54 protein-coding genes and 1 pseudogene (2 of these 55 cut by a window edge) are annotated in these 56,680 nt (G+C 63.9%); 22 read left to right on the top strand and 33 right to left on the bottom strand.

Annotated elements, in window-relative coordinates:
• Together R5R73_RS17210 and R5R73_RS17205 are read right to left on the bottom strand one after the other, a co-directional pair.
• Positions 1-991 carry the 5' portion of a nucleobase:cation symporter-2 family protein gene (locus R5R73_RS17210; RefSeq protein WP_322528166.1) on the bottom strand. Its footprint begins 395 nt before the window's first position, so 991 of the gene's 1,386 nt are visible here — the first part of the coding sequence; its start codon is at positions 989-991; its stop codon lies off the left edge, out of view.
• 105 nt (positions 992-1,096) lie between these two features.
• On the bottom strand, positions 1,097-1,546 hold the full coding sequence (locus tag R5R73_RS17205; protein ID WP_322528165.1) for a YkvA family protein: 450 nt from the start codon (positions 1,544-1,546) through the stop codon (positions 1,097-1,099).
• A 315-nt stretch (positions 1,547-1,861) separates the two neighbouring features.
• Between R5R73_RS17205 and R5R73_RS17200 the strand changes: the two genes are divergently transcribed.
• Positions 1,862-3,100 carry an MFS transporter gene (locus R5R73_RS17200; RefSeq protein ID WP_322528164.1) on the top strand — a complete coding sequence of 413 codons (1,239 nt, stop codon included), beginning with the start codon at positions 1,862-1,864 and terminating at the stop codon, positions 3,098-3,100.
• Between the two features lie 142 nt (positions 3,101-3,242).
• Positions 3,243-4,907 (top strand): phosphoglucomutase (alpha-D-glucose-1,6-bisphosphate-dependent), encoded by a 1,665-nt coding sequence (gene pgm / locus R5R73_RS17195; protein WP_322528163.1) that lies wholly within the window; start codon positions 3,243-3,245, stop codon positions 4,905-4,907.
• Positions 4,908-5,019: 112 nt separating this feature from the next.
• On the opposite strand, the gene R5R73_RS17190 is transcribed toward pgm, so the two are convergent.
• Positions 5,020-6,465: an NAD-dependent succinate-semialdehyde dehydrogenase gene (locus R5R73_RS17190; RefSeq protein WP_322528162.1), complete on the bottom strand. Its 1,446-nt coding sequence runs from the start codon at positions 6,463-6,465 to the stop codon at positions 5,020-5,022.
• 75 nt (positions 6,466-6,540) lie between these two features.
• Complete coding sequence (gene stpA / locus R5R73_RS17185; protein WP_322528161.1) at positions 6,541-7,836, bottom strand: glucosylglycerol 3-phosphatase; 1,296 nt, start codon at positions 7,834-7,836, stop codon at positions 6,541-6,543.
• 269 nt (positions 7,837-8,105) lie between these two features.
• Here stpA and R5R73_RS17180 point away from each other — a divergent pair, with 269 nt between their 5' ends.
• Both R5R73_RS17180 and R5R73_RS17175 read left to right on the top strand, forming a co-directional pair.
• Positions 8,106-8,594, top strand: coding sequence for a pyridoxamine 5'-phosphate oxidase family protein (locus tag R5R73_RS17180; protein ID WP_303853739.1), 489 nt, complete (start codon positions 8,106-8,108; stop codon positions 8,592-8,594).
• 114 nt (positions 8,595-8,708) lie between these two features.
• Complete coding sequence (locus R5R73_RS17175; protein ID WP_322528160.1) at positions 8,709-9,746, top strand: CNNM domain-containing protein; 1,038 nt, start codon at positions 8,709-8,711, stop codon at positions 9,744-9,746.
• Between the two features lie 28 nt (positions 9,747-9,774).
• Here R5R73_RS17175 and phnE (R5R73_RS17170) read toward each other — a convergent pair whose 3' ends face one another.
• The 4 genes from phnE (R5R73_RS17170) to phnD form a co-directional block, all read right to left on the bottom strand.
• Complete coding sequence (gene phnE, locus R5R73_RS17170; RefSeq protein ID WP_110634290.1) at positions 9,775-10,581, bottom strand: phosphonate ABC transporter, permease protein PhnE; 807 nt, start codon at positions 10,579-10,581, stop codon at positions 9,775-9,777.
• 2 nt (positions 10,582-10,583) lie between these two features.
• A complete protein-coding gene (phnE, locus tag R5R73_RS17165; RefSeq protein ID WP_110634036.1) occupies positions 10,584-11,402 on the bottom strand; it encodes a phosphonate ABC transporter, permease protein PhnE in 819 nt (272 codons plus the stop codon).
• Positions 11,399-12,196, bottom strand: a complete 798-nt coding sequence (gene phnC, locus R5R73_RS17160) for a phosphonate ABC transporter ATP-binding protein (protein WP_322528159.1) — start codon at positions 12,194-12,196, stop codon at positions 11,399-11,401. The genes phnE (R5R73_RS17165) and phnC overlap by 4 nt, the downstream gene beginning before the upstream one ends.
• 66 nt (positions 12,197-12,262) lie before the next feature.
• The gene (gene phnD / locus R5R73_RS17155) at positions 12,263-13,273 is read right to left on the bottom strand and encodes a phosphate/phosphite/phosphonate ABC transporter substrate-binding protein (protein WP_110634043.1); all 1,011 of its coding nucleotides are present in this window, start codon (positions 13,271-13,273) and stop codon (positions 12,263-12,265) included.
• Between phnD and R5R73_RS17150 the strand changes: the two genes are divergently transcribed.
• From R5R73_RS17150 to R5R73_RS17140, 3 genes are all read left to right on the top strand, one after another.
• Positions 13,272-13,607, top strand: coding sequence for a hypothetical protein (locus R5R73_RS17150; protein ID WP_110634046.1), 336 nt, complete (start codon positions 13,272-13,274; stop codon positions 13,605-13,607). The genes phnD and R5R73_RS17150 overlap by 2 nt on opposite strands.
• Positions 13,608-13,683: 76 nt before the next feature.
• Positions 13,684-15,009, top strand: coding sequence for a methyl-accepting chemotaxis protein (locus tag R5R73_RS17145; RefSeq protein ID WP_322528158.1), 1,326 nt, complete (start codon positions 13,684-13,686; stop codon positions 15,007-15,009).
• A gap of 161 nt (positions 15,010-15,170) precedes the next feature.
• Complete coding sequence (locus tag R5R73_RS17140) at positions 15,171-16,274, top strand: NADH:flavin oxidoreductase/NADH oxidase (RefSeq protein ID WP_322528157.1); 1,104 nt, start codon at positions 15,171-15,173, stop codon at positions 16,272-16,274.
• 33 nt (positions 16,275-16,307) lie between these two features.
• On the opposite strand, the gene R5R73_RS17135 is transcribed toward R5R73_RS17140, so the two are convergent.
• From R5R73_RS17135 to R5R73_RS17090, 10 genes and pseudogenes are all read right to left on the bottom strand, one after another.
• A complete protein-coding gene (locus tag R5R73_RS17135) occupies positions 16,308-18,230 on the bottom strand; it encodes a propionyl-CoA synthetase (RefSeq protein ID WP_322528156.1) in 1,923 nt (640 codons plus the stop codon).
• Between the two features lie 148 nt (positions 18,231-18,378).
• The gene (locus R5R73_RS17130; RefSeq protein WP_322528155.1) at positions 18,379-19,074 is read right to left on the bottom strand and encodes an SDR family NAD(P)-dependent oxidoreductase; all 696 of its coding nucleotides are present in this window, start codon (positions 19,072-19,074) and stop codon (positions 18,379-18,381) included.
• Between the two features lie 67 nt (positions 19,075-19,141).
• A complete protein-coding gene (locus R5R73_RS17125; RefSeq protein ID WP_322528154.1) occupies positions 19,142-19,345 on the bottom strand; it encodes a hypothetical protein in 204 nt (67 codons plus the stop codon).
• Positions 19,346-19,519: 174 nt separating this feature from the next.
• Entirely contained in the window at positions 19,520-20,389 is an 870-nt protein-coding gene (locus R5R73_RS17120; RefSeq protein ID WP_322528153.1) for an aldo/keto reductase family oxidoreductase, read from the bottom strand.
• Between the two features lie 258 nt (positions 20,390-20,647).
• On the bottom strand, positions 20,648-21,490 hold the full coding sequence (locus R5R73_RS17115) for a metal ABC transporter permease (protein ID WP_322528152.1): 843 nt from the start codon (positions 21,488-21,490) through the stop codon (positions 20,648-20,650).
• A complete protein-coding gene (locus R5R73_RS17110) occupies positions 21,487-21,738 on the bottom strand; it encodes a metal ABC transporter permease (RefSeq protein WP_322528151.1) in 252 nt (83 codons plus the stop codon). Before R5R73_RS17110 ends, R5R73_RS17115 begins: the two co-directional genes overlap by 4 nt.
• A gap of 115 nt (positions 21,739-21,853) precedes the next feature.
• Positions 21,854-22,363 (bottom strand): annotated as a pseudogene (locus R5R73_RS17105) (metal ABC transporter permease); the annotation flags it as partial.
• An 89-nt stretch (positions 22,364-22,452) separates the two neighbouring features.
• Positions 22,453-23,388, bottom strand: coding sequence for a manganese/iron ABC transporter ATP-binding protein (locus R5R73_RS17100; RefSeq protein ID WP_322528150.1), 936 nt, complete (start codon positions 23,386-23,388; stop codon positions 22,453-22,455).
• Positions 23,385-24,320: a metal ABC transporter substrate-binding protein gene (locus tag R5R73_RS17095; RefSeq protein ID WP_322528149.1), complete on the bottom strand. Its 936-nt coding sequence runs from the start codon at positions 24,318-24,320 to the stop codon at positions 23,385-23,387. Before R5R73_RS17095 ends, R5R73_RS17100 begins: the two co-directional genes overlap by 4 nt.
• A 332-nt stretch (positions 24,321-24,652) precedes the next feature.
• Entirely contained in the window at positions 24,653-25,279 is a 627-nt protein-coding gene (locus tag R5R73_RS17090; RefSeq protein WP_322528148.1) for an HAD family hydrolase, read from the bottom strand.
• A 181-nt stretch (positions 25,280-25,460) separates the two neighbouring features.
• Between R5R73_RS17090 and R5R73_RS19315 the strand changes: the two genes are divergently transcribed.
• Both R5R73_RS19315 and R5R73_RS17085 read left to right on the top strand, forming a co-directional pair.
• Positions 25,461-25,796 carry a FitA-like ribbon-helix-helix domain-containing protein gene (locus tag R5R73_RS19315; protein WP_416221199.1) on the top strand — a complete coding sequence of 112 codons (336 nt, stop codon included), beginning with the start codon at positions 25,461-25,463 and terminating at the stop codon, positions 25,794-25,796.
• A 384-nt stretch (positions 25,797-26,180) separates the two neighbouring features.
• Positions 26,181-27,212, top strand: coding sequence for a histone deacetylase family protein (locus R5R73_RS17085; RefSeq protein WP_322528147.1), 1,032 nt, complete (start codon positions 26,181-26,183; stop codon positions 27,210-27,212).
• Between the two features lie 25 nt (positions 27,213-27,237).
• Here R5R73_RS17085 and R5R73_RS17080 read toward each other — a convergent pair whose 3' ends face one another.
• Positions 27,238-27,792 (bottom strand): flavin reductase family protein, encoded by a 555-nt coding sequence (locus R5R73_RS17080; RefSeq protein WP_322528146.1) that lies wholly within the window; start codon positions 27,790-27,792, stop codon positions 27,238-27,240.
• 212 nt (positions 27,793-28,004) lie between these two features.
• Between R5R73_RS17080 and R5R73_RS17075 the strand changes: the two genes are divergently transcribed.
• Positions 28,005-28,211 carry a hypothetical protein gene (locus R5R73_RS17075; protein WP_322528145.1) on the top strand — a complete coding sequence of 69 codons (207 nt, stop codon included), beginning with the start codon at positions 28,005-28,007 and terminating at the stop codon, positions 28,209-28,211.
• Positions 28,212-28,272: 61 nt separating this feature from the next.
• Positions 28,273-29,271, top strand: a complete 999-nt coding sequence (locus tag R5R73_RS17070) for a glycine betaine ABC transporter substrate-binding protein (protein WP_322528144.1) — start codon at positions 28,273-28,275, stop codon at positions 29,269-29,271.
• 140 nt (positions 29,272-29,411) lie between these two features.
• On the opposite strand, the gene R5R73_RS17065 is transcribed toward R5R73_RS17070, so the two are convergent.
• A complete protein-coding gene (locus tag R5R73_RS17065) occupies positions 29,412-30,107 on the bottom strand; it encodes a peroxiredoxin (RefSeq protein ID WP_282097191.1) in 696 nt (231 codons plus the stop codon).
• Between the two features lie 147 nt (positions 30,108-30,254).
• Positions 30,255-30,824 (bottom strand): C40 family peptidase, encoded by a 570-nt coding sequence (locus tag R5R73_RS17060; protein ID WP_322528143.1) that lies wholly within the window; start codon positions 30,822-30,824, stop codon positions 30,255-30,257.
• A gap of 227 nt (positions 30,825-31,051) precedes the next feature.
• Between R5R73_RS17060 and gloA the strand changes: the two genes are divergently transcribed.
• Positions 31,052-31,585: a lactoylglutathione lyase gene (gene gloA / locus R5R73_RS17055; protein ID WP_322528142.1), complete on the top strand. Its 534-nt coding sequence runs from the start codon at positions 31,052-31,054 to the stop codon at positions 31,583-31,585.
• Positions 31,586-31,639: 54 nt separating this feature from the next.
• On the opposite strand, the gene R5R73_RS17050 is transcribed toward gloA, so the two are convergent.
• Positions 31,640-32,896, bottom strand: a complete 1,257-nt coding sequence (locus R5R73_RS17050; protein WP_322528141.1) for an alpha-hydroxy acid oxidase — start codon at positions 32,894-32,896, stop codon at positions 31,640-31,642.
• Between the two features lie 252 nt (positions 32,897-33,148).
• On the opposite strand from R5R73_RS17050, the gene R5R73_RS17045 reads away from it, so the two are divergent.
• The gene (locus tag R5R73_RS17045) at positions 33,149-34,798 is read left to right on the top strand and encodes a glucan biosynthesis protein (RefSeq protein ID WP_322528140.1); all 1,650 of its coding nucleotides are present in this window, start codon (positions 33,149-33,151) and stop codon (positions 34,796-34,798) included.
• A 259-nt stretch (positions 34,799-35,057) separates the two neighbouring features.
• Here the strand turns inward: R5R73_RS17045 and R5R73_RS17040 are convergent, their stop codons facing one another.
• From R5R73_RS17040 to R5R73_RS17030, 3 genes are all read right to left on the bottom strand, one after another.
• On the bottom strand, positions 35,058-36,266 hold the full coding sequence (locus R5R73_RS17040; RefSeq protein ID WP_322528139.1) for a sulfotransferase: 1,209 nt from the start codon (positions 36,264-36,266) through the stop codon (positions 35,058-35,060).
• Positions 36,263-36,991, bottom strand: coding sequence for a hypothetical protein (locus tag R5R73_RS17035; protein WP_322528138.1), 729 nt, complete (start codon positions 36,989-36,991; stop codon positions 36,263-36,265). Before R5R73_RS17035 ends, R5R73_RS17040 begins: the two co-directional genes overlap by 4 nt.
• Positions 36,992-37,235: 244 nt before the next feature.
• Positions 37,236-37,598, bottom strand: coding sequence for a hypothetical protein (locus R5R73_RS17030; RefSeq protein ID WP_071230870.1), 363 nt, complete (start codon positions 37,596-37,598; stop codon positions 37,236-37,238).
• Positions 37,599-37,950: 352 nt separating this feature from the next.
• Here R5R73_RS17030 and R5R73_RS17025 point away from each other — a divergent pair, with 352 nt between their 5' ends.
• Both R5R73_RS17025 and R5R73_RS17020 read left to right on the top strand, forming a co-directional pair.
• A complete protein-coding gene (locus tag R5R73_RS17025; RefSeq protein ID WP_071230869.1) occupies positions 37,951-39,309 on the top strand; it encodes a Na+/H+ antiporter family protein in 1,359 nt (452 codons plus the stop codon).
• Positions 39,310-39,443: 134 nt separating this feature from the next.
• Positions 39,444-40,580 (top strand): M42 family metallopeptidase, encoded by a 1,137-nt coding sequence (locus R5R73_RS17020; protein ID WP_071230868.1) that lies wholly within the window; start codon positions 39,444-39,446, stop codon positions 40,578-40,580.
• An 89-nt stretch (positions 40,581-40,669) separates the two neighbouring features.
• Here the strand turns inward: R5R73_RS17020 and R5R73_RS17015 are convergent, their stop codons facing one another.
• From R5R73_RS17015 to R5R73_RS17000, 4 genes are all read right to left on the bottom strand, one after another.
• Positions 40,670-41,614, bottom strand: a complete 945-nt coding sequence (locus R5R73_RS17015; protein ID WP_071230867.1) for an efflux RND transporter periplasmic adaptor subunit — start codon at positions 41,612-41,614, stop codon at positions 40,670-40,672.
• Between the two features lie 13 nt (positions 41,615-41,627).
• Positions 41,628-41,843, bottom strand: coding sequence for a DUF1656 domain-containing protein (locus R5R73_RS17010; protein WP_071230866.1), 216 nt, complete (start codon positions 41,841-41,843; stop codon positions 41,628-41,630).
• Positions 41,833-43,914: an FUSC family protein gene (locus R5R73_RS17005; RefSeq protein WP_071230865.1), complete on the bottom strand. Its 2,082-nt coding sequence runs from the start codon at positions 43,912-43,914 to the stop codon at positions 41,833-41,835. Before R5R73_RS17005 ends, R5R73_RS17010 begins: the two co-directional genes overlap by 11 nt.
• A gap of 307 nt (positions 43,915-44,221) precedes the next feature.
• Positions 44,222-44,854 (bottom strand): OmpW/AlkL family protein, encoded by a 633-nt coding sequence (locus R5R73_RS17000; RefSeq protein ID WP_071230864.1) that lies wholly within the window; start codon positions 44,852-44,854, stop codon positions 44,222-44,224.
• A gap of 434 nt (positions 44,855-45,288) precedes the next feature.
• Between R5R73_RS17000 and R5R73_RS16995 the strand changes: the two genes are divergently transcribed.
• Genes R5R73_RS16995 through R5R73_RS16965 form a run of 7 tightly spaced genes read left to right on the top strand, consistent with a single transcriptional unit; the run spans position 45,289 to position 53,152 of the window.
• Positions 45,289-46,431, top strand: coding sequence for a transporter substrate-binding protein (locus R5R73_RS16995; protein ID WP_071230863.1), 1,143 nt, complete (start codon positions 45,289-45,291; stop codon positions 46,429-46,431).
• Positions 46,428-47,015: an ANTAR domain-containing response regulator gene (locus R5R73_RS16990; RefSeq protein ID WP_071230862.1), complete on the top strand. Its 588-nt coding sequence runs from the start codon at positions 46,428-46,430 to the stop codon at positions 47,013-47,015. The genes R5R73_RS16995 and R5R73_RS16990 overlap by 4 nt, the downstream gene beginning before the upstream one ends.
• Complete coding sequence (locus R5R73_RS16985) at positions 47,012-47,860, top strand: ABC transporter permease (protein ID WP_071230861.1); 849 nt, start codon at positions 47,012-47,014, stop codon at positions 47,858-47,860. The genes R5R73_RS16990 and R5R73_RS16985 overlap by 4 nt, the downstream gene beginning before the upstream one ends.
• The gene (locus R5R73_RS16980) at positions 47,860-48,786 is read left to right on the top strand and encodes an ABC transporter permease (protein ID WP_071230860.1); all 927 of its coding nucleotides are present in this window, start codon (positions 47,860-47,862) and stop codon (positions 48,784-48,786) included. The genes R5R73_RS16985 and R5R73_RS16980 overlap by 1 nt, the downstream gene beginning before the upstream one ends.
• Before the next feature lie 19 nt (positions 48,787-48,805).
• Positions 48,806-50,422 (top strand): ABC transporter substrate-binding protein, encoded by a 1,617-nt coding sequence (locus R5R73_RS16975; RefSeq protein ID WP_322528137.1) that lies wholly within the window; start codon positions 48,806-48,808, stop codon positions 50,420-50,422.
• Positions 50,422-51,369: an acetamidase/formamidase family protein gene (locus tag R5R73_RS16970; protein WP_071230858.1), complete on the top strand. Its 948-nt coding sequence runs from the start codon at positions 50,422-50,424 to the stop codon at positions 51,367-51,369. The genes R5R73_RS16975 and R5R73_RS16970 overlap by 1 nt, the downstream gene beginning before the upstream one ends.
• A gap of 10 nt (positions 51,370-51,379) precedes the next feature.
• Entirely contained in the window at positions 51,380-53,152 is a 1,773-nt protein-coding gene (locus tag R5R73_RS16965; RefSeq protein WP_083387263.1) for a dipeptide ABC transporter ATP-binding protein, read from the top strand.
• A gap of 39 nt (positions 53,153-53,191) precedes the next feature.
• On the opposite strand, the gene R5R73_RS16960 is transcribed toward R5R73_RS16965, so the two are convergent.
• The 4 genes from R5R73_RS16960 to R5R73_RS16945 all read right to left on the bottom strand — a co-directional run.
• A complete protein-coding gene (locus tag R5R73_RS16960) occupies positions 53,192-54,454 on the bottom strand; it encodes a winged helix-turn-helix domain-containing protein (RefSeq protein ID WP_071230856.1) in 1,263 nt (420 codons plus the stop codon).
• Between the two features lie 258 nt (positions 54,455-54,712).
• A complete protein-coding gene (locus tag R5R73_RS16955) occupies positions 54,713-55,711 on the bottom strand; it encodes a metal ABC transporter solute-binding protein, Zn/Mn family (RefSeq protein WP_322528136.1) in 999 nt (332 codons plus the stop codon).
• Between the two features lie 34 nt (positions 55,712-55,745).
• A complete protein-coding gene (locus R5R73_RS16950) occupies positions 55,746-56,630 on the bottom strand; it encodes a metal ABC transporter permease (RefSeq protein WP_087718526.1) in 885 nt (294 codons plus the stop codon).
• Positions 56,627-56,680: the 3' end of a metal ABC transporter ATP-binding protein gene (locus R5R73_RS16945; protein WP_322528135.1), read on the bottom strand. 657 nt of this gene lie beyond the right edge of the window; only the last 54 of its 711 coding nucleotides appear in the window; the start codon falls outside the window, past its right edge; it ends in the stop codon at positions 56,627-56,629. The genes R5R73_RS16950 and R5R73_RS16945 overlap by 4 nt, the downstream gene beginning before the upstream one ends.

Below are 56,680 nucleotides of genomic sequence, written 5' to 3'. Positions count from 1 at the left end.
GCGCGACCAGCCCGACGTTCTGGCTGAAGCTGATCTGCGGGAAGGCGCCGAATAGCGCGGCGAAGCTGCTGGAAAGACCGTCGGCCATCACGCCACCGGAAAGCTCGCGCTTGGTGGCCTCGCGCTCGGCGCCGCCGATTGCGGTGCCGGAAATGTCGCCGATCGATTCGGCGCAGGTCACTACCGCCATCAGCGCGATGGCCATGATCGCCGCCGGATCGAAGCTGAGACCCATCTGCAAGGGCACCGGCAGCTGGAACCAGCTGGCATCGGCGACCTTGGAAAAGTCGAGCAGGCCGAACGGCGCCGCCGCCACGCAGCCGACGAGGATGCCGATCAACACTGCAGCCTCGGAGAGAAAGCCGCGACAGAACTGGTGGAACGCCACGGTGACGACGAAGACCAGCGCGGCCAGCAACAGATGATGCGGCGCCCCGAAGTCCTCGGCACCGACGCCGCCACCGACATAGGCGAAGCCCACCGGCAACAGCAGGATGCCGATCAGCAGCACGAAGGTGCCCGAAACCACGGGCGGGAAGAACACGCTCAAACGCTTGTAGAAGACGCCCACCACGGCCATCGCCAGCCCACCGATCAGTGCGCCGCCGAAGACCGCCGGCAGCCCTTGGCTGGCAGCGATCGGAATCATCACCGGCACGAAGCCGAAGCTGGTGCCCATGACGATCGGCAGGCGCGCGCCCAGCGGGCCGATACCCAGCGTCTGGACCAGCGTGGCGATCCCTGCCACGAACATCGCCATCTGCACCAGGAAGACGGTATCCGCCCCCGAAAGGCCCGCCGCGCCGGCGATGATCAGCGGTACGGCGGCATTGCTGACGAACATCGCCAGCACATGTTGTATACCAAGTGGAACCGCCTTTCGGAGTGGCGGGAAGTAGTCGATATCGCGTAGCCGACTATCGTTTTCGTTGACATGAAGGCGGCATTCTTCCTCGGAATGACGGCTTGCCGTGGTGGTGTCCTGATTCATCGAATACTCCAGAGTCCGTTGTTGTTGTCTACCTTTGTCTAACTACTCTAGAGCGTTTTTGTGTACAAAAAACCGGTAAAGCGAAAGGCGAGGACGGTGCCGGCTTCAGATCCCGTTGTCCTCCGGCCACCAGCGCGCCAGGACGGATTCAGCCTGGCGCTTGATGTCTTCGTCGATGTAGATCGACACGGCCACCAGCGCGGCGGCCAGTACGCTGGCGTCATCGGTATAGCCGACACCGGCGACGAAGTCGGGGATCGCATCCAGCGGCGAGATGAAATAGCCGAGCGCCCCAATGATCGTCGACTTGGCCCAGAGCGGAACATCGGGTCGCTTGAGCACGAAATAGAGCTGCAGCGCCTTCGACGCGACCTCGCGCCCGGCGCGCTTGCCGAAGCGGGTCAGCTTGCCCCAGAAGCGCTCGTCGCTGTAGCTGTCCTGATGCTTGGCGGCGGCCTCGGAACCGGAACGCGGTGATTCGGCCGCCACGTCAGCGGGCAGATAGAGGGTGTCGTCGTGTTCGATACGGCGGGAGTGGCGAGAGAAGATCTTCATGGTCGGGCTCCGTCATTGCGGGCGGTATCCCAGTCTAGGCAGAGGATCGGCCAACGCCCAGTCTCTTAGAGCACCGGCAGGCACGGGCGGAAGCCTCGAGGGCGATCCTCGGCCCAGACCTGCGAGCCAGTCGCAGTCGAGCGCCGCAGTCGAGCGGCGACAGCGAGCGGCGACAGCGAGCGGCGGAATCGTCTGGTGAATGCCGAGCGGCATTTTCGGACTTTTGATCAAGCATGCCGGAGCTTTAGTGATAGAGGCGCCTTCGGTACTACTTTAGTCTAGGCGCCATCCCAAGTCTTGATCGGAAATCTCGAAATGACGACGCAAGAAACTCAACGCTCGACGCAGGCGGCGCCGGAGCCCTCGCGCTGGATCGCCGTATTCTCGCTGACGATGGGCGTGTTCAGCCTGGTGATGGCGGAATTCCTGCCGGCCAGCCTGCTGACGCCGATGGCGGAGTCGCTCGCGATCAGCGAGGGGCAGGCCGGGCAGGCCGTTACCGTAACGGCGATCGTGGCGCTGCTTTCAGGATTGCTGGTGACGGCGGTGACCCAGCGGCTCGACCGCCGCCATGTGCTGCTGGCGTTCTCCGTCCTGATGATCGCCGCCAACCTGACGGTGGCATTCGCGCCGCATCTGGCCTGGCTGCTGCTCGGGCGAGTATTGCTCGGCGTGGCATTGGGCGGATTCTGGGCGCTCTCGACCGCGACGGTCATGCGGCTGGTGGCCGAGCATGACGTGCCGCGCGCCCTGTCCGTGATCTTCACCGGTGTGCCCATTGCCACCATCAGTGCCGCGGCACTGGGCAGCTATCTCGGCGATGTGATCGGCTGGCGCAATGTCTTCCTGCTGGCGACGGCGCTCTCGGTGGCGACACTGGTGCTGCAGTATGTCACCTTGCCGCGAATGACCCCCGAGCGCCCGACGCCGCTCGGCACCCTGGTCAGCGTGATCAAGCGGCCGGGCATGGGCGCGGGCATCGTCGCCATCGTGCTGGTGTTCTGCGGCCACTTCGCCTTCTTCACTTACGTTCGCCCGTTTCTCGAAGGGGTGTCGCGGATGAGTATCAACGAACTCTCCTCGACCCTGCTGGCGTTCGGCGTGGCGAACTTCGTCGGCACGCTGGTCGCGGGATTCCTGCTCGAGCGCAGCCTGCGGTTGACGCTGTTGCTGATGCCGCTGGTCATGGGCGTGCTGGGCTGGCTGCTGGCCAGCCTGGGCGGTTTCTCGATGGGCACCGACGCCATCATGGTAGCGATGTGGGGCTTCGCCTTCGGCGCGGTGCCGGTCGCCTGGTCGACCTGGATCACTCGCATCGTGCCGGACGAGGCCGAAAGCGGCGGCGGTCTCATCGTGGCCTCGATCCAGCTGGCGATTGCGCTGGGCGCGGCCGTCGGCGGCGTCATGTTCGATATCAGCGGGGTCCTGGGCGTCTGTGCGACGGCCGGCACGCTGCTGCTGGCCGCTGCCGCGCTGATCCTGGTGGCGGTCAGGACGCGGCCGGAGGCGTCGGCCGATCGCGACGCCATGGTGGCAACCTGTCAGTCAACGTGAAAGCCTCGGCAGCCCGGCCGGCGGTGCCGGGGGCTCGTCCGGGATTCGGTCGGGAGGATGGGCGAGCTCATCTTGCTTGTCGGGCAGGGATGATGGTCTGCTATAAGCAATCCGCCCCAAGGACCATCGAAAGGAACCGACGATGAGTATCGATCCCCAAGCAGGACGCTTGCCCGACGAACACAGTCTCGCCAACCTGCCGCGTCTGGTGTCGCGCTATTACAGCGAACGCCCGGACGCCAGCGACCCCGGGCAGCAGGTCGCCTTCGGCACTTCGGGCCACCGCGGCTCGTCGCTGAAGACGAGCTTCAACGAGTGGCACATCCTGGCGACGACCCAGGCGATCTGCGAGTACCGCGAGGCCCAGGGGATCGATGGGCCGCTGTTCATCGGCATGGATACGCATGCGCTGTCCGAGCCGGCATTCGTCTCCGCGCTGGAAGTGCTGGCGGCCAACGGCGTCGAGACGCGGATCGATGCCGGCTGCGAGGAGACCGGCGGTGAGGTCGGTTACACGCCGACGCCGGCGATCTCCAACGCCATCCTGGTCTACAACCAGGGGCGCACCAGCGGTCTGGCCGACGGTATCGTGATCACGCCGTCGCACAACCCGCCGACCGACGGTGGCTTCAAGTACAACCCGACCAATGGCGGCCCGGCCGACACCAATGTCACCAAGTGGATTCAGGAGCGCGCCAACGAGCACCTCGCCGGCGGGCTCGAGGGCGTTCGCCGCGTCAGCTACACCGAAGCGCTGAAGGCGCCGACCACCCAGCGCTTCGATTTCATCGACAGCTATGTCAGCGGATTGGACAAGGTCATCGACATGGCCGCGATTCGTGATTCCGGGCTCAAGTTCGGCGTCGATCCGCTGGGCGGCGCCGGCGTGCACTACTGGCCGCGCATCGCCAAGCGCTACGATCTGCCGCTGGAAGTGATCTCCACCACCGTCGACCCGACCTTCCGCTTCATGCGCGTCGACTGGGACGGCAAGATCCGCATGGACTGCTCGTCGCCCCACGCCATGGCCGGGCTGATCGAGAACAAGGATCGCTTCGACGTCTCGTTTGCCTGCGATACCGATCATGATCGCCACGGTATCGTCGCGCGCTCGACCGGGCTTCTGAATCCCAACCACTATCTGGCCGTCGCCATCGAGTATCTCTTCACCCATCGTCCGGACTGGGGCGACAAGGCCGCCATCGGCAAGACGCTGGTGTCGTCGTCGATGATCGATTACGTCGCCGAAGGCCTGGGCCGGGACGTGGTCGAGGTGCCGGTGGGCTTCAAGTGGTTCGTCGATGGCCTGATCGAGGGCACTCTCGGCTTCGGCGGCGAGGAATCCGCCGGTGCCTCGTTCCTGACGCGGGACGGCAAGCCCTGGTCCACCGACAAGGACGGCATCATTCTCGGTCTATTGGCCGCCGAGATCACCGCCGTCACCGGCAAGGACCCGGGCGAGCGCTATCAGGCGCTCACCGAACGCTTCGGCGCGCCGGTCTACGAGCGCGTGGACGCGCCGGCCAACCGCGAGCAGAAGGCCAGGCTCGGCAAGCTCTCGCCGGAACAGGTCACCGCCGACACGCTGGCCGGCCATCCGATCACCCGCAAGCTGACCGAGGCGCCCGGCAACGGCGCCGCCATCGGCGGGCTCAAGGTGGTCACCGACGCCGGCTGGTTCGCCGCGCGCCCCTCAGGCACTGAGGATGTCTACAAGATCTACGCCGAAAGCTTCGAGGGCGAGGAGCATCTCAAGCGGATTCAGGAAGAGGCCAAGGCGCTGGTCGATCAGGTGCTGGCGGGCTAGATCCGGCAACGAGACGACCCTGCAGGAAAAACAAGAGCGGGCTGCGCATGCAGCCCGCTCTTTTTTGCGTTTCAAACCCGACCCATCACCTCTTGTCGATCATCCATGCCAATCACCCCATATGGGTGACCAGCTTGGTGGTGAGATAGGCTTCCAGCGCTTCGCTGCCGCCTTCGGAACCGTAGCCGGAATCCTTGATGCCGCCGAAGGGAAGTTCAGGCAGCGCGATGCCCAGGTGGTTGATGGTCAGCATGCCCGCCTCCAGCCGGTCGCTGAGCGCCTGGGCGGTCTTCGACGAGGCGGTGAAAGCGTAGGCGGCCAGCCCGAATGGCAGGCGGTTGGCCTCGGCCAGCGCCTCTTCCAGATCGTCGAACGGAACCAGCAGTGCCAGCGGGCCGAACGGTTCTTCGTTCATGGCACGCATCTGCGGCGTCAGCCCGGTCAGTACCGTCGGTTCGAAGAAATAACCGGGGCCGTCGGAGCCCTTGCCGCCGAGCTGGACGGTCGCGCCCTGGCTGCGGGCATCGTCGATCAGAGCTTCCAGTGCCGGACGACGGCGCTCGTTGGCCAGCGGCCCCATGGTCACGTCGGGGTCGAGTCCGTTGCCGACCTTGATCTCGCGGGCCAGAGCGACGAAGCGCTCGAGGAAAGTTTCGAACACGCCGCGTTGAATCAGGAAGCGGGTCGGCGAGACGCAGACCTGGCCGGCATTGCGGAATTTCGAACCGACCAGAAGCCGTGCGGCCTGTTCGACATCGGCATCGTCGAAGACCAGCGCCGGCGCATGACCGCCCAGCTCCATGGTCGCGAGCTTCATGTGTTCGCCGGCCATGGCGGCCAGTTGCTTGCCGACCGGGGTGGAGCCGGTGAAGGTGACCTTGCGGATCGTCGGATGAGGAATCAGGTAGCTGGAAATTTCCGACGGTACGCCGTAGACCAGACCGATGACGCCGGCCGGTACGCCGGCATCGGCGAAGGCGCGAATCAGCTCGGCGGGAGAGGCGGGCGTCTCTTCCGGCGCCTTGACGATGATCGAGCAGCCGGTGGCGAGCGCCGAGGAGAGCTTGCGAACCACCTGGTTGATCGGGAAGTTCCACGGCGTGAAGGCCGCGACCGGGCCGACCGGCTGGCGGACGACACGCTGCTCGACGCCGGCTGCCCGCGCCGGCACGACGCGCCCGTAGGTTCGGCGGCCTTCTTCCGCCAGCCAGTCGATGGTATCGGCGGCGGCCAGGGTTTCACCGCGTGCCTCGGCCAGCGGCTTGCCCTGTTCCTGGGTCATCAGCCGTGCGATGCCATCGGCGCGTTCGCGCAGCAGCTCGGCCGCCTTGCGCATGATCTTGTAGCGCTCGAACGCGGAAGTGGCGCGCCAGGTCTGGAAGCCGCGTTCGGCGGCGGCCAGGGCCGCGTCGAGATCGCTGGTGGCGGCATGCGCGACCCGGCCGATCACTTCGCCGGTAGCCGGGTTGACCACGTTGATCTGGCGGCCATCCTGGCCTTCGCGCCATTCGCCGTCGATATAGAGTTTTACGTCGGAGTAGGATTGCTCCAGGGACATGCGATGCTCCTTATTGATGCGTTGTTTGTCGGTGCCATGCGTCGCCGTTCAGCCATCATAACCGTTCGACGCCGGCTATGGCGTCGTGCTGGCCCAACGCGCGGTCAGCGCACAGAAGAAGTCGATGTACTGGGTGTGGCCGCCGGGAAAGATCACGTCCAGCGTCAACGGATCGTCGGCATCGCTGATCCCTTCCAGCGCCGGCCAGACATCGATGTCCGGATCCTCGGCATGGCGTGACAGCCGCTCGATATCCACCTCGGCGCGCCGCACTTCGCCGCCGCTGCTGTCGACGTAGAGCACCCGGTTGCCGCTGTCGAACGCGTCCCCTAGCTGCTGAACCAGGGTCAGGAAGCCGCGATCGCTGCCGCCGCGCTGGCGCTCGGCCTGCGGGTTGCCCGGCTGGATGAACGAGGTCACGGTATCCCCGACGCCGACGATACGCGGCATCAGGGCGGGATCGAAACGATCGCGAGCCAGCTGCAGCAGCGCGGCGTGGTCACGGGGCGCTTCCCGGGCGTTGAAGGTTTCGCCCAGCGGATAGTGGCCGGTATGGCGATGGTAGTAACGGTTGAGTATGACCAGCACGCCGACTTCCTTGACGGCGCCACGCAGCATCAGCTGGAAGTCGGTGGTGCCGGCGTTGCCGCCACTGTTGTTATCGTCGTCGCTCTCCCGCAGGCGCTCGTTGCCTTGCGCGTCCCGGCCGGCATTAGGGGCGTAGTGGATGAAAAAGGCGTCGTCGAGGCCGGCCAGACTGGCGGCTTCCAGGCGTTCGCGCATGAAATCGGCAACGGCGATCTGCAGCGCTCGATAGCGCGCGGGAGCGTCCCGCCAATGGCGGTAGAAGACGTTGAGGTTGAGTGTCGGCGACGCCAGATTGTCGAGCACCGCGGCGGCGATCAGGTCGCGTCGCACCTCGGCCGGCAGGTCGTAAGGCGGCCGGGACAGCAGCGCGTCGAGAAATGCCTCGGCCTGAGCGGGGAACGCCTCGAGAAACGCCAGTTCGGTATCGGTGACGCCGGGATGGCTGACGCTGCCGAAGCGGTCCTGCCACTGCACCCCGCCGGCCGCCAGACCCGGCAGATAGCGACCCTGACCGCCGGCGTGACCGGGCGTCTCGAACAGCGCCTCGACGATGCCGTTCACCCCGCGCGAGCCGATGTGCTCGCCGTTGGTCAGCACGAAGAAGTGGCCGTCGAGCTGGCGCGTGGCATCGAGGTAACGGCGCTCCAGGCGCCGGGTCAACGGGTCACCGACCAGTCCCATGCAGACCCCGTCCAGATCCTGAATGATCAACAGGTTGTCGGTAGTCGCCAGTTCGTCCAGCAGGCTGGCGTGATCGAGAGAGAAGGGGCGAGTCGGGGGCATGGTCAACGTCTTGTTCGGAGGCGAATAGTGATGGCGCGGAAACCGCGATTCGCCACTAGTATAACGTCAGGCTTCGAGACGAATAGCGGCGGTTTGCCCCGCCGGAAAGCCGCGACTAGGCTGCAGGAAGTCGCCATTGCCGTTGTCGTCACCGACAGAGCGCGGCGACGGTGCTGGAAAGCTGGAAGGTAGTGCAGAAACGGCAAGACGCTCACGCCCGGATGGCGTGATAAGAGCCCGGTCAGGGCAACATTGGCAAGGAGGCAACGATGTCCAGTCCCGAACACAAACAGAAGATCTGGAAGCTGATCGAAAAGATCAAGGTCGGCATGTTGGTGACCCTCGACGATGGCGTGCCGCGCTCCCGCCCCATGCATCTGGTGCAGGATGCCTACGATGGCAAGCTCTGGTTCTATACGCGACGCAGCGCGGAGAAGACGTTCGAGGCTCGGGCCGATCAGGATGTCTGTATTTCCTTTTCGGACCAGGATGACGGCATTTATGTCTCGATGTCAGGCACGGCACGCCTTAATCACGATCCCGAGCTGATCGAGAAATACTGGAATCCGTTCGTGGCAGCCTGGTTTACCGGCGGCAAGGAGGATCCGGACCTCACCATGATGGAGATCGACATCCACTTCGGCGAACACTGGCAGTCGCGGGAGAGCAAGACGTTCCAGCTCTATGAATTCGCCAAGGCCAACGTGAAGAAAGACCACCAGCCGAATGTCGGCGAGAACGAGAAGTTCGGTCACTGAGGCTGGCCGCCGCCAGCGTCCAACCGGCGCTGGCGGCTTTATGTATTCCGGATCATTGACAGTAGCGCGCCAAGTCAGGATAAAGAGTCCTCATTAGTCATATAGCGACCCCCCATGTTTCTGCTGACGGCATTCGTCGTTCTCTCGATCGGTTTCTCCTTTGTCTGTTCGGTGCTGGAGGCCGCGCTGCTTTCGCTGACGCCAAGTTATATCGCGCAGCTCAAGGACTCCCGCCCCAAGCTCCACGACAAGCTCAACAAGCTCAAGTCCAACATCGACCGCCCGCTGGCGGCGATTCTGACGCTCAACACCATCGCGCACACCGTTGGTGCCACCGGCGTCGGCGCGCAGGTGTCGATCGTGTTCGGCGACGCCCATGTGGCGATCGCCTCGGCGCTGATGACGTTCGGCATTCTGGTGTTCTCGGAGATCATTCCCAAGACCATTGGCGCAACTTACTGGCGAGCGCTGGCGCCGCTGCTGCCGCGTATCCTGAACATCATGGTGCGCACGCTGCTGCCGTTCATCTGGCTCTCCGAAAGAATCACCAACCGTATCGCCAAGAGCGAGAACGACGTCGACATGCGCGGCGAAATCAAGGCGCTGGCGCGGATCGGGCTCGACGAGAAAGCGCTGGATCCGGACGAGACCCGCACCATCACCAACATTCTCAACCTGCACGAGATCCCGGTGAAGAGCGTGATGACGCCGCGAACGGTATGCGAAACGGTAAGACCCGACATGACCGTGGCCGAGTTCGACCAGCGTTTCGGCAAAACCCAGTTCACGCGCTTTCCGGTCATGGACGGCGCCGAGGACGCGCTGGGTTACGTGCACAAGGCCGATACCTACCACGCCGAGGACGGAGAGACGCTGAAATCGCTGATGCATCCAGTGGCTATCGTCGATGAAGCCGATAGCGTCGAACACGTCTTTACCGCGATGCTCAAGGACCACAACCATCTGCGGGTGGTCTACGACGACCACGGCAACTGGGTGGGCCTGATCACTATGGAAGACGTGATCGAGACGATCCTGGGGCAGGATATCGTCGACGAGACCGACAACGTGCATAACCTGCGCAAGTACGCCAAGCAGCGCTGGCTGAAGCGGATCAAGCGCGGCGAATCCGCCCAGCCGCCGCCGGGCTGATGTTGATGATCGATAGCCCGGCGCGCGATCAGATGACCTTCTTGCGTAGCCAGGCCGCCAAGGCCTCGCCCAGGATGACCAGCACGATGATCGCCAGCAGGATGGTGGCGACGGTCTGCCAGGCCAGGGTGTCGATGGCGCCCTGGAGAATCACGCCGATGCCGCCGGCGCCGACCAGACCCAGCACGGTCGACTCGCGCAGGTTGATGTCCCAGCGCAGGATGCCGACCGCGAAGAAGGTAGGAATCACCTGCGGCACGATGGCGTAGAGCACTACCTTGGCCCGCGACGCGCCGGTCGCTTCCAGCGCCTCTACCGGGCGACGGTCGATCTCCTCGATCGCCTCGCCCAGCAGCTTGCCGAGAAAGCCGATCGACCGGAACATGATCGCGATGATCCCGGCCAGCACGCCGGGGCCGAAGATCGCCACGAACAGCAGCGCCCAGATCAGCGTGTTGACCGACCGGCTCGAGACCAGAATGAAACGGCCCAGCCACAGCGTGAAACGGTTGGGCGTCGTGTTCTGGGCCGCGATGTAGGCAATCGGCAGCGACATGAACACGGCGACGAAGGTGGCGATCGTGGCGATGTTGAGCGTCTCGACCAGCGCCCAAAGAATGGCATGCAGATTGCTCACGTCCGGCGGCACCATGCGGCCGAACAGGTCGCCGACCTGGGCGGGAGCATCCCATACCCAAGGCCAGATGATATCGATGCTCTCCACTGCCCAGACTACGGCGGCAACCACCGCCAACAGCGTGACGAAGCGCTTCCAGCGTTGTTGCGGGGTATAGCGCGCCCAGGTGCGTTCGGCAACGGTCGGGGTCGTTCGCATGGTCATCCGATGTTCCTCCTGATCCGACCGCTGACCGCTTCACTGACCAGAATCACGCCGATGATCACCATCGTGATCGCCAGCGCAAAGTCGTAATCGTAGCGGCCGAAGGCATTCATCAGCGTGGAGCCGATACCGCCGGCGCCGACGATGCCGACCACTGCCGAGGCGCGCAGATTGCTGTCGAGCTGATAGATGCCGAGGCCGATCTGGCGCGGCATGATCTGCGGCAGCACGGCGAACTGCAGCACGCTGATATAGGGTGTGCCGCTGGCGCGCAGCGCTTCCACCTGCCCCCAGTCGATCTCCTCGATGCGCTCGGCCAGCATCTTGGCGACGAAGCCGATCGAGTAGAGCGTCAGGGTCAGAATGCCGGCCACCGGGCCGAAGCCGACCGCCTTGACGAACAGGATCGCCACGATCACCGGGTGAAAGCTGCGTGCCACGATGATGATCGCCCGGCCCAGCAGATAGATCGGCTTGGCGGCGATGTTGCGCGCCGCCATGAACGCGATGGGCACGCTCAGCGCGAGGCCCAGCAGCGTCGCCAGAATGGCGATCTGCAAGCTTTCGAGAAAGCCGTCGATCAACAGCTCGTAACGGTCGAAGTTGGGCGGGAAGGCACCGGAGAAGATCCGCGCGGCGCGGGTCATGCCCTGGCTGATGCGATCGAGATCGAATGGCAGAATCGAGATCGCCCATATGGCATAGATCGCGACACCGATGACCAGACCCCAGCGCAGCAGCGGGTTGGCGATGAACGGCGGCTTGCGCCAGTGTCGGCGCGATGACGGGGCTTCCCGTTCGGCTCTCGTGCTCATGACGTGACCGCCCGAGTCTGCGCCGGGCCAGCGTCGGCTTGCTGGCGCTCCTCGCCCGGCGTGCCGCTGTAGACGGCATCCATCGCTTCCTGATCCAGATCGGCCGGGACGCCGTCGAAGATCAGCTTGCCGAAACGCATGCCGACGATACGCTGGGTGTACTCCCGCGCCTCGGCCACGTTATGGATATTGATCAGCACCGGTAGCGACAGCTCCTGGGACAGGTTCTGCAGAAGCTCCATGATCTGGCGCGAGCTGACCGGGTCCAGCGATGCAGTGGGTTCGTCGGCCAGCAGAATTTCCGGTTGCTGCATCAGCGCACGCACCACACCGACACGCTGGCGTTCGCCGCCGGAAAGCGCGTCGGCGCGCTTGTTGGCGTAATGTGCGATGCCGACGCGCTCCATCAGGTGATAGGCGCGTTCGATGTCCTCCGCCGGATACTTGCGCAGCGCCGCGCGCCAGTAGGGGATGTAGCCCAGGCGCCCGCACTGGACGTTCTCCATCACCGTCAGCCGGTCCACCAGATTGAAGCCCTGGAAGATCATCCCGATCCGTCGGCGCGCCTTGCGCAGCTCTTCCCGTCCGAGACGCGTGAGTTCCAGGCCGTTGAGCTCGATGCTGCCTTCCGTAGGCTCCACCAGCCGGTTGATGCAGCGCAGCAGGGTGCTCTTGCCCGCCCCGGAAGCCCCGATGATCGACACCACCGATTCGCCGGGAACGTCGAGATCGAGCCCGCGCAGCACCGGTTCGCCATGGCCGTACCGTTTGACCAGATTCTGAATGCGCAGCATGGAAGATCCTCTTCTGACGGCGCCATCGCCTTTCATGGCGGGCGGCGCCGTCTGGCGTTGGCAGGCTTATTCGACGTTTTCCTGGGAGTAGACGACGCCGTTGGCATCCTGGATGTCGCGTATCACTTCCCAATCCTTCTGATAGGTGACCGGCACGAACTTGGTCACGCCGTCGAATTCCTCGCCCAGCTCGGTCCCTTTCATGTCGAAGCTGAAGAAGGCTTCCTTGATCTTGTCGATCAGTTCGGGCTTGAGGTTGTGGGCATAGGTATAGGAGGTGGTAGGGAAGCGCTTGGATTCGAACACGATCTTGACCTCTTCCGGGTCGTAGAGCCCGCGCTCGGCCATGCGATCGACCACTTCGGAGGCGACCGGTGCGGCGTCGTAGTCACCCGCGACTACGCCCAGCATCGATTGGTCGTGAGAGCCCGAGTAGACCACTTCGTAATCCTCGTCCGGGGTGATGCCCTGCTTGGGGAACAGCGCGCGAGGCGCCAGATTGCCGGAGTTGGAAGTGGGCGAAGTGTGCGCCACGCGCTTGCCCTTGAGATCGCTCAGCTCGTCGATGCCGCTGTCCTTGCGGGTATAGACCTGCAGGGTGTAGCCGAATTCGCCGTCGTCGCTGCCCATGATCGCGAAAGGCACGGCACCGGCCAGATTGACCGCGAACGGCGTCGGCCCGGTGGAGAAGCCGGCGACCTGAATGCGGCCGCTGCGCATCGCCTCGATTTCTGCCGCATTGGACTGCACAGCATAGAAACGCACGTCCTTCCCGGTCTCCTCGCGCAGATGCTCGATGAACGGTTCCCAGATATCGGCATAGATTGCCGGATCCTCGACCGGGGTGTAGGCGAAGACCAGCGGATCGGGATCGAGATACTGGGATTCGTCGCTCGGCGCGTCGGCGACCAGATCGCCATTGGCGTCGCAGTACATCGGCGCCAGATCGCCGCGCTGTGGGCACTCTTCAGCGGCCTGGGCCGTGAAGGCAAGGCCGCAGCCGAGCGTCAGCGTGGTCAAGAGCGAGAGGGGCAGGCGTAGCGAGCGAGATTTGGATCGTTTGAGGCGTCGTAGCATGGCGAAATCTCCTGAGACGGAGGTTGTTATAAGCGACACCGACCGCGCGATCTTGTATGTCTCGTTAGGCCGCGTTCAGTGTCATGGTTTTGTCACAGTGTGGGCAAAATCTGCCAAAAAGCGCATTCGACTTTCGCTAATAACGGCATTGATGTTCGTTTCCGAGCAAAGAGCGGCAAGGATGTTGTTTTTTTCCAAATATATATTGCTCGCTTGCGCTGATTTTCATACCAGCCTGCCCGGCGTTGGCCTGCTGATTCATGCGCCTCTCCGGTCGATGCCTAAAATCTCGGTCGATGCGGTCGATAGTAGTGGCAACGTACTCAGGATTTAGGCATTTCATGCGCGTACTCACCGAACCGCCAATGGCTCGCAAAGCGCTCGACGAACCGTAAAAAGGAACGCAGGACATGCCCCTATTTCGTTCGCCGCACCACCATGAAGCCGTGCTCGATGCGATTCATCGCGCCATGGCGGTCATCGAGTTCTCCCTCGACGGCACCATCCTTTCCGCCAACACCAATTTTCTCGACATCACCGGCTTCGATGCCGATGACTTGATCGGCCAGCACCATCGCCGACTCTGCGATCCCGAGCTGATCGCGAGCCGGGAGTACGCGGCCTTCTGGGAGCGACTGCGTCAGGGCGAGTTCATCGCCGGGCGCTTCAAGCGCAGAACCTGCGACGGCCGCGCGCTGTGGCTGGAGGCCTCCTACAATCCGGTCATCGATCGCCATGGCAAGGTCATCCGGGTGGTCAAGACGGCGATCGACATTACCGCGCGGGTACGTGACGAGCAGGACATGCACAGCCGGCTCAGCGCCATCGACCGGTCCATGGCGGTCATCGAGTTCACCCCGGACGGGTACATCCTCAACGCCAACACCAATTTGTTGAGCACGGTGGGCTACGCGCTCGATGAAATCCAGGGGAAGCATCATCGAATCTTCTGTGAGCGCGACTATGCCGCAGGCCAGGCGTACCGCGACTTCTGGACCCACCTGAACGCCGGCGAATTCATGTCGGGACAGTTCAAGCGACTCGACAGGCAGGGCCGGACGCTGTGGCTCGAAGCTAGCTACAACCCGGTCTTCGATGCCGAGGGGCGGCTCTACAAGGTGGTCAAGTTCGCCACCGATATCACCGACCGCGTGACACGTGAAAACGAGAGCACCCGGATGGCCTATCGCATCTCGTCGAATACGGAAACTTCCGCCAACGACGGCTCTCGCATCATCAACGAGACCATCACTGAAATTCGTCGTATCGCCAGTCAGGTCGCGACCACGTCGCAGCAGCTCGATACCCTGGCGCAGCGCTCGGCCGACATCAATGCGGTGATCGAAAGCATTCGCGAGATCGCCGAGCAGACCAACCTGCTGGCACTCAACGCCGCCATCGAAGCGGCCCGCGCCGGTGAACATGGTCGTGGTTTCGCGGTGGTGTCCCACGAAGTACGCCAGCTGTCAATACGCACCTCGCAAGCCACCCGCGACATTGCCGCCACCATCGCCAGCCTGCGCAACCTCACCCAGGAGGTGAGCGGCGGCATGCAGGCCTGTCTAGGCAGCGTGGAAAACGGCGTTCGCATGGCGGGTGAGGCGGGCAATGCCATCGACAGGATTCGCGCCGGAGCCAACGACGTCGTCAGTGCCATCGCCCACGTTGCCTCGACGCTGCACGACCTCGAAGCCTCCAAAGGTCCGGCGTCCGCGCCGACCACCGCGCGCGCCTGAGATATCCGCTCACTGCCGTTTCGCACCGGCCTGTAGGAGCAAATGGTTGGCCCCGCTCGAATCGGCGGGTATTGCTCGCGGCTGCCGGTCGGGGAGAGGCATTGCCAAACAATTATTAGCCAGCTACATTTTTGCCATCATTCATCCCAGGAAGCGCATTCATGGCATCCCCCAAGCTTTTCACGCCGCTCACGCTCGGCGAGCTGGAACTTCCCAATCGCATCGTCATCTCGCCAATGTGCCAGTACTCCGCCGATACGCATGGCAACATGACCAGCTGGCATACCATCCACCTCGGCAACCTGGCGCTCTCCGGCGCCGGGCTGTTGATCATCGAGGCCTCGGCGGTCGCGCCGAAAGGGCGGATCACGCCGGGCGATGCGGGTCTCTATTCGGACGACAACGAGCAGGCGATGGCGCGCGTGCTCGAGTCCGTGCGTGCCCACTCGCCGATGCCGATCGGTATCCAGCTCGGCCACGCCGGCCGCAAGGCCTCCTGCCAGGCGCCGTGGGAAGGCGGGGCGCAACTGGGGCTCGACGAGGGCGGTTGGGAAACGGTGGCGCCGTCCGCCGTGCCCTATTCGGAAGGCCAGCGTCCGCCGCAGGCGATGAGCCTCGATGATGTCGAACGGCTCAAGGCGGATTTCGTCGCCGCGGCCAGGCGCGCCGACCGTCTCGGCTTCGAGCTGATCGAGCTGCACGCGGCTCACGGTTACCTGTTGCACGAGTTCCTGTCGCCGATCTCCAACCAGCGAGACGACGAATACGGCGGCAGCCTGGAAAACCGCATGCGGTTGATTCTCGAGATCTTCGATGCCGTTCGCGAGGTATTTCCGAGCGAGAAGCCGGTGGGCATTCGCATCTCGGGCAGCGACTGGGTCGAAGGCGGCTGGGATCTGGAGCAGAGCGTCGCGCTGGCGCGAGCGCTTGATGCCCGCGGCTGCAGCTTCATCGACTGCTCCGGCGGTGGTCTCGATCCGCGCCAGGCGCTCGACGTCGGTCCCAACTATCAGGTGCCGTTCGCGCGCCGCATGAAGCAGGAAGTCGCCATGCCGGTGATCGCGGTCGGCCTGATCACCGAGCCGGAGCAGGCCGAAGGCATCGTCTTCAGCGGCGAGGCGGACGCCGTCGCCCTGGCACGCGGCATTCTCTTCGATCCGCGCTGGCCGTGGCACGCCGCCGCCAGGCTCGGCGCCAGCGTGCACGCGCCGAAGCAGTATCTCCGCAGCCAGCCGCATACGCTGAAGAACCTGTTCGACGCCTGAGCATCATTCACGGGTGCATCACTCGCGGGAGTATCATTGGCGGGGAGGCGAAGCGGCAGCGGCGTCGTCATCAGATGGCCTGAGCGCTTCGATCGCTTGCCTCGCGTCCTCCAGGCTGGTCGGATCGTCGATGGTCGAGGGCGTATCGAACGCCTCGCCATCGGCGATATGGCGCAACGCCTTGCGCAGGATCTTGCCCGAGCGGGTCTTGGGCAGGCGCTCGACCACCAACACCTGCTTGAAGCAGGCCACCGGGCCGATGCGTTCTCGCACCAGCGCAACCAGCTCTTGCTCCAGCGTTGTCGTGTCGCCTTCGAAATCCGCTCTGGGAATGACCATTCCCAGCGGCAGTTGCCCCTTCAATGGATCCTGGGTGCCGATCACCGCGCACTCCGCCACCGCCGGATGCGAGCCGAGAACCTCTTCCATTTCCCCGGTAGAGAGCCGATGTCCGGCGACGTTGATCACATCGTCGGTACGTCCCATCACGAACAGATAGCCATCCTCGTCGAAGTAACCGCTGTCTCCGCTGAGGTAGTAGCCGGGGTGCGCCTTCATGTACGCCTGCGCCATGCGTTCGGGATCGCCCCAGATGCCGCTCAGACAGGCCGGCGGTAGAGGGTGCTTGATCACGACGCTGCCGTGGGTAAGGGCGGGAACCTCTTCGCCCCGGCGATCGAGAATGCGCACGTCATAGCCCGGCACCGGCATGGTGGCCGAACCCGCCTTGGTCGGCATCGGCGTGAGTCCGAGCGGATTGGCGGCGATCGGCCAGCCGGTTTCGGTCTGCCACCAGTGATCGATCACCGGCACTTGGAGGTGCGACTTCAGCCAGTGATAGGTCGGTGGATCGAGACGTTCGCCAGCGAGAAACAGCGATTCGAGTCTATGGATGTCGTACTCCGCCAGCAGCCGCGCATCGGGATCTTCTTTTCTCACCGCGCGGAAGGCGGTCGGTGCGGTAAAGAAGCTCTTCACGTTGTATTCCGAGATCAGCCGCCAGAAGGCGCCGGCATCGGGCGTGCGTACCGGCTTGCCTTCGTAGACGACGCTGCTGCAGCCAGCGAGCAGCGGAGCGTAGACGATGTAGGAGTGCCCCACGACCCAGCCCACGTCCGAAGCGGAGAAGAACACCTCGCCCGGCGCCATCGCGTAGATCGCTTCCATCGAGTAATGCAGCGCCACGGCATAGCCGCCGGTATCGCGTACCACGCCCTTGGGTTTGCCCGTGGTGCCGGAGGTATAGAGGATATAGAGCGGATCGGTGGCCGCGACTGCCACACAGTCCACCGGCCTGGCCGATGCCATCGACTCCTCCCAGTCGTGGTCACCGGGGCCGAGCTCGGCGCGCACGGCGTCACGCTGCAGATAGAGGCAGCCTGACGGTGCATGGGCGCTGTGGCGGAGTGCGTCCGCCACGATCGGCTGATAAGGCACCACACGATCCACTTCGACACCGCAGGAAGCGCTGATCACCAGCTTGGGTCGCGCGTCGTCGATGCGCAGGGCCAGCTCGCGGGGGGAGAAACCGCCGAACACGACCGAATGGATGGCGCCGAGCCGGGCGCAGGCATACATCGCGATCAGTGCCTCCGGCACCATCGGCATGTAGATCACCACCCGGTCGCCTTGGGTCACGCCAAGTTTTTGCAACGCACCGGCGCACAGCGCGACCTGGTCGCGCATCTCGCGGTAGGTCAGTTGCCGTTTGCCACGCGTCACCGGCGAGTCCCAGTAGATCGCGACCTGATCGCCTCGCCCCTGATCGACATGATGATCGAGGGCGGCATGGCAAAGGTTGAGCTCTCCGTCGGCGAACCAGCGGGCATGTCCTCCGTCGCCGGTGGTGAGTGCCTGGGTCGGAGGCCGGAACCAGGGGATACGCGCCGCCTGATGCATCCAGAAGGCGTTGGGGTCATCGAGCGAGCGGCGATAGTCGTCTTGATAGCGGTTCATGCAAACCCCCGGAGGCAGTGATCGTTCCTCCACCACGGGGAGGCGTCAATGACACTCTAGGGCCGAAGCGAAGCTTTCAGACTTCAACCATCGGCTAATTTCGACGAATGGATGCGTAACGAGGCTCTCCGGCGGAGGAAGATTCTGCTCACACCGTGTCCTCGATCCGCCAGTTGACCGGCACTTCGGCAATGCTGGCCGACGGCGGCAGTTCCAGCAGCAGGCGAACGATGCGTGTGACGTCCTCGGGCTGAGTGACCTCCTCGGCGTCGACATCGGCACCCGCCGCCATGTCGGTGGCGACGAAGCCGGGGCAGATCGCGGTGGCGCGCACGCGGGTCTCGGCACTACAGTGGCGCAGGCCGTGGACGAACGCCTGCGCCGCGAACTTGCTCATGGCGTAAAGCCCCGACCCCGGCGAGCGCACCCGCTTGCCCGAGAGCGACACGATCGACACCACCTTGCCCTGCCGGGCGTCGACCAGATGCGGCCAGGCCTGCTGGGTCAGCAGCATGGGCGCCTTGGCGTTGACCGCCATGACCCGGTCGAATTCGTTGCCGTCCGCTTCCAGCACCGAAGCGCGGCTGAGCACGCCGGCGTTGTTGACCAGCGCATCGATACCGCCGAACACGCGTACCGTCTCCTCGACCCAGGATCGGGCGCTCTGCGAATCCAGCGCATCGTAGTGGCAGACCAGCCAGTCATTGCGCTCCGGGCGTTCGGCGGGCTCGGTCCGACAACCGAGGCTGACGCGCCAGCCAGCGGCGTGAAGAGTCTCGGCGATGGCGGCACCGATGCCGCGATTGGCACCGCTGACCATGACCACGGGGGCGTCGTTGGACATCTCTGGTTCCTCGAGTGGAGACGGAAGGTGGCGGGCCGAGTGACAGGCCGCCGACTTCCCGGTCAGCCTAGCGGGGCGTTGCCCATCCCGCGAGCGAAGCCGCCAGCGCGTCGCTCAGTCTGTCCACGTGTTCCCGGGCGAATACCAGCGGTGGGCGGATCTTGAGCACGTTGCCGTAGGGGCCGGTGGCGCTGATCAGCACACGGCGCTCGCGCAGCAGGGTGGCGGGCTTCCGCTCATTCTGGCGGACTCGGAATGGCGCGAAGGGCAACTGGTCCGAGCCCTCGAACCGGTCCGGGATATTCCCGTCGAGATTCACACGACCCGCGCCAGGACTTCGCTGCCGGCTTTTGCCGAGGCGTTCTGGCAGCGCCTGACGACGTTGTCTTCGACCGTCACGCTGCGTTCGAGCTTCCCTGAGCCGGATGCTCCGACGCCGGCCCCGTTACTCGCCTCCGATACGATCCAGCAACGCCATCTGTGCCTCGGGGATCTCCAGCGCCGCCGCCTCGATGTTCTCGCGCAAGTGCTCGGGCGATGACGTGCCCGGGATCAGCAGGATGTTGGGCGAGCGCTTGAGCAGCCACGCCAGCGCCACCTGCATCGGCGTGGCGTCGAGCGTCTTCGCGACGTCGGAAAGCGTGTCGGACTGCAGGGGCGTGAACCCGCCCAGCGGGAAGAACGGCACGTAGGGAATGCCCTCCGCGGCCAATTGATCGATCAACGCATCATCGGCGCGATTGGCCAGGTTGTATTGATTCTGCACGCAGACGATGGGCACGATTTTCTGGCCATCGGCGACCTGCGTGGCGGTGACATTGCTCAGCCCGATGTGCTTGATCAGACCTCGTTCCCTGAGTTCGGCGAGCGTCGTCAGCGGCGCCTCCAGCGAGCCTTCCGCCGGCCCGTGGACGTCCAGCATGCTGCGCAGGTTGACGACTTCCATCTGTTCCAGCCCCAGATTGCGGAGGTTGTCTTCTACCGCCCGGGTCAGCTCGGCTGGCGAGAGCGCGGGCAGCCAGGCGCCGGTCTCGTCGCGTCGGGCGCTGACCTTGGTGACGATGCAGAGTTCGTCGGGATAGGGATGCAGCGCCTGCTTGATGAGCTGGTTGGTAACGTGCGGGCCGTAGAAATCCGAGGTATCGATATGGTCGATGCCGGCGGCGAGCACGTCCTTGAGCACCTGAATGGCGCGTGCTGGATCCTTGGGCGGACCGAACACGCCGGGGCCGGCGAGCTGCATCGCGCCGTAGCCCAGCCGTTTGACCCGGCGGTCGCCGAGGAAATAGGTGCCAGCCTTGTCGATGAGGGACATGCGTTCACTCCTGTGTCGAATAGCGGATGTCAGACGCCCTTATGGGTCCTTATGGTAGGCCTGTCGATGCTGTGCAACTATGCCGATCGATCCAGACAGGCCGCCCGGCTGCCCCAAAATCGAAAAAGTGGAACAGGCGCTGGATGCGATCGACGAGTTTCGAGGCCTCGCCGGCTGTCATGATCGGTCTGTCACCTGGCAGGCGCTGGGCTACTTTCTGCCGCTGTTCGCACTGGATACGGTTAGGGCCGAAATGCCTTACCCCGCGTCCGCTTCTCTTCTCGCCGTACGCCGGTTGGAAACGACGAAGGCAATGCCGAAGACGATCGAGAACAGCAGCACGATGGTCGGAGCCGGCGCGCTGTCGATGAAGAACGAGAGATAGACGCCGAGAAAGGCGATGACTGCGGACAGCGTCACCGAGAGCAGCAGCATGGTGGCGAAGCGTCGGGCCAGCAGGAAGGCGATGGCGCCGGGCGCGATCAGTAGCGCGATGGCGAGGATGATCCCGGCGGCTTTCAGGGCGCCGACGATGGTCAGCGAGATCAGGCAGAGCAGGCCGTAGTGCAGTGCCCGGGTTCGCAGGCCCACCGCCCGGGCCTGGGTCGGGTCGAAGGCGTGGAGCAGGAAGTCCTTCCATTTCAGGCCGATGACGCCGACGGTGACCAGGGCGATCAGCGCCGATTCCAGAATGTCGCGCCAGGCCACGCCGAGGATGTCGCCGAACAGGATGTGGTCGAGATGCACCGTCGTCTGGATCTTGACGTAGAGCACCAGGCCGGCGCCGAACATGCCGGCGTAGACAATGCCCATCACCGTGTCCTGCTTGATCCGGCTGTTCTCCTCGAGGAAGCCGGTCGCGACGGCGCAGAACATGCCGGCGACGAAGGCGCCGATGGCGTAGGGAATGCCGACGAGATAGGCAATCACCACGCCCGGGAAGACGGCGTGGGAGATGGCATCCCCCATCAGCGACCAGCCCTTGAGCACCAGGAAGCAGGAGAGCAGGGCCATCGGTATGGTGACCAGCACGGCGATGATCATGGCGTTGACCATGAAGCCGAACTGGAACGGCATCAGCAGCGTATCGAGCCAGCTCATGGTCGCGGCTCCTCGTCGGGTTCTTGCGATTCTGATAGAGGCGCTGACGATAGCGGCTGGCGTGCTGGCTCACGAGCCAGCGACGCCGCAGCACGACGTCTTGCCGCCAGCATCCCGTGCTTGGGCGCGAACACGAACGCGACGAGGAAGATCGTCGTCTGCAGTACCACGATGATGCCGCCGGTGGCGCCGTCGAGGAAGTAACTGGCGTAGGCGCCGACGAAGCTGGTCAGCGTGCCGATCGTCACCGCGATGATCAGCAGCCGCGGGAAGCGGTCGCTCAGCAGGTAGGCCGTCGCCCTCCGGGGTGATGACCATGCAGATCACCAGAAACGCGCCCACCGTCTGCAGTGCCGCGACGGTCGATGCCGCCAGCAGGGTGAAGAACAGGATCTTGAGCGCGGTGGGGTTGAGCCCGATCGAGCGGGCGTGGCTCTCGTCGAAGAACGTCACCATCAGATCCTTCCACTTGGCCAGCAGAATGACCAGCGAGATCACGCCGATTGCCACCAGCTGCAGCGTGTCGGCGGGCGTAATCGCCAGGATGTTGCCGAGCACGATGGTCTGGATGTTCACCGAGGTCGGCGACAGCGACACCATGAACAGCCCCAGGCCGAAGAACGAGCTGAAGATCAGCCCGATGATGACGTCTTCTTTCAGCTTGCTGCGCTGATTGAGAAACAGCATCGCCGCCGAGGCGAGCCCGCCGGCGAGGAAGGCGCCGAGCGAAAACGGCAGCCCCAGCATGTAGGCACCGGCGACACCGGGCACGATCGAATGCGATAGCGCATCGCCGATCAGCGACCAGCCCTTGAGCATCAGGTAGCAGGAGAGAAACGCGCAGACGCCGCCGACCAGCGCCGACACCCACATGGCGTTGCGCATGTAGCCATAGCCGAAGGGTTCGACTAGCTGGCCGAGCGGCTCCAGCAGCAGGTCGGCTGGCATGAGCAGGGCCTCCATCAGCCGGGATCTCCCTCGCCGCCTTGGCGCCGCGCGGCGATGCCGTTCTGCAGCACCAGCGGTCGCTCGTCGTCGGTGAACACGCCCACGGCGTGGGGTGGCGCGCCGGCCGGCTGGGACTGATCGAGCACGAAATGGCGCAGCACGCCGCCGAAGGCGCGTTCCAGGTTGCGCTGGGTGAAGATCTCGTCGGTGGGGCCGTAGGCGAGTACCGTGCCCTTGATCATCACCGTCCGGTCGCAGAACTCCGGCACCGAGCCGAGATTGTGGGTCGAGACCAGCATCACGCGGCCCTCGGCGCGCAGTTCGCGCAGCAGTTGAATGATCTGATCCTCGGTCTGGACGTCGACGCCGGTGAACGGCTCGTCGAGCAGGATCACCCGGCTATCCTGGGCCAGCGCGCGGGCCAGGAAGACGCGCTTCTTCTGGCCGCCGGATAGCTCGCCGATCTGGCGCTGACGGAACTCGCTCATGTTGACGCGTGCCAGCGCGGTGGCGACCGCCTCGTGGTCGGCGCGTTTGGGGATCCGCAGCATCCCCATGTGGCCGTAGCGCCCCATCATCACCACGTCTTCGACCAGCACCGGGAAGTTCCAGTCGACCTCTTCCGACTGCGGCACGTAGGCGATCAGGTTGCGCTTGAGCGCTTCGCGCGCTGGCAGGCCCAGCACGCGTATCTCGCCCCGGGCCAGGCGCACGAAACCCATGATCGCCTTGAACAGCGTCGACTTGCCGGAACCGTTCACGCCCACCAGCGCAGTGATCGTGCCGGTGGGAATCTCGAAGCTGGTATCGCGCAGCGCGGTATGACCGTTGCGGTAGGTCACGGCGGCATCGACGACGCGGATGCCGGCGCCGGCCTCTTCACGATCGATGGACGTCTGCTCGGGGCCGGCGAATGTCGTCTCGGCCGTCGTGTCGGCATGAATCGTCATGATGAAGCCCCCTGGGTCAGGCCTTTCACGATCGTCTCCGAAGTGACGCGCAGCAGGTCGATATAGGTCGGCACCGGGCCGTCGGGTTCGCTGAGGGAGTCGACGTAGAGCACGCCGCCGTAACGGATGCCGGTCTCGCGGGCGACCTGCTGCGCCGGCTTGTCGGAGACGGTGCTCTCGCTGAAGATCGTCGGAATGTCGTTGGCGCGGATCACATCGATGACCTCGCGAACCTGCTGTGGCGTGCCTTGCTGATCGGCGTTGATCGGCCACAGATAGCGCTCTTTCAGGCCGAAATCCCGCGCCAGATAGGAGAATGCGCCTTCGCTCGTCACCAGCCAGCGATCCTGCTCCGGGATCCGCGCCAGTGACTCGCGGATGGGCGCGAAGGCAGCTTCGATCTCGTGCTTGTAACGCTCGGCGTTGTTGCGGTAGATCTCGGCATTGGCGGGGTCGTGCTCGACGAACGCATCGCGGATGTTGTCGACGTAGATCAACGCGCTCGTCGGTGACATCCACGCATGCGGGTTGGGCTTGCCATCGTAGGGGCCCTCGGCGATGCCGATCGGCGCGATGCCATCAGACACGACGACGCTCGGGACATCGCTGAGATTGCGGAAGAAGCGTTCGAACCAGCGTTCCAGATCGAGCCCGTTCCACAGGATCATGTCCGCATCCTGGGCGCGGAGGATGTCGCGCGGCGTCGGCGCGTAATTGTGGATCTCGGCGCCCGGCCGCGTGATCGACTCGACGATGGCCGCGTCCCCGGCCACGTTCTGCGCCATGTCCGCGATCACCGTGAAGGTGGTCACGGCCTTGAACTTGTCCTGGCTCACGTCTTTCCCGGTGTCCTGCGCGCTGGCGGACATCGACAGCAAAACCAGCGCGGCGGTCGCCACGACCATCCAGCGGCGGTGCATCAGCCTCGGCATATGACTTTCCTCGATCGACAGGGAAACGGCGGCAGAGCCGCGGATTCGATATCGTCCGCTATTGCGTTGCTTCGATAGCGAACCGTTAGCACGATTGCTTCTTATACCTTGGTTAAACAGTATTCCCTTGGTTTCGATGTATAGCACTGGTTGATTCGGCTGTGAAGTCGAGCAAAGGCGACAAACGCAAAGGACAGACGCGAAGAGAAGAACGAGGCGAGACAAGAAGTGGGGCGGGGAAAGTCATCAAGCCGGCACGGAGCCGGTAAAGAAAGAGCCGGTAAAGGAAAAGAAGCGCGCGCTGAGCGACGCACGCCTGCGTGAATCGAAACTCAGAGTTGTGCCAGCAGCTGCCGGCAATCCTGATGATGCCAATCGGTGAGTGCCGGCCAGCGGTTCTCCGCCACGTTGACCAGAATCGTGCGGGTACCGGCGGCCCGACCACATTCGAGATCCAGCGGGCTGTCGCCCACCATCACCACCTGCGAGGGCGCCACTTGCCAGCGGCGGATGAAATGCTCGAGCCCGCCGGCGTGCGGCTTGGGCGGCGCCTCGTCGCGACCGAGCACCTCGTCGGCGGCAAAGCAGCCGTCCAGGCCGATCGCTTCCAGCGTGATGTGTGCCAGCTCCTTGGCGTTGCGGGTCAGAATGCCGAGGCGGCAGCCGCGCTCGCAGAGCGCCTGAACCAGTTCGACCGCCCCGGTCGCGGCAGTCGAACGCATGGCGAGTTCCCGTTCGTGCTCGAGCAGCCAGGCGTGCTTGGCGTCGCGCTCGGCGGCGGGCAGCGTCTCCAGGTGATGCAGAATATCGGCGCCATCCGGAATCTCCAGTTCGCGCCGGATCGCCGGAAAGTCATGCACGCCGACGGTCAGCGTGCCATCCATGTCGAAGACCCAGTGGGTCAGGCGAGCAAGGTTGACGCTGGGGGAATTTGCATCCGTGGCGTTCGATAGCGTCATGGCAGCCTCTTCTGATAAGGGATCGATCGTGCCCATCTTCGCATGCCGAAGCCGGTCTGCGTCGAATGTGTTCGAATACTGGGGGTTCTCATGTTCCGTATTCGCGCCGACGCTCACGTTCCCGGCAAGCCGTGGCCCGAGCTATATGTGGTAGCAGCGAGTGCTATCATTGATATCATCCATGGGAGGTCTCATGGCATCGATCACTATCCGTAACCTAGACGAGCAATTGAAGGCTCAGCTCCGCATGCAGGCGGCCAGCCATGGTCATTCCATGGAAAGAAGAGGCGCGTATCATTCGGCGTGGTGCCCTGAGTCGGGCGCCACAGGAAGGCCTGGGAAGCCGTATACGGAGGCGGTTTGGCGAAGCGAAGGGCGTCGAACTGGAATTGCCGAACCGGTCCGACAGACCGCGCGACCCAGGACTCGACACATGATCCTGCTGGATACCAACGTGCTCTCCGAGCTGATGCGGCCCGCGCCGGACTTGCGGGTCGTCGAGTGGCTGGATCGCTAGAACGCGGACGCGGTGACGATCTGCTCGATCACCGTCGCGGAAATCCTCTACGGTATCGAACGGTTGCCCGAGGGCAGGCGCAAGCGTGATTTCTCGGCAATGGCGGCGGCCATGTTCGAGGAAGATTTCGCCGGCCGTATTCTTCCGTTCGATAGCGGGCCGCGGCTTACGAGCGGCCATTGCGATAGCGCATGGGCGCTGGTGCGATTCGGTTGCCCGAAGTCACCGCACTCAGGGCTTCTCTCTCCCGAAACATCTCCACTATCCGCTGCTGGGCGATGCCGATGGCGCGACTGGACGAAGATCGATTACCGGCGAGCCTGGTGGATCGCCACGCGGGTTATTGAGTTCGAGATGGATGGCGGAACAACAAGGACAACATCGATGAAGACATTCTTTCACGACGATCAACTGTTGCACCAACCGCAGATCTATTTCTCGCGCGGCAAGATGCGCAAGCCCCAGGAAGTGCGCGACCGCGCCGAACATTTGCTGGCGGCGGCCAGGCGGCTCGGCTTCGAGACTCAGGCACCCAAGGACCACGGAGTCGCGCCGCTGCGGGCGGTGCATTCGCTGCCGTATCTGCGCTTTCTCGAGAGCGCCTATCGGCGCTGGCACGATGTCAGCGAGAACGGGGGCGAAGATTGGGGCGAGGAGGTGATCTCCAGCATCTTCGTGCGTTCGCCCAACGCGCTGCGCGGAATCCTCGCCGAGGCCGCGCGCTATCTGGCGGATGGCAGCGCGCCGGTGGGCAAGCACACCTGGCAGGCCGCCTACTGGGCGGCACAGAGCGCGGTGGCCGGGGCCGAAACGCTGCTGGCGGGCGACCGCTTCGCCTATACGCTGTCGCGCCCGCCGGGGCACCACGCCGGCATCGACTCCGCCGGGGGCTTTTGCTTTCTCAACAACGCCGCCATTGCCGCGCAGCATCTGACCTCACGCTATCCGCGCGTCGTCGTGCTGGACACCGACATGCATCACGGTCAGGGCGTGCAGGAGATCTTCTACGAGCGCGATGACGTCATGTACATCTCGATCCATGGCGACACCACCAACTTCTACCCGGCGGTCACCGGCTTCGAGAACGAGCGCGGGCGCGGCGCGGGGCTGGGTTACAACCTCAATTTGCCGATGCCCCACGGCTCCCCGGAAGCGGTGTTCTTCGACCGCCTCGAAGAAGCCTGCCAGGCCATCCGCCTGTTCGAACCGGACGCGCTGGTACTGGCGCTGGGCTTCGATATCCACGAGAAGGACCCCCAGGCCAGGGTGTCGGTCTCCACGCCGGGCTTCGGCCAGCTTGGGCGCGAGATCTCCGGTCTCGGGTTACCAACGCTGATCGTGCAGGAGGGCGGCTACTACCTGGAAGGGCTCGAAGCCAACGCAGTGAGCTTCTTCGAGGGGTTGTTGGAGCGCTGACAGATTGGTTTCGTAAGATAGCCGCCTAGAGATTCTGCGCCCGGAAATCCCTCGATCGGTCGATCTCGTCGCCGGCGACCATGAAGCGGCCGTGGCCACGGTAGTGGAGCGTCCGGGGGAGTTCGATAGAGGTGTCGACGTGGGCCTTGACGATTTCCCAGATGAACAGCTTGTGGCGGTCGATCTGGCTGTCGTCGACCAGCCGGCATTCGAAGCTGGCATAGCACTCCGCCACCAGCGGCGCCGAGACGATTCCGCCTGAAACCGGTGTCAGCCCGAAGGCGTCGAACTTGTCGAGTTCATCGCCATCGCTGTTGCCCACGCCTACCACGGCATCGACGAGTTCCAGCGTCGGCACGTTGATCGTGCATTCTCGGCTTTCCCGCACCAGCCGGTGGCTATGGTTGCCGGCGCTGATCAGGCAGCCGAAGTGGGCCGGCGAGAAGCCGAGCATCATGTGCCAGCCCATCACCATCAGATTGCGTTCGCCCTGCCACTGAGAACCGACCAGTACGATCGGCCCGGTTTCCAGGTGGCAGCGGCATTGATCCAGCGGGAAGTCGGTTCTGTTTGGTCTCAAGAGTGGTGCCTTTTTGCCGATACGGTGGTTCCAGCATAGATCACCGGCGTCGATGTTCACCGGCATCTGTGATTACTGAAATCCGTGATCACTGACATCGATGACTCGTATATCGGCTATCGATGCCTTCAATTTTTCGTCACATTCGTGTGGTTCTATCCTAGCTGCCATCCCCCCGGACGACAGGCACCCCCGACTCAAGGAGAAGCAGCGTGAAGATTTCAGGGCGCATCAAGGCGTTGATCGTTATGGCAGTGGTTGTCTACGTGCTCGCGCACGTGGTGCGCGCCATGCTGATGACGCTGATCCGCTCGAATGCGCTGCTTCATCCGCCGCATCAGACGCCCAGAGTGCCGCGACGAACGCCTCGCCGCGAGTGCGATGATGCCGAAACCCTGAAGCAGTGCACGCGCTGCTGACGCACGCGATCTCGACGCGTCGATATCCACGAACCCGGCCGCTCAGGCCGGGTTCTTTTTTATGTCGCTGCTTTTTTATGTCGTTAGTGGTCAGGTTCGACATCGTGCGACCACCCACGTCGGCTATGATGAAAGCCAGCCGTGGCAATCGTGTTCTGCCTACGGTGACGACGCCCCCGACGCCAATGACAGGATTTCCATGCAACCCATCAAAATCGCCCTGATCGGCGCTGTCTTCTTTAGTGCGGCCGCCCAGGTCGCTGCGGCGGATAGCGTCACCCTCGGTACCAACAACTGGGCCGAGAATGTGGCCGTGTCCAACATGTGGCAGCAATTGCTGGCAGAGAAAAACATCGACGTCGAGCTCAGCGAAATCTCCAAGCCGCTTCTCTTCGGCGGTCTGGCCAGTGGGGATATCGATCTGTTTCTTGAGGTATGGATTCCCAGCGATCAGACCTATGTCGATCGCTACTCGCAAGATGTCGAGCTCCACGAAACTTGGTACGACGATGCGCGCGACACGCTTGTCGTGCCGAGCTACGTCGAGGGAATCGACAGCGTCGCCGATCTGGCCGAGCGCGAGGAGGATTTCACCTACCAGGGCCAGCCGACCATCTTTGGTATCGGCCCCGGCGCCACCATCTCGGATGAAACCGATGCGGCGATCGAGCAGTATTCGTTGCCTTTTCGTCAGTTGAGCAGTAGCGAAACGGCAATGTTGGCCCAGCTCGAGGAAGCTTACCGCCGCAAGGAGCCGATCGCGCTGACGCTCTGGCAGCCGCATTGGGTCTTTGCGAAATACGACCTCAAGATTCTGGACGATCCCAAGGGCGCACTGGTTTCTGGCCAGCAGGTCAAATGGCTCGCCGAAAAAGGCTTCGATGAATCGCATCCGGGCGTCGCCGCGATGCTGGATGCCTGGCACATGACGCCGGAGCAGCTTTCCACGCTGATGTTGGAGATCGAAAAAACCGGCGATCCTGACCAAGGCGCTGCGCAATGGATCGACGACAATCGAGAGCTGGTCGACGGTTGGCTGGCGGCGGACGACGACGGTTGAGCGTCAGCTCACCTTCTTTCCACCCCATATTTCCACCATACCGCGCTCGTCATCAAAAACGCCCGCATTCCTCTCGAGGAATGCGGGCGTCGTCGCTTCTGCTTGGCATCGGCTGCGTCACTGACGCGATGCCGCCGCGGTCACTTGTTCGGCTGCTTGGTGACGCGCAGGTAAGGCTTCTTCTCGTCCCAGCCGTTGGGGAAGAGTTCCTTGGCCTTCTCGTTGTCGATCGAAGGCACGATGATCACGTCGTCGCCGTCCTGCCAGTTGACCGGCGTGGCGACCTTGTGGCTGTCGGTCAGTTGCAGGCTGTCCAGCACGCGCAGGATCTCGGCGAAGTTGCGGCCGGTGCTGGGCGGATAGGTGATCGTCAGGCGCACCTTCCTGGCCGGGTCGATGATGAACACCGAGCGCACGGTATTGGTACCGCTGGCGTTGGGGTGAATCATGCCGTAGGCCTCGCTCACCGAGCGGTCGGCGTCGGCTAGCAGCGGGAAGTTGAGCCCGCAGCCCTGGGTTTCCTCGATGTCGCCGACCCAGCGGGTGTGATCGTCGAGCGGGTCGACGGAAAGGCCGATCGCCTTGGTGTTGCGACGCTCGAATTCCGGCTTGAGGCGCGAGACTTCCCCCAGCTCGGTGGTGCAGACCGGCGTGAAATCGGCCGGGTGAGAAAACAGAATGACCCAACTGTCGCCGGCCCACTCGTGGAAATTGATCGGGCCGTCGGTGCTTTCCTGGGTGAAATCGGGAGCGGTATCGCCAAGTTGCAAAGCCATGACTTTCTCCTGTTGCCGTTGACGGCTTCTGTGCGAAGCCTCGAGTCGAGTGCTTATCATGACGGGCGAGAGCAGTGTCGTGAAACAATCGATAGCACTAACGACATGCCAACGCTCGTGATGTGTGAATGACCTACCTATAACGTGGTAGCCAAGGCCCGATATCTCAAGGGCGAGTCCGTTTTTCCCTTCGCCGTCGCGTTCGGGTCAATTCGCTGGCGCGGCCGCCCCCAGGTAGTGCTGGCGCCAGTAGCGAATATCCAGCGACGAAACGCTGACCGTGCGGCCGCTACCGGGAGCGTGGATCATCTGGCGATCGCCCATGTAGATGCCGACATGGGTCGCGCGATTGCCGGAGCCGAAGAACAGCAGGTCGCCGGGCCGGGCGACATCGATCTCGTCGAGGGCGTGGAACTGCTCGTTGGAGGTGCGTGGCAACGAAATACCGATCTTGCCGTAGGCCATCTGGACCAGGCCCGAGCAGTCGTAGCCGCTGGGCGTGGTGCCGCCCCAACGATAAGGCGTGCCGAGCGCCTCCTTGGCCGCCGACATCACCAGAATGCGATCGATGGAGAGGTTGTTGCCATCGATGGCCGGGCCATCGTCGCGGGTGACGATCGCCTTCTGGGTACTGCAACCGGCGAGCAGCAGCAGGAACAGGCCGATGAACAGCAGGCCCGGGTGGGAGAGCGTTGCCTGGCGATTTGATCGGGTCGAGGGAGTCTGCCGCGCCGCGGTGAATCGAGAGAAATGGTGGGTGGTGGTGCCTGTCGCCATGCCCGCGGGCCCTGTCTGCCGGTTTCAACCGAGTGTAGAGCAGGTGCCCGGTGCTGCAAAGTCGTCCGGTTCAGGCGTTTCGGTATGCGGTCGTCGTGATTCTCTTCGAACCGAGGGCGGGAACCGCGACGCTTGAGAGCGGCAGAGGTTGCCCCCACTGTCTGGTGTCGCCCATCGGCGTTTCGGCTGTCTGTCGATATCGTCATCCGGACCCACAGGAGGATCCCATGTCCATTGCCGAAGACCAGGTTCCCGGCGTGCAAGCCGCCCCGACGGAAACGCGAGGCTTCGTGTTCAACCACACCATGTTGCGCGCCAAGGACCCCGAAGTTTCGCTTTCCTTCTACACGCGGGTGTTCGGCATGCGTCTGCTGCGCAAGCTCGACTTCCCAGAGATGCAGTTCACGCTCTATTTCCTGGCGCGTGTCGATGACGCCGACGCGATCCCCGAGGATGACGGCGAGCGCACCGCCTACACCTTCTCCCAGAAGGGCGTGCTGGAGCTGACCCATAACTGGGGCAGCGAAGAAAATCCCGAGCTTTCGTATCACGACGGCAACGCCGAGCCGCAGGGCTTCGGGCATATCTGCTTCTCGGTGCCGGATCTCGCGGCGGCGGAGCAGTGGTTCGATGCCAACGATGTCGAATTCAAGAAGCGTTCGGATCAGGGCAAGATGAAGAACGTGATCTTCGTCAAGGACCCCGACGGCTACTGGATCGAGGTCGTGCAGCCCTCGCTGTCGAAAGGGCTGGGAGCCTAGTCGTTCGACGGCTCCTGCCGTCATCGCTTTTTTGTTCGAAGTAGCTCGAGACGCCTAGGGCACGTCACCCGGCGTCTCCCCACCCGGCAGGGCATCGCTCGGGCGTTGGGGCGAGTCGCCTCGGGTCGAGGCATAAGGGGAGCGCCGCAGGCAGCTGGCATCGAGCTGGGCGAGCGTGGGTCGGCCGAGCTGGGCCATCAGGTTATGCAACTGATCCTTGAGCAGGTCTATGGCATGGGCCGCGCCGGCCTCTCCGCCCAGGGCGAGGCCGTAGAGGGTCGCGCGCCCGCACAGCACGCCCTCGGCGCCCAGTGCCACGGCCTTGGCGATGTCGCTGCCGCGCCGGATGCCGCTATCCAGCAGTATGTGCATCGAATCTCCCACCGCGTCGACGACCTCGGGCAAAGCATCGAGCGTCGCTGGCGCGCCGTCGAGCTGGCGCCCGCCGTGGTTGGTGACGACCACGCCGTCGGCGCCGATGCGCTTGGCCTCGAGTGCATCCTCGGCGTTGAGAATCCCCTTGATCAACAGCTTGCCGGGCCAGCGTTCGCGAATGTCGGCCAGCACTTCCCAGGTCAGCCGGCGCGTCATGCGCTGATTGATATAGCCGGCGGCGCTGCCCGCGCTCTGCTGCTCCCTGGGCAGATACTTCACCAGATTGCCCAGCGTCGGCAGCCCCTGAGGCCAGAGCGCGCGATAGGCCCATTGCGGATGCAGGCCGGCATCCAGCAGGTAAGGCCACGCCAGGCGCCGGGGGTTGAGGTAGCTTCTCGAATCCCATTCGCGGCGCCCCAGCACGACGGTGTCCGTCGTCACCATCAGCGTCTCGACGCCGACGTTCCTGGCGCGTTCGAGCATGTCGTTGCGCACGGCTTCGTCGTCCAGCACATAGAGCTGAAACCACAGCCGCGCGTCCGGCACGGCGGCGGCGAGGGTTTCCAGGCTGGCACAGGAGACCGTGCTGAGCGTGAAGGGGATGCCACGACTGGCCGCGGCCCGTGCCAGGGCGATATCGCCATCCCGCCACAGCATGCCGTTGTAGCCGGTGGGAGCGATGGCCAGCGGCAGTTCGGCAGGGCCATCCAGCAGTCGGGTACGGCTGTCTCTGGCCTCGACATCGACCAGCGTGCGCGGTTGCCAGCCCCAGGCGGCGAAGGCGCGACGGTTGTCGCCGAGCGTGGTTTCGTCCTCGGAACCGCCGTGGACATACTCCCAGGCGAAGGCCGGGAGACGTTGGCGCGCCATCCAGGCGAGTTCATCGATGCTCTGCGCGCGGCGCCAGGCATAGTGGGAGGAGTAGCGACGTTTCACGAAACCTCTCGATATCGGCAGGGATCAGGGCGTCCCGATACTCTCGACGTTAGCACGCCATGCATTCGTCGACGATGCCACCAAGGGCGGGGTGAAAGGTGGCCTGGCCGTCACCAGGTGAGTCGCGATTCGGCCAGGGGAACCTGCTCGGCGCGAGGGCGTCTGATGAACGATTCTCTTCGGTGCAGCCCGATTCGCGATGATCGGGTATGCTGCCAATTCGACTGCCGACACACAAAGGAAGGGGTGTTCATGGATCGTAGAAGTGTGCTGAAAAGCGCGATTGCCCTGGCTGCCTGGTACGGCCTGCCCTCGGCGCCACTATTTGCGGCGGCGCGCGCCACTAGCGATATCGCCGACGGCGAGGCGGCGGCTTTCAGTTTCGACTGGCTGCAGGGCTTCGCCCGCGATCTGGCCGCCAAGGCGTATCAGAGCGACGTCGAGAAACTGCCGCCGACCCTGGCCAATCTCACGCCACAGAACTACAACGCCATCGGCTACGATCCCGACCATTCGTTGTGGAATAGCATGAATGGCCCGCTGGACATCCAGTTCTTCCATGTCGGCATGGGGTTCAACCAGCCGGTCCGGATGTACTCCATCGACCCGCAGACCCAGCAGGCCAAGGAGATCCATTTCCGTCCCGACCTGTTCGAATACGCCAGGGCCGGTGTCGATGTCTCCCAGCTCGAGGGGCAGAGCGATCTCGGCTTCGCCGGATTCCGCGTGTTCAAGGAGCCGTCGCTGACCGAGCGGGACATCGTCTCCTTCCTCGGTGCCAGCTACTTCCGGGCCGTCGACGACACCTATCAGTACGGCCTTTCGGCACGCGGCGTGGCGGTCAACACCTATACCGACGGCAAGACCGAGGAATTCCCGGCATTCACCCGCTTCTGGTTCGAGACGCCCAAGCCGGGTTCGACGACCTTCACCGCCTATGCGCTGCTCGATTCGCCGAGCCTGGCCGGTGCCTATCGCTTCGTCATTCACTGCGAGGAGGAGCGCGTGGTGATGGACATCGACAAGCACCTCTATCCGCGCGAGTCGATCGCCCAGCTCGGCATCACGCCGATGACCAGCATGTTCAGCTGCGGCACCCAGCAGCGCGACATGTGCCTGACCTTCCACCCGCAGATCCACGACTCCGACCGGCTGTCGATGTGGCTCGGCAACGGCGAGTGGGTCTGCCGGCCGCTCAACAATCCGCCGCGGGTCCAGTTCAACACCTTCGGCGACGACAATCCCAAGGGGTTCGGGCTGCTGCAGACCGATCACGACTTCAAGAGCTACGAGGATATCGTCGCCAACTACCACAAGCGCCCCAGCCTGTGGGTCGAGCCGAAGGGGCAGTGGGGCAAGGGCGAGATCCAGATGCTGGAGATTCCCACCACCGGGGAGACCATGGATAACGTGGTCGCGTTCTGGAAGCCGGAAAAGGCGATCGAGCCGGGGCAGGAGCTCAATTACGGCTACAAGCTCTACTGGAGCGCACAGCCGCCGGTGAAGCCCGAGCTGGCGCGCGTCCGCAAGACGTTCACCGGCATCGGCGGCTTCCCCGAGGGCTGGGCGCCGGGAGAGCACTACCCGACAGTCTGGGCCAAGCGCATCGCGGTGGATTTCGTCGGTGGTGAGCTCAAGTACTTCTACGACAACGATATCGATATCAAGACTCAGCTCGACGTGCCGGAAGGCGACGTCAAGCAGCTCGATATCCTGTGGGTCAAGGAGATCGAAGGCTTCCGTATCCAGTTCGACTGGTACCCGACCAGCGACTCCACCGATCCGATCAACATGCGCCTGAACCTGACCGCCGACGGCAAGACGGTGAGCGAGACCTGGCTCTACCAGTACTTCCCGACGCCGCCGGAGGAGCGGGAGTATCCGGCGCATCCGGCAAGCTAGGCTTTGTCTGAAAACTGCCTGCGCTCGGCCATACGGCGTTAAAAATCGGCTCAAAGTACTCATTTACACCGCGTAAACTCCGTCTTTTCACCGATTTTTGCCTTGTCTGACCTTCGCTCGACGACTTTTCAGACAAAACCTAGGCCAGACGCAAATCTGCAAAAACCCACGGGGCGGCCATCTGGCCGCCCCGTTTCTTTCAGGTGTCGTTAGCGCCACTTTCACCGCGCCACGAACCTGCGCAGCCCGAAGCCCGCGACTAGTACCCGAACCGCGCCGCGACGGGGCCGGTGATCTCGGCGATCGTCGCCACTTCCGCATCGCTGAACCTGGGCTTGTAGTAGGTCGGCGCGTGCAGGCCGCTGGCGGCTTCTTCCAGCGCTTGCGGCTCGAGTTCGAGCTCGGCATGGTCGAAAACCGCCTGCAGGCTCTCGCGAGGCGTGCCGCAGAGATCTTCGTAGCGCACGACGAGACACGCCTTGCGCAGCTCGGGATCGTTGTCGAGCGTATCGGCGACGTGAGCATAGATGGCGGCCCAGTAGCGCGCCCATCCCTCGACTTCATTGCCGGCTTCCCACAGCGCGGTGATGCGCCGGGTTTCCTCGTCGTTACCCACGTTGATCGCCCGCCGGTCGAGACCGAACTCGTAGTGCCCTACCCGGCGCATGTGCTCCAGCGCGCGTGGTTCGCTGGTCTCGCCGGCCACGAATAGCGCCTGCTGCTTCATCAGCGAGGCGATGTGCCAGACCGGGTCGCGAACCACCACCACGAACTTCGCCTGCGGATAGAGCCGGTGCAGATAGCCCAGCCGCACCAGGTTGTAGTTGCCCTTGGCGACGTAGCGCTGGCGCTTGCGCACCGTAAGCAGCTTGCGGATATGTTCGTCGTAGAAGCGCTCGAAGGCGGGATGCTCGGCATGGCGTCCTTTCACCGAGCTCTGGGTCGGATCGTGGGTCTCTGGAAAGAACGCCATCCACAGCATCTCCTCGAACGCCTCCGGGCTCTGCGAGGTCACTTCGATGCCGTCCTTGTGGGCGCGCTCCTGCGCCTTCTCCTGGCCCTGTTTCTGTGACTGAGGGACCAGCGCCAGCCAGCGGTTCCACCAGTAGGGCGTCAGCAGCGGCGGAAAATCGACGTAGCGATGGGTCGCCACGGCGGGGTGGGAGGCGAGATGCTCGAGCAGAATGGTCGTGCCGGAGCGGGCGAGGCCGGCGACGTAGACGGGGCGATCCACGCGTCTATCGGCGATCGCATCCTGCACCGCTCGCGTTTCCAGGTTGCCGAGCTTGATCCAGGTGCCGGGCTTGCGGTGAATCCAGCCCCCCAGCCAGTGCATCCAGCCGGGCACCACGAAGCCGGGGTCGCTGACCTTGCCGCTGGCGGCCGGGCCAGTGCTCGCGTTGCCGGTACCTGCGTTGCGGGATTCGACCGGCCGAGAGGTCGAATTGTCGGAATCCGAGGTGCTCATTCGATTTTCGCCCAGCGATAAGTGAGAAGAGACACGATCGTCATGATCGGAAAGAAAATGGCGAGCCAATGGCGCATCCAGCCCGGCCCGAACGACAGATATTCGGGTTGGGGCAGGTCGAAGGTGATGCGCTCGATGGGGCTCTCCGCCGGCAGGTAGCCCAGCGGGTTGGCGGCCAGCCAGTTCCACCAATGGCGCTTTTCGATCACCGGGATAGGGGCAGTCATGGCAACGTTGGCCAGCTCGCTGCTGGCGTCGTTGACGATCACTCGCAAACCACTGCCTTCCCGAGTCCATCGCGCGTCGTAGGGGGTGTCGCTGTTTTGCGGAGTCACTTCCACGGAGGGCGTCACACCCTCTGCCGGCAGCGCGTGGGCGTAGTGGCTTTCCAGCCAGGTCAGTAGCGCCAGCAGCGGCAGGATCGAGACGAGCGTGGGCAGAAACACCAGCCCGAGATGCCGAAAGGCGCTGATGAACTGGTCGCGAATCAGCGGGCCGGCATCGCTGAATTCCCCATCGAAGTCATTGAGTCGCCTGCGCGCCGTGCGCGCTTCCCGTTTGGCATTGGCGATCCTGCCTTGCGGTGACACCAGCCGATACAGGAACAGCGTGCCGACACCGGCGATCGCCGCCCATACCACCAGCCGCAGCGTGGCGGGCAGGACGCTTTCCATCCCGCCATCGATGGCGGCGAAGATCGGATCGGGCAGATCCAGTAATCCCATGTGTCCTCCTGACACCAGCCCATCGTCCGCGCGTCACTGGCTACCGGAGCCGAATGCCCCGGCAGGATGACGAGCGCGCAACGCGGGCATTTGAATCCAGGCTTCTAAACTCAAGCTTCCAACCCCAGGCTTCCAACCCCGGGCTTCCAACCCCAGGCTTGCTGGAAGAGACGGGCCGACGGCGACGCCGTGCCGGCCCGCTTTGCGGGTATTAAAGGGATGGTATTGCCAAGGCGTGACGCGGCTAGGAGCGATGTCCGGCGTGGGGCGCTCCGCGCTGGCTCTCCTCGACGCGGGTGGTGGTCGGTGGCGACTCCGGATCCTGCGCGGTGCGGGCCTGGGCCGTGCTCGAACCGCTCTCGGCCGCGCCGCGTTCCGCCGAGGCGGCGGCTTCGGCCTTGCGTCGGCGCCGCATGCGCCGGATCGGCCACATGATGACGAAGAACAGCGCCATGCCAATCGCGGCGATGATGCCCCACAGCGCGGTCAGCAGGCTCAGCCCCGCGCCCGGGCCCACATAGGCTTCCGCGGCGAGTGGCAGGGTAGCGCCGATGGCGATGAGGACGGTCGGCAGGCGTGTGGCGTGTCGTTGGGTCGGTCGAGTCATGACGGTTACCTCTCAGTGGCTGAATCAGCCCCTTCAATCACCCCGAGGGCACCCCGACGTCGATGTCGTCACGTGGGGCCACTCCAGCCGACGCTTGTGGCGTCGATCATTATGGTCGGTTCAGCTTAAGCGGCGTCAGCCGGAAATTGAATGAGGTTTTTTGTTAGCACGTTCGCCGACATTGGCGGCATTTTGTAATCAAGAGTGAGCTGGGTAACCGTGAGTTTTATGGTCGGCCGGTTCTCGCTTCCGGAATTTTTCTGGCGTTCGCCGACTGGGCCGATATCATCGGCGGCTTCGTCTGCCGGCTGCGCTCGGCAGGCATGGTTCACGGTTTGAAATGGGGCGATGCATGAATGCTGTAGTGCTGGCCATTCTGATAATGGTCACGTTGAGTCTGGCGCGGGTCTCGGTGGTGTTTGCGCTGATCGTCGCGGCGCTCGTGGGCGGGCTGTATGCCGGCATGCCGCTTGGCGGGATTCTCGATGCCTTCAACGACGGGCTGGGCAATGGGGCGACGGTGGCGATCTCCTACGCGGTGCTGGGGGCGTTCGCGGTAGCCCTGTCACGCTCCGGCATCACCCAGGGGCTGGCCCGCCGCGCCGTCCGGCGATTTCATCTCGAGGGCTCCGGCCTGCGCCAGCGCCGCGTGGTACTGGCCCTGCTGGGTTGCCTGCTGCTGGCGGCGATCAGCTCGCAGAACCTGATTCCCGTCCACATCGCCTTCATTCCGATCCTGGTGCCGCCGCTGCTGGCGCTGATGAACCGGCTCCGGCTGGATCGCCGCGCGGTGGCCTGCGTCATTACCTTCGGGATCACGGCGCCCTACATGCTGTTGCCGGTCGGGTTCGGAGCGATCTTTCTCAACGACATTCTGCTCAACAATCTCAACGCCAGCGGTGCGGAATTCGGCCTGCAGATCGAGGCGGCCCAGGTGCCGCTGGCGATGGCGATCCCGATCGGCGGCATGGCGTTGGGCCTGCTCGTTGCCGTCTTTTTCAGCTATCGCCGCCAGCGCACCTACGAAGACCGGCCGCTGGTAGGCCAGCAGGACAGCGAGGAGTCCGCGTCGTCCGGCGCCGATCGATCCCTTCGCGGCTGGCAGAAGATCGTGCTGGCCGCGTCGTTGATCGGCACCGTGGTCGTCCAGCTGCTGACGGATTCGATGGTGCTGGGCGGTCTGTTCGGCTTCGCGCTGCTGTCGCTGAGCGGCGTGTTCCGCTGGCGGGATCAGGATGACGTGTTTACCGAAGGCATGCGGATGATGGCGCAGGTCGGCTTCATCATGATCGCGGCGGCCGGTTTCGCCGGCGTGATGCAGGCGACCGGCTCGGTGGACAGCCTGGTGACCAGCTCCGCGGCGATGATCGGCGATCACAAGGGCCTGGCCGCGCTGATCATGCTGCTCGTAGGCCTGTTCATCACCATGGGGATCGGCTCCTCGTTCTCGACCATTCCGATCATCGCCTCGCTCTACGTGCCGCTGGCGCTGAGCTTCGGCTTTTCGCCGCTGGCGACCGTTGCGCTCGTCGGCACGGCGGCAGCGCTGGGCGATGCCGGCTCGCCGGCCTCGGATTCCACCCTGGGGCCGACCGCCGGGCTCAATGCCGACGGCCAGCACGACCATATCTGGGACAGCGTGGTGCCGACCTTCCTGCACTACAACGTGCCGCTGCTGATCTTTGGCTGGATCGCGGCGATGGTGCTTTGACCTCGGGCTTCGAGCGGCGGGAAACGGGAAGCGAGAGCCGGCTTCGGGGATGCGAAGAGCAGCGTTGGCGGGTGGTGCCTGTTAAGCTGGCTGACTATTAGCGGAAACACATTGCCTGAAACAAGGAGCTCGAGATGAGCAAAAGCGCTGATAAAACGCCCAAGAATACCAAGACGACCAAGCGCAACGCAGCGCCGCTCGACGCGGATGCGATGACGTTTCTGGAGCGCTATCTCAACAATGCCTCGCCCACCGGCTACGAGTGGGAAGGCCAGAAGCTGTGGATGGAGTATCTGCGCCCCTACGTGGATGAATTCATTACCGACACCTACGGCACCGCCGTCGGCGTGATCAATCCGGAAGCCGAGTACAAGGTGGTGATCGAGGGTCACGCCGACGAGATCTCCTGGTACGTCAACTACATCACCGACAACGGCCTGATCTACGTCATCCGCAACGGCGGCAGCGACCATCAGATCGCGCCCTCAAAACGGGTCAACATCCATACCGACAACGGCATCGTGCCGGGCGTGTTCGGCTGGCCGGCGATCCATACCCGCCGTCAGGGGCCGAAGGAGAAGCCGCCGGAGCTCGACAACATCTTCATCGATGTCGGCGCGAGCACCAGGGACGAGGTCGAGGCGCTTGGCGTTCACGTCGGCTGCGTGATCACCTATCCCGACGAATTCTTCGTCCTCAACGGCGACAAGCTGGTCTGCCGCGCCATCGATAACCGTATCGGCGGCTTCATGATCGCGGAAGTGGCGCGGCTGCTGAAGGCGCGCAAGCAAAAGCTCGATTTCGGCCTCTACATCGTCAACGCGGTGCAGGAAGAAGTGGGCCTGCGCGGCGCGGAGATGATCGCCGAGCGCCTGAACCCCAACGTCGCCATCGTCACCGATGTCAGCCACGACACCTCGACGCCGATGATCGAGCCCAAGCGCGAAGGCGCCAACAAGATCGGCGACGGCCCGGTGATCTGCTACGCCCCGGCGATCCAGAACAAGCTGCGCGAGCGGCTGATCAAGGTCGCCCAGGAGCAGAAGATCCCGTTCCAGCGCCTGCCGCGTTCGCGGGCCACCGGCACCGATACCGACGCCTTCGCCTACAGCAATTCCGGCGTCGCCTCGGCGCTGATCTCGCTGCCGCTGCGCTACATGCACACCACCGTCGAGATGGTCCACAAGCAGGACGTCGAGAACGTGATCGAGCTGATCTACCACGCCCTGCTCGACATCAAGCCCGGCGAGACCTTCAGCTACTTCGATTGAATGGCTTTCGATTGAACGGCTTCGATTGAGCGGCGTTTACCCCGCTGCCCGCGCCCCGACGAGCGATCGTCGGGGCGCTTTCGTAGGGCTCAGATACTGATCAATCCTTCCCACCACTGGCGAATCGGCTTCCACCAGTCTGGCGCCTGCTCGCGGCCCTGGCGGTCGCTGTCGAGATAGACCGTGGCGGTGAGGCCGGCGGAGAGCTTGGTGCCTTCGGGAATGTCATCCAGCGCGATGCGCACGGGAATGCGCTGGGAAAGGCGTACCCAGTCGAACGAGGCGTTGACCGAGGCTAGCCCGTTTTCCTGGCTGCTCAGGCTGCTGTCGCTGATACCGCGGGCGAAGCTGTCGACATGCCCCCAGATGGGCTCGTCGCTGGAGAGCAGTTGGACCCGAACGGGCGCGCCGACATCGATGCTGTCGAGCTTGGTCTCCTCGAAGTAGCCCAGCACGTAGAAGCTTTTGGCATCCACCAGGGTCATGGCATCGGTGCCTACGGTCACGTATTGCCCGGGGCGCAGCAGCAGGTTGGTGACGTAGCCGTCGACCGGTGCGCGAACGGTGGCGCGTTCCAGATCCAGCTCGGCCTGGTTGACCTCGACTTTCGCCTGTTCGACGGCGGCCTGGGCCGTGGCCAGTGCGAAGCGGGCGTTGTCCTTGTCCTCCTGGGAGACGTAATTCTTCAGACGCTGGCGACGGCTGTTGGCGGCCTGTGCTTCGTCGCGCTGCTGCGTCAACTGGTTGAGATTGGCCCTGGCTTCGTTCAGCGCCAACTGGTAACGCTGCTGGTCGATGGTGAATAGCACATCGCCTTTTTTCACCAGCTGGTTGTCGTGCACCTCGAGACTGTCGACGAGGCCGGCGACATCGGTGCCGAGGTTGACCACATCGGCACGAACGCGACCGTCGCGGGTCCACGGGTCGTGCATGTAGTGATCCCAGATCTGGGCAACGGCGACGATCGCGGCAATCACCAGAGCGATGGTCAACAGTAGCCGCAGGGTCTTGCGGAGTCCGGTAGGCCAATTCATGAAGGTCTTTTCCTCATCCAGCGATCGGCAGCGAGCCCGTCAGGGCGAGTACCGACCACAACAGCAAAGCGTAAATCGCGATATCCAGCAGTACTGGTTGCCAGAACCAGTGATAGAGCCCCAGGCGCACGAACACGCGCCGCAGGATCAGATAGAGCCCGAGGGCCAGCAATACCGGCACCGTCAACGGCGGTATCAGGAACCCCAGGAACGACCATTCAGCGAGCATGTCGAGTGTCTCCGGTGGTTGCCTTGGGCGCATCGTGTTCTTCGTCCGCGCGGGTCTCGAGTGCCACGCCCGGCGCCGCGCGCATCAGATGCCCCAACATGGCGATCTCGCCGATGCTGGCGATCGGCAGGCGGGTTTCATGATAGAGCCGCTCGACCCAGGCAATGGCCTCGTCGGCCAGCTCGCGCCAGACGGCCGGGTCATGATGGCGGCGCGATACCACGCGAGCGCCGATGTCGCCGAGCCAGGCTTCGATCTCCGTGCGGTGAGGGCCGAGCGCGTCGCGCAGGCGCCGGATTCGCCACACGCACAGCGCCATGGCATGGAGGTCGATGGCTTCGCGTATGGCCTGGTCACTGCCCCCCAGCGCAACCAGTTTGCCAAGGCGGTCGTAAAGGCGGCTTTCCAGGCGGGCGCGATTGGGGAGCGACTTCTCCCGCAGCAGCCGGCCCAGGCCACGCCAGTAGGCTGCCATCAGCGTTTTGATACGCCCCCCGGCAGAGCGTTGGCGCAACAGTGAATAGGTCGCCATGGCCGCGATGGTGCCGATGATCGAGGCGAGTCCGCCATTGATGTAACTCGTCGGCGCGAAGTTGTAGGTCGAATGCAGATTGAGCAGCGTCATCATCGTGATGGCCCCGGCCAGCCCTATCGCGGACCAGCGTGGGTGCGGCGTGAGCAATGTGCCGATGGTCACGGGAACCGCGACCGCAATGGCGAGCAGAGGAAAGCCACTGATGGCCGGCATGACGAGAAACAGAAGTATGCCGCCGAAAAATACCGCCGCGATCGATCCCCACAGAAACTGATAGACGACGGCTGCCGGGTTCGGAGCCTTGGCGAACAGCATGGTGAACACGCCAAGCAGCATCATTGCCAGATAGCCCGAATGCCAGCCACTGTGAATCCAGAATTGGCCCAGCAGTTCGAAGGCGATGAATACGCGAAAGGCGTTGAAGCGGGCGATGAAGTGTTCATTGTGGGTGGCACGGGAGCGGCGCTCGCGGGGCAATGTCTTGATCTTCGACGAAGCGGGATCATTCAAGGCATGGCGTAGCCGACGGCCATGCTGTAGTAAGCCGATCACCTCGCCCAGACGCTGGCGGACCAGCTCGGCACGGGTGCGGGTACGTGGCTCCACCGTCGCTTCGTCCCACTCGAAGTCGGCCATCAGCAACCGCTCGCTCGGCTCGCCATCCGGTCGTTGTTCGATTTCCTGCAGCAGGGGAACGACCTGCCGGGTCAACTGCGAAAGCCAGCGCTCGCCGTCGTCACAGTCGCGCAGATAGTCCAGTGCCGTTTCCAGCTCACGGACGGCGGTAATCAGCGCCAGGCTATCGCTGGCGAAGCGATCCAGCGCGGGGATGAAATGGCTCAGACGGCGGGTTTCCAGCCGCGTCAGCCCGCGCAGCTTCTCGAACTGCTGATAATGCTGGAACAGTGTCTTCAACTGGGCGTCGCGATCGTCGCGAGCGCGAGGTTCGGCGAGCGTCGCCAGCGTTTCGGTAGCGGCCTGCGAGAGAAACCGGGAAAGCGCGCTCGGCAGGGCATGACTGCCATAACGCGGGGCAATGACCACGTGCATCAGCAGCCCACAGCCGATTCCCAGTGCCGTTTCGGTGAAGCGCCCCTGCGCCACGGACCAGACATTCTCGATGCCGGTACCGATCGCGGTCAGCGACACCAGCGTCGAGGTGTAGCCGCTGAGCATCATCACGTAGCCGAGATACTCGTCCTGCTCGAGTATGACCCAGTACATGCAGAAGGCCAGCCACGCGCCGGCAAACAGCAGATAGAGCATCGGCTGCTGGCCGAACAGCGCGATTAGCACCAGGCCGACGATAGCGCCGAACAGCGTGCCGAACAGGCGCGCCAGGCTGCGGCCGATAATGATGCCGATCGGCGGCGTACCGCCGGTGAACATGACCGGCTGCAGGGTCACGATCATCACCGCCAGAATGGCCCAGGCAGGCTGGTAGAGATCGAGGCGCATGGACAGGAACAGTGCCAGCCAGACGGCCAGCACCGTTCGCAACGCCAGTAACCAGTGATCGGCAGGAATTCGAATCATAAATGACCAAAACCCGTGAATGCGGGCATCCACGGGGCATGTCCATGGACACATCCACGGGACATTCATTCCACGGGGCAGTGTATTGAAGCGCGATGGATGCGTATCAAAGCGCCATAAAAGTTAGGCTGCGAATGATCACATTGTCTTCGACCTATGTCTATAGCTTTGTGCAGAACAGCTTGCGCAGAACAGCCGGTTCCAGGTGGAAGCGCCAGAAAGGTTGGACGGTACGGAGGGGGAGAACGAAAAATGGCCACCGAGTGGTGGCCATGAGATTACCGGTTTGGGTCCGAATACGGCGGCTTCAAAAACGGTAACCGATGCCGCCCATCACCACCCAGGGGTCGATGTGAACGGTGGTGTCATAGGATTGGCCACCGACCTCGGCGGTCGCGTCGGAGTCGATGTCGATATACCAGGCGGCGGCGTTCATCGACCAGTGATCGTCGATCAACAGGTCCACCCCCAACTGGCCGGCAGCGCCCCAGGAGTCGTCGAGATCGAGGCTGCCGCCGTCCAGGTCTTCATCGGAGAAATGGGTGTAGTTCACGCCCGCGCCGATGTAGGGCTGCACCCGCGACTGGGTGCCACCGAGCGGATAGTACTGCAGCGTCAGTGTCGGTGGCAGATGCTTGGTCGAGGCCATCTCGTTGCCGTTCAGGTTGATATCGTGCTCGAACGGTTCGGCGGCCAGCAGTTCGACGCCCCACTTGTCGAGAAAACGGTAACCCAGCGTGAAGGCGAAGCCGGTGTCGTCGTCGACATCGACATCCATGCCCAGACCATCGAAGTGGCCATTGTCGCTCTTGGGCGAAACCTTGGCGATACCGAAATGGGTGAACAAATCACCGGCACCATAGGCAAAGGCGTTGCCGGCGCCCAGCGCGGTGACCAGCGCCATCCCGGCGACGGAGAAGCGGCGAAGGATCGTGTTCATGATGATGCTCCCTTGTCCTTGTGACTGACATTGACTCGCCTCGGCAGCGGTAGCCTCGAAGACGATGATGTCAGCATATGCGTAATAACCTTATTGTTCGTGTGGTTATTTGCCGCAAGGTCGTCTTTGAGCGATCCATTTTGGTGCAGATGGACTCAAGATGGAGCAACTTTGGTGCACAGAGCTTCGAGGTTTATCACATGACAAGAGACAAAAATGATTAACTATTTGTTTTTGAAAGGGGGGATAGGTGTTGGCACGTTTTTACCATATAGTTCAATAGAAAGTGGTGTCTTGTTTACAATATATTTCAATGGCAAGTGGGGCTTGGTTAGCCAGCCTGTAAATCTTGTACAGAACAGCGCGCCGCTAGGCGCTTGGCAATGAAGCCCGGATGTCCTCCCGACGTCCGGGCTTTTTTTGTGGAAACGACCATGACATTCACGTTACCCATCGGGATGCTCTACTCGACGACCGGCACCTACCAACGCATCAGCAAGAATGCGCGCAGCGGCGCCTTGCAAGCGGTCACTGATATCAATGCCGACGCGACATCGGGCGTGACGCTGGTGGTGCATGAGTACGATCCTCATGGCGAACTCGAAGCCTATCATCAGGGTGTCGAGGCCTTGCTTGCGCGGGGCGTGCGTCACGTAGTGGGCACCACGACCTCGGCGAGCCGCAAAGATATCGTGCCGGATGTCGAACGCGACGATGCCCTGTTGTGGTACGCCTGCCCCTACGAAGGCTTCGAGTGCAGCGAAAACGTGCTCTATTCCGGCGGGTGCCCGAGCCAGAATCTGGTGCCGCTGTTGGCCTATGCCCTGCGCGAGCACGGCAAGCGTGGCGTGCTGATCGGCTCCAACTACGTTTGGGGCTGGGAGAGCAACCGCATTGCCCGCGAACTGGTGGAAGCCGCCCATGGCCGCATCGTGGCGGAGAAGTACTTCCACTTCGGCGATTGCGACTTCGACGCCATCATCATCCGGATTCTGGAAGGCGTCACCGACTTCGTGCTCAACAACCTTGTCGGCGAGTCCTCCTATGCCTTCCTGGCTCAGCTCGATGCCGCCTGTGAGCGCCAGGGCACCACCATCACCGTACTCAGTTGCAACTTCACCGAGTGCGAGCTGCCGGCGATTCCTCGCTTACGGCATGTGCGCCTGTTGTCGTGCGGGCCATGGTTCGATCATCCCGGCAACGGCTTCAGTGCGCGCCAACGGGTGCGTCATGGCGTGCAGATCTATTCGAGCTGTTATACCAACGCCTACAACGCCGTGCAGTTGCTGGCGCGAAGCTGTGCCGCGGTGGGCAGCGACGACCCCGCAGCGGTGCTGGCGTGGCTGCATGCGAACTCGCATACCACCTTGATGGGCGAGTTGGCTTTCAATCCGAGCAACAACCATCTGGCGCTGCCGTGCTGCATCGCCGAAGCAGGGGACGAAGGGTTTTGCATCGTGCATCGCGAAAGCGGTGTGCTGGACGCCGACCCTTACCTGACCCGCACCGGTATCTCCCAGTTCCGCGACGTGGTCGGTGCCGCACCCACGTCGCCCCGCTTGAGGGTCGTGAAATGAAAGCGGAAACCTTGACTCCACGGCTGCTGCTGGTGGATTGCGAGCCGCGCTCGCAGGCGATGCTCGACAAGAGCCTGGCGCGCCTGGGCTTGCACGGCTGGACCGTGGCCGAGGATGCCGAGATCGCCCTGACGGATGTCGATGGCGTGATCGTCGAATTGGATCACTTCGCCAGCCCGCGCCTGCTTGAGGCGGCTCGCGCGGCAGGCCTGCCGATCGTGGCGATGACCCACCACCAGACGCTGTCGCAGATCCAGCGCGCGCGGCGGCTGGGCGCCACGGCTATCCTCAACAAGCCAATTACCCAGCATACCGTCTATACCACGCTGGCCATGGCGCGGACATTGCGCGAGCGGCTCACCGAGCTCGAAACCGCTCATGATCGGCTGGCCGCGCAGGTGGACCAGCAGGGGCTCATCGCCCGGGCCGTGGCGCGCATCATGGTCAGCGCCGAGCTGGATGAAGCGCAGGCGTTCGAGCGGTTGCGCAGCGATGCCATGTCACGACAGCTCACCCTGGTGCAGGCCAGCGAGCGGCTGCTGACGCAGATGGCACCCGCACGGCGTCAGGGAGGAGCGTCATGACGGTGCTAAAGGCATTGCTCAAACGCAAGACCGTGGCCATCGCGCTGTTCTATATCCTGATCGTGGTCGTGGCGGCGGTCTTCGCCCCTTGGTTGGCACCGCACGATCCCACCGAGCAGTTCTTCGAAGGGCTTTCGCTGGAAGGCGCGCCGTTACCGCCCGGCGGCGAGTTCTGGCTGGGCACGGACCTGCTGGGGCGCGATTTGCTTTCGCGGGTCATCTACGGCGCGCGTACCTCGTTGATCATCGGCATCGTCTCCAACGGTATCGCGGTAGTGATCGGCACGCTGGTGGGCGTGACCGCGGGCTTCGTGCGCGGCTGGCTGGGCTCGGTGCTGATGCGCCTGACCGATTTGATGATGGCCTTTCCTGCCTTGCTGCTCGCCATCGCGCTGGCGGCGATCCTGCAACCCAGCCTGTGGATCGTGGCGATGGTCATCGCCATGGTGAACTGGGTACAGATCGCGCGCGTCATCTATTCGGAGACCATCTCGCTGTCGTCGAAGGATTTCGTGGCGGTCGAGCGCACCATCGGGGTCAGCGCGCCGCGCATCCTGTTCTCGCATCTCCTGCCGCATTTGCTGCCGACCATTCTGGTCTGGGCGACCCTGGGCATCTCTACCACGGTACTGCTCGAAGCCACGTTGTCCTTCCTGGGGGTCGGCGTGCAGCCGCCCATGCCGAGCTGGGGCAACATCATCTTCGAGAGCCAGACCTATTTCATCTCCGCCATGTGGCTGGTGCTGTTCCCCGGCATCGCCATCATCGCGCTGTCGTTGAGCTTCAACCTGGTCGGCGACGCGCTGCGCGACGAGCTCGACCCGACACTCAAAGGAAGACGCTAATGGTCTGGTACATCGCCAAGCGCATCGCCTATTCGCTGCTCATCCTGCTGGGCGTGACTTTCATCACCTACCTGCTGCTCTACATGATTCCGGCCGACCCTGCGCGGCAGATCGCCGGTCGCAGCGCCACCGCCGAGGTGGTGGCCAACATCCGCCACCAACTGGGGCTGGATCTGCCGTTCTACGAGCAGTACGTCCGCTATCTGGGCAACCTGCTGCAGGGCGACCTGGGGCGCTCCTACGTGCAGCGCTCGGAAGTCTCGACGCTGCTCGCCTCGCGGGTGGGCCCGACGCTGCAACTGATGGCCGCCGGCATCGGCTTCGAGCTGCTGATCGGCATCACGCTGGGTATCGTCGCGGCGCTCAAGCGCAATTCGGTACTCGATCAGGTGCTGATGGCGTTCTCGTTCATCGGCGTGTCCTCGCCGCATTTCATCGCCGCGATGCTGGCGCTGTATTTCTTCGCGGTCTATCTCGGCTGGTTCCCATTGGGCGGCTACGGCGGCGTCGAGCACTTGCTGTTGCCGGCCATCACCCTCGGTGTGCTGGGCAGCGGCTGGTACTCACGCATGGTGCGCTCGTCGATGATCGAGGTGCTGCATCAGGACTTCATTCGCACTGCGCGCGCCAAGGGGTTGGGACGGGCGCGCGTCCTGCTGCGCCACGTGCTGCCCAACGCCATCGTGCCGGTGATCCCCATGATCGGGATCGACATCGGCATCTTCATGAGCGGGCTGGTCGTCGTGGAGTCGGTGTTCGGCTGGCCGGGCCTGGGGCAACTGGCCTGGCAGGCCATCCAGCAGGTGGATATCCCGATCATCGTGGGCGTCACCATGCTCTCGGCGGTCGCCATCGTGCTGGGCAATCTCGTGGCCGATCTGGCCGTGCTGTTCGTCGATCCGCGCATCGACGTCACCCAAACCTGAACCTCAAGGGAACAATGCCATGAACAACAAATTGAAAGGCTTCGCACTCACCGCCCTGTGCGCGACGATCTCGAGCCAGGCGCTGGCGCAACAGACGCCCCAGGAAGGCGGCGACATCGTGGTCACCTACCAGAACGACGTAGCCACGCTCGACCCGGCGATCGGCTACGACTGGCAGAACTGGTCGATGATCAAGAGTCTGTTCGACGGCCTGATGGATTACGAGCCGGGCACCACCGAGCTGAAGACGGACCTCGCCAAGGATTACGCGATTTCCGACGATGGCCTGACCTACACCTTCCATCTGCGTGAAGGGGTCAAGTTCCACAATGGCCGCGAAATGGTCGCCAGCGACGTGAAGTACTCCCTGGAGCGGACGGTCAACCCCGAGACCCAGAGCCCCGGCGCCGGCTTCTTCTCCTCCATCGAGGGCTTCGACGCCGTGGCCTCGGGTGAGGCGACGACGTTGAGCGGTATCACCACGCCCGACGAGTACACCGTGAAGATCCAGCTGTCGGCGCCGGATGCGACCTTCCTGCACATCATGGCCCTCAATTTCGCCTCGGTGGTGCCCAAGGAAGCAGTCGAGAAATGGGGCCGCGATTTCGGCAAGCATCCGGTGGGCACGGGGGCCTTCGAATTGCAGGGCTGGGCGCTCGGCCAACGTCTGACCTTCGTCAAGAACGACGACTACTACCGCGAGGGCATTCCGTATCTCGATAGCATCGATTTCGAGATCGGCCAGGAACCCAACGTGGCCCTGATGCGGTTGCAGCGTGGCGAGGTGGACGTCGCCGGCGACGGCATCCCGCCCGCGCAGTTCCTGCAATTCCGCAACGATCCCGATTTCAAGGATCTGATGGTCATCGGCAACCAGTTGCATACCGGTTACTTGACCATGAACGTCACCATGCCCCCGCTGGATAAGGTCGAAGTGCGCCGCGCCATCAACATGGCGATCAACAAAAAGCGCATCGTACGCATCATCAACGGTCGCGCGATTCCCGCCAATCAGCCACTGCCGCCGGCGATGCCCGGTTATGACAAGGAATACAAGGGCTACCCTTACGATGTCGCGAAGGCCAAGGCGCTGCTCGAGGAAGCCGGCTACGGCGATGGGTTCGATACCGAGATCTACGTCATGAACACCGACCCGCAGCCGCGTATCGCCCAGGCAATCCAACAGGACCTGGCGCAGATTGGCGTGCGCGCCGAGATCAAGTCGCTGGCGCAGGCCAACGTGATCGCCGCGGGCGGCGACAAGGATCAGGCGCCGATGGTGTGGTCGGGCGGCATGGCGTGGATCGCCGACTTCCCCGATCCCTCCAACTTCTGGGGGCCGATCCTGGGTTGCGAGGGCGCGGTGCCCGGCGGCTGGAATTGGGCGTGGTACTGCAACGAAGAGCTGGACGCCGAGGCCGCTGCCGCTGACGCCATGGTCGCACCGGACCAGCAGCAGGCACGTGCCGAGCGCTGGGGCAAGATCTTCACCACGGCGATGGATGACGCTCCCTGGGTGCCGATCTTCAACGAGCAGCGTTTCACCGTGCACTCGGCGCGCATGGGTGGTGACGATGCTCTGTACGTGGATCCGGTCCACATTCCTGTCAACTACGACTACATCTGGGTGAAATGATGTGTGATAACGGACTGATCAAGACCATTCACGGGCACCATTGCCACCTGGGATGGGATAATGCCATCGCCCCGGCCGCGCACGTCGCGCCGGGGACCCGGCTGACGTTCGCCTGCAATGACTCCTCGGGCGGACACTTCACGCCGACCTCGGATGTCTCGGCAGTGGCCAACATGCCATTCGACCGGATCAACCCAGTGACCGGACCCATCTTCGTGGACGGCGCCGAGCCTGGCGACATCCTCGTGGTCCATATCGACGACTTCGCCCCGTCCGGCTTCGGCTGGACGGCCAACATCCCCGGCTTCGGGCTGCTGGCCGACCAGTTCGAAACGCCCGCGCTGGCTTTGTGGCACTACGATACACAGGCCATGACACCGGCTGCATTCGGCACTCACGCACGGGTGCCGCTGAAGCCGTTCGCCGGGACGCTCGGCGTCGCGCCGGCGGCGCCGGGCACGCACTCGATCGTGCCGCCGCGCCGCGTGGGGGGCAATCTCGACGTGCGTGACCTCGGCGCCGGCAGCACGCTCTATCTGCCGGTGGAAGTCGCCGGGGCCTTGTTCTCGATCGGCGATACCCACGCCGCCCAGGGCGATGGCGAGGTCTGCGGCACGGCGCTGGAAAGCGCCATGGATGTCTCCTTGCGTCTCGACCTGATCAAGCAGACGCCCCTGGCGATGCCGCGCTTCTCCACGCCGGGGCCGGTGACCCGCCATCTCGACGGCGCCGGCTACGAGGTCTTCACCGGCGTCGGACCGGACCTGATGGAAGGCGCGCGGCAGGCCTTGAGCGGCGCCATCGAGTGGCTGGTCAAGACCCGCAACATGCCGGCCGAGCAGGCTTACATGCTTTGTTCGGTGTGCGGCGATCTGCGCATCAACGAGATCGTCGACATGCCCAACTGGGTGGTGTCGTTCTATGTGCCACGCATCGTGTTCGAGTGAGGGGATGGCGATGACAACTCAGCCGGGGCCGGGTGATGGACGCGTGCTCTCCGTCGAGCACTTGTCGATCGACATTTCACACGAGCATGACACGCAGCGCGTGGTCGACGACCTGAGCTTCACCTTGCGTGCCGGTCGCACGCTGTGCATCGCCGGCGAGTCGGGCAGCGGAAAGTCGCTCTCCTCGCTGGCGATCATGGGCCTGCTGCCCAAGGTGGCGCGGTTGCCGAGCGGCGCCATCCTCTATGGCGAGCGGGATCTGCTGGAGCTGCCCGAACGCGCCATGCAGCGCCTGCGTGGGCGCGACATCGCGATGATCTTTCAGGAACCGATGACCTCACTCAATCCAATGATGACGGTCGGGCAGCAACTGGAAGAAACCATTCGCCGCCACAAGCTGGCCGAGGGCGGGCAGGCCCGTCGCCGCGCCCTCGAGATGCTCGACGCGGTACGGGTGCCGCATGTCGAGCAGCGGCTCAAGCAACATCCGCACGAGCTGTCCGGCGGCATGCGTCAGCGGGTGATGATCGCCATGGCGATGGTCTGTCATCCCAAGGTGCTGATCGCCGACGAGCCGACCACGGCGCTGGACGTGACGATCCAGGCACAGATTCTCGAGCTGATGCGGGAACTGCAGCGCGAGTTCGATACCGCGCTCCTAATGATTACCCACGACATGGGCGTTGTCGCCGAGATGGCCGACGACGTGGTGGTGATGAACCGTGGCGTCGTCGAGGAGTCCGCCCCGGCGCGTGCGCTGTTCACCGACCCGCAATCGGCGTACACGCGCAAGCTGCTGGCGGCGGTGCCCCGCCTGGGCACGGCCGCGGTACGGCCATTGGCTAGCGAGACGCACGCCCCGGTGCTGACGGTGGAAGGGTTGCGGGTGCGCTTTCCGGTCAAGCGGCGCTCGCCGTTCGAGACTCGTCGCGAGGTCTGCGCGGTGGAAGACGTCAACTTCACGCTGAACGCCGGGGAAACGCTGGGCATCGTCGGCGAGAGCGGCTGCGGCAAGTCGACCACCGGCAAGGCGTTGATGAACATGCTCGACTACACGGGCAGCGTCAGGTTCGAAGGGCGCGAACTCAACGGCTTGCGCGGCGCCGCGCTCAAGGCCGTGCGCCGCGACATCCAGATGATCTTTCAGGATCCCTTCGCTGCGCTCAACTCACGCAAGAGCGTGGGGGACCTGATCGGCGAGCCGTTGCTGGTGCATGGCCTGGCCGACGCCGCCGAACGCCGGCGGCGCGTGGCCGAACTGCTCGAACAGGTTGGACTGCCGGCCGAGGTGGCACTGCGTTATCCACACCAGTTCTCCGGCGGGCAGCGTCAGCGCATCTGTATCGCCCGCGCGCTGGCGCTCAATCCCAAGGTGATCATCGCAGACGAAGCGGTCTCGGCGCTGGACGTCTCGGTACAGGCTCAGGTGCTGGCGCTGCTGGAGGATCTGCAGCAACGCTTGAACCTGAGCTACCTGTTCATTTCCCACGACATGGCGGTCATCGAGCAGATCAGCCACCGTGTCGCGGTCATGTATGCCGGCCAGATCGTCGAGATCGGCAGCTGCCAGCAGGTGCTGCACGATCCGCGCCATCCCTATACCCAGCGCCTGCTCTCCGCCGTACCCATGCCGGATGTGGACGCCAAGCGCGACTTCGCCACATTGTTGCAGGCCACGGAGGTGCCCGATCCCATCAAGCTCCACGGCCATCGGTTGCCCGCGCTTCGCTACGCTGAGCTACAGACGGGGCACTTCGTCGCGCTGTCCGCCGCCAGCGCATGAAAGCCAAGGCTAACCGGGTGTTCGACACCGGTTGCGACGTCAGTACAACAGGTTGTGCCGGCGGCTGACATCCACCGGCCACAGGGCGCTCAGGCGCTGGGCAAGGGGTCGCTCGCAGGCCAGATGAATACGCGGTAACCCGAGCCAGCGTGCCAGCCGTTCGAGCTGGCCGGCCAGCGCGTCGAGTTCGGCGTCACGGAACGTCACGGCGGGCTCGGGATGGATGGCGAGAACGCTCAGCTCCCCGTCGGCGCGCCGGGCACGCAGGTCGAGCCGGGCGATGAGCCGGTCGCCGTGGAGGAACGGCATGACGTAGTAGCCGTAGGTTCGTTTGGCCGGCGGGACGTAGAACTCCAAGCGGTAGTGAAAGCCGAACAGGCGCTCGGTGCGCTCGCGATACCAGATCAGGGAGTCGAACGGCGAGAGCAGCGCGGCGGTCTCGACTCGGCGGGGGATGCGCGGCTCGCCGACGACATAGGCCGGCTGCCGCCAGCTTTCTACCTCGACCGGCGTCAGCGCGCCGTCCTTGATCAGCGTCTGCAGTGCGGCACGGGTATCCTGCGGCGCCAGCCGGTAGTAGTCCCGCAGGTCCTTCTCCGTCGCCACGCCCAGCGCCTCGGCAGACCGGAGCAACAGCTGGCGATGCGCCTCGAGCAGATCGGGTTCGGCCTGGTTCAGGACGGCGCTCGGCAGCACCCGTTCCGGCAGGTCGTAGAGCCGTTCGAAACCCCGGCGGCGGGCGACGGTGACCTCGCCAGCAGCAAACAGCCACTCCAGTGCGTGTTTCTCGTCGCTCCAGTCCCACCACGGGCCGGCGGGGCCTTCCCGCGTGTTCAGCGCGCCGGCGCCCAGCGGGCCATGTTCGCGCACGTTGGCCAGCACGCGTTCGATCACGTCCCGCCGTTCACGGCCGAATCGCGCCAGATGCTTGTAGATGCCGATGCCTTCCCGCGCGCGGCGCATGCGCCAGCGCATCGCCGGGTAGAGCGAGAGCGGCAGCAGCGACGCTTCGTGGCCCCAGTATTCGAACAGCGACCGATGGCGATTGCCCGCCCAGGCGGCTTCGTCGAGGTGCTCGGTCGGATAGGGGCCGAGGCGCGAAAAGGCCGGCAGATAGTGGGAACGTGCCAGCGCGTTGACGGAATCGATCTGCAACACGCCGAGACGATCCACGAGGCGCCGAAGATGGCCGCGGTTGACGGACTCGGGGGAGCGGGACGTGAAACCCTGCGCTTTCAGGGCGAGACGACGCGCCTGGGAGAGCGTGAGGCGGCGTTGCGGCGGCGGGATGGCTGACGACATGCGAGACGACACTTCTCGGTAGAGGCTTGAGCGGATGCTGCCCGGAAAGTGTCGTTCAGTCTTGAAGAAGAGGGAAGAGGGAAGAGGGAAGAGGGAAGAGGGAAGAGGGAAGAGAGCAGGGAGCAGGGAGCAGGGAGCAGGGAGCAGGGAGCAGGGAGCAGGGAGCAGGGAGCAGGGAGCAGGGAGCAGGGAGCAGGAATTAGAGAGTAGGAAATAAAAAGTAGGCCAGCGCCGCCGTCGCGGGCTGGCCTGTCGGGGTCAGTCGTCGGCTTCCAGCGCGTCGAGCAGGGTGTCGACGTTGTGCTGGAACATGCCGAGGTAGGTGCTGCCTTCGCCCTCCGCCGTCAGCGCGTCGGCGTAGAGGGTGCCACCGATGGCGATGCCGGTCTCTTCGTGCAACTGGTTGATCAGCGCCGGGTTGGTCATGTTCTCCAGGAACAGCGCCCTGGCGTGGCTGGACTCGATCTGCTGGATCAGATGGCCCATGTCGCTGGCGCTGGGTTCCGCCAGCGTGTTGATGCCCACCGGCGAGAGCAGCTCGAGATCGTAGGCGTCGGCGAAGTAGCCGAAGGCATCGTGACTGGTGATGATCAGCCGGTCGGCCGCCGGAATCCGCGATAGCCGCGCTTTCGCCTCCTTGTCGAGCGCTTCCATCTCATCGATGTAACGCTCGGCGTTGGCGCGGTAGGCGTCGGCATGAGCCGGATCGGCCTTCACCAGCGCATCGCGGATGTTGCGTGCGTACTGCTCGCCATTCTCCAGATCCTGCCAGGCATGGGGGTCGACATCGCCGTGGTGGTGATGCTCCTCTTCGCCGTCGGCCGCATGATCGTGGTCGTCATGGTCGTCATGGTCGTCATGGTCGTCATGGTCGTCATGGTCGCCCTCGTCCTCGTGCCCCTCGAACGAACGCGTGTCGATACCGTTGCTGGCGACCACGACTTCGCCCTCGTAACCGCTGGCGTCGATCAACCGGTCGATCCACCCCTCGAGCTGCAAGCCATTGACCACGATCAGATCGGCATCCGCGAGCGACTGGGCATCGGCGGGCCTGGGCGAAAAGGCGTGAGCATCGCCATCGGGTCCGACCAGCGACGTGACGCTGACGTGATCGCCACCGATCGTCGACACCATGTCATCGAGAATGCTGAAGCTCGTGACCACCTGCAGCGGTTCCTGGGCATGAGCGATGTTGGCCGAAAGCGCCGAGGCGCCGAGCGCACCCACCAGCACGGCGCGAAGGGAAACGTGAGCCATGATGTAACGATCCTTGTGGCGAGAAAAGAAAGGGTCAGCCGTGGGCATCGGGCGGCAGCATGGGCTGCACGCGCCGGCGCCAGCGGGCGAAGACACTGTGGTAACGCCCGAACAGGGCGGAAAACAGATAGATCACGCCGGCCAGCAGAATGATGCAGGGCCCCGAAGGCAGACCGGCATGATAGGAGAGCAGTAGCCCGCCCACGCTGGAGACCATGCCGATGGCGATCGCCAGCCCCATCAACCCTTCGAGCCGCTTCGACCAGAAGCGCGCCGCCGTCGCCGGCAGCATCATCAGGCCGACCGCCATCAACGTGCCGAGCGTCTGGAAGCCGGCGGTCAGGTTGAGCACCATCAGACCCAGAAACAGCCCGTGCACCGCGCCGCCACGAATCCCCTGGCCGCGCAGGAATAGCGGGTCCAGGCACTCGACCACCAGAATGCGGAAGATCGCCGCCAGCACGATCAGCGTCAGGCTCGACACGCCGACGATCAGCCACAGCGCGGTACTGTCCACCGCCAGGATCGAGCCGAACAGCACGTGGGTCAGGTCGACGCTGCTGCCGCGCATCGAGATCAACATCACCCCGGCCGCCAGCGAAATCAGATAGAAGCTGGCGATCGCCGAGTCTTCGCGGTGGCCCGTCAGGCGCGACACGCTACCCGCCAGCCCCGCCACCAGCAGCCCTGCCACCAGACCACCGAAACTCATCGCCGGTAGCGAAAAGCCCGCCAGCAGAAAGCCGACCGCCACGCCCGGCAACACGGCGTGGGCCATGGCATCGCCGACCAGGCTCATGCCGCGCAGCGTGAGGAAGACCCCCAGCGGCGGCGCCACCAGCGACAGCGCCAGCCCGGCCACCAGCGCGCGGCGCATGAAGCCGAAATCCACCAGTGGAGAGAACAGCCAATCGATCATGCCAACGTCTCCGCCGATGAAGAGGAATCACCGATCATCGCGGGCGTGGA

Origin of the sequence: Salinicola sp. LHM (assembly GCF_034479735.1) — a bacterium.
GTDB classification, from domain to species: Bacteria; Pseudomonadota; Gammaproteobacteria; order Pseudomonadales; family Halomonadaceae; genus Salinicola; species Salinicola salarius.
This window is presented reverse-complemented; position numbering and strand designations above follow the sequence as displayed.

Coding starts and splice junctions, on each gene's coding strand:
- phnE (WP_110634036.1), bottom strand. CDS start 11,402: ATGAGCACGAGAGCCGAACGGGAAGCCCCGTCATCGCGCCGACACTGG.
- R5R73_RS17065 (WP_282097191.1), bottom strand. CDS start 30,107: ATGATAAGCACTCGACTCGAGGCTTCGCACAGAAGCCGTCAACGGCAA.
- R5R73_RS17205 (WP_322528165.1), bottom strand. CDS start 1,546: ATGAAGATCTTCTCTCGCCACTCCCGCCGTATCGAACACGACGACACC.
- R5R73_RS17100 (WP_322528150.1), bottom strand. CDS start 23,388: ATGACGATTCATGCCGACACGACGGCCGAGACGACATTCGCCGGCCCC.
- R5R73_RS17040 (WP_322528139.1), bottom strand. CDS start 36,266: ATGAGCACCTCGGATTCCGACAATTCGACCTCTCGGCCGGTCGAATCC.
- R5R73_RS16975 (WP_322528137.1), top strand. CDS start 48,806: ATGAACAACAAATTGAAAGGCTTCGCACTCACCGCCCTGTGCGCGACG.
- R5R73_RS17120 (WP_322528153.1), bottom strand. CDS start 20,389: ATGTCCCTCATCGACAAGGCTGGCACCTATTTCCTCGGCGACCGCCGG.
- R5R73_RS17090 (WP_322528148.1), bottom strand. CDS start 25,279: ATGACGCTATCGAACGCCACGGATGCAAATTCCCCCAGCGTCAACCTT.
- R5R73_RS17070 (WP_322528144.1), top strand. CDS start 28,273: ATGTCGCTGCTTTTTTATGTCGTTAGTGGTCAGGTTCGACATCGTGCG.
- R5R73_RS16990 (WP_071230862.1), top strand. CDS start 46,428: ATGAAAGCGGAAACCTTGACTCCACGGCTGCTGCTGGTGGATTGCGAG.
- R5R73_RS17115 (WP_322528152.1), bottom strand. CDS start 21,490: ATGAGCTGGCTCGATACGCTGCTGATGCCGTTCCAGTTCGGCTTCATG.
- R5R73_RS17060 (WP_322528143.1), bottom strand. CDS start 30,824: ATGGCGACAGGCACCACCACCCACCATTTCTCTCGATTCACCGCGGCG.
- phnE (WP_110634290.1), bottom strand. CDS start 10,581: ATGCGAACGACCCCGACCGTTGCCGAACGCACCTGGGCGCGCTATACC.
- R5R73_RS16965 (WP_083387263.1), top strand. CDS start 51,380: ATGACAACTCAGCCGGGGCCGGGTGATGGACGCGTGCTCTCCGTCGAG.
- R5R73_RS16950 (WP_087718526.1), bottom strand. CDS start 56,630: ATGATCGATTGGCTGTTCTCTCCACTGGTGGATTTCGGCTTCATGCGC.
- R5R73_RS17130 (WP_322528155.1), bottom strand. CDS start 19,074: ATGTCCAACGACGCCCCCGTGGTCATGGTCAGCGGTGCCAATCGCGGC.
- R5R73_RS16985 (WP_071230861.1), top strand. CDS start 47,012: ATGACGGTGCTAAAGGCATTGCTCAAACGCAAGACCGTGGCCATCGCG.
- phnC (WP_322528159.1), bottom strand. CDS start 12,196: ATGCTGCGCATTCAGAATCTGGTCAAACGGTACGGCCATGGCGAACCG.
- pgm (WP_322528163.1), top strand. CDS start 3,243: ATGAGTATCGATCCCCAAGCAGGACGCTTGCCCGACGAACACAGTCTC.
- R5R73_RS17200 (WP_322528164.1), top strand. CDS start 1,862: ATGACGACGCAAGAAACTCAACGCTCGACGCAGGCGGCGCCGGAGCCC.
- R5R73_RS16980 (WP_071230860.1), top strand. CDS start 47,860: ATGGTCTGGTACATCGCCAAGCGCATCGCCTATTCGCTGCTCATCCTG.
- R5R73_RS17180 (WP_303853739.1), top strand. CDS start 8,106: ATGTCCAGTCCCGAACACAAACAGAAGATCTGGAAGCTGATCGAAAAG.
- R5R73_RS17025 (WP_071230869.1), top strand. CDS start 37,951: ATGAATGCTGTAGTGCTGGCCATTCTGATAATGGTCACGTTGAGTCTG.
- R5R73_RS16960 (WP_071230856.1), bottom strand. CDS start 54,454: ATGTCGTCAGCCATCCCGCCGCCGCAACGCCGCCTCACGCTCTCCCAG.
- gloA (WP_322528142.1), top strand. CDS start 31,052: ATGTCCATTGCCGAAGACCAGGTTCCCGGCGTGCAAGCCGCCCCGACG.
- R5R73_RS17190 (WP_322528162.1), bottom strand. CDS start 6,465: ATGTCCCTGGAGCAATCCTACTCCGACGTAAAACTCTATATCGACGGC.
- R5R73_RS17135 (WP_322528156.1), bottom strand. CDS start 18,230: ATGAACCGCTATCAAGACGACTATCGCCGCTCGCTCGATGACCCCAAC.
- R5R73_RS16955 (WP_322528136.1), bottom strand. CDS start 55,711: ATGGCTCACGTTTCCCTTCGCGCCGTGCTGGTGGGTGCGCTCGGCGCC.
- R5R73_RS17030 (WP_071230870.1), bottom strand. CDS start 37,598: ATGACTCGACCGACCCAACGACACGCCACACGCCTGCCGACCGTCCTC.
- R5R73_RS16970 (WP_071230858.1), top strand. CDS start 50,422: ATGTGTGATAACGGACTGATCAAGACCATTCACGGGCACCATTGCCAC.
- R5R73_RS17175 (WP_322528160.1), top strand. CDS start 8,709: ATGTTTCTGCTGACGGCATTCGTCGTTCTCTCGATCGGTTTCTCCTTT.
- R5R73_RS17095 (WP_322528149.1), bottom strand. CDS start 24,320: ATGCCGAGGCTGATGCACCGCCGCTGGATGGTCGTGGCGACCGCCGCG.
- R5R73_RS17005 (WP_071230865.1), bottom strand. CDS start 43,914: ATGATTCGAATTCCTGCCGATCACTGGTTACTGGCGTTGCGAACGGTG.
- R5R73_RS17035 (WP_322528138.1), bottom strand. CDS start 36,991: ATGGGATTACTGGATCTGCCCGATCCGATCTTCGCCGCCATCGATGGC.
- R5R73_RS17085 (WP_322528147.1), top strand. CDS start 26,181: ATGAAGACATTCTTTCACGACGATCAACTGTTGCACCAACCGCAGATC.
- stpA (WP_322528161.1), bottom strand. CDS start 7,836: ATGCCCCCGACTCGCCCCTTCTCTCTCGATCACGCCAGCCTGCTGGAC.
- R5R73_RS19315 (WP_416221199.1), top strand. CDS start 25,461: ATGGGAGGTCTCATGGCATCGATCACTATCCGTAACCTAGACGAGCAA.
- R5R73_RS17015 (WP_071230867.1), bottom strand. CDS start 41,614: ATGAATTGGCCTACCGGACTCCGCAAGACCCTGCGGCTACTGTTGACC.
- R5R73_RS17150 (WP_110634046.1), top strand. CDS start 13,272: ATGGCGAAATCTCCTGAGACGGAGGTTGTTATAAGCGACACCGACCGC.
- R5R73_RS17010 (WP_071230866.1), bottom strand. CDS start 41,843: ATGCTCGCTGAATGGTCGTTCCTGGGGTTCCTGATACCGCCGTTGACG.
- R5R73_RS16995 (WP_071230863.1), top strand. CDS start 45,289: ATGACATTCACGTTACCCATCGGGATGCTCTACTCGACGACCGGCACC.
- R5R73_RS17020 (WP_071230868.1), top strand. CDS start 39,444: ATGAGCAAAAGCGCTGATAAAACGCCCAAGAATACCAAGACGACCAAG.
- R5R73_RS17145 (WP_322528158.1), top strand. CDS start 13,684: ATGCCCCTATTTCGTTCGCCGCACCACCATGAAGCCGTGCTCGATGCG.
- R5R73_RS17140 (WP_322528157.1), top strand. CDS start 15,171: ATGGCATCCCCCAAGCTTTTCACGCCGCTCACGCTCGGCGAGCTGGAA.
- phnD (WP_110634043.1), bottom strand. CDS start 13,273: ATGCTACGACGCCTCAAACGATCCAAATCTCGCTCGCTACGCCTGCCC.
- R5R73_RS17045 (WP_322528140.1), top strand. CDS start 33,149: ATGGATCGTAGAAGTGTGCTGAAAAGCGCGATTGCCCTGGCTGCCTGG.
- R5R73_RS17000 (WP_071230864.1), bottom strand. CDS start 44,854: ATGAACACGATCCTTCGCCGCTTCTCCGTCGCCGGGATGGCGCTGGTC.